Annotated in this window: 48 protein-coding genes, 18 tRNA genes and 3 rRNA genes (2 of these 69 cut by a window edge); 14 read left to right on the top strand and 55 right to left on the bottom strand. The window is 38.6% G+C overall.

The features are described 5' to 3' along the window. The 3 genes in view from NST63_RS04555 to NST63_RS04545 are tightly spaced (at most 14 nt apart) and all read right to left on the bottom strand, a layout consistent with a single transcriptional unit that may run on beyond the window. Positions 1 to 1199 carry the 5' portion of a M20 family metallo-hydrolase gene (locus tag NST63_RS04555; RefSeq protein WP_341041395.1) on the bottom strand. It extends 64 nt beyond the left edge of the window, so only the first 1199 of its 1263 coding nucleotides appear in the window; the start codon lies at positions 1197 to 1199; its stop codon lies off the left edge, out of view. 14 nt (positions 1200 to 1213) lie between these two features. Beyond that, positions 1214 to 2536, bottom strand: coding sequence for an amidohydrolase (locus NST63_RS04550; RefSeq protein ID WP_341041393.1), 1323 nt, complete (start codon positions 2534 to 2536; stop codon positions 1214 to 1216). Next, positions 2511 to 3743, bottom strand: coding sequence for a M20 metallopeptidase family protein (locus tag NST63_RS04545; protein ID WP_078110066.1), 1233 nt, complete (start codon positions 3741 to 3743; stop codon positions 2511 to 2513). The genes NST63_RS04550 and NST63_RS04545 overlap by 26 nt, the downstream gene beginning before the upstream one ends. Before the next feature lie 222 nt (positions 3744 to 3965). Here NST63_RS04545 and NST63_RS04540 point away from each other — a divergent pair, with 222 nt between their 5' ends. Beyond that, positions 3966 to 4601, top strand: coding sequence for a TetR/AcrR family transcriptional regulator (locus NST63_RS04540; RefSeq protein WP_341041391.1), 636 nt, complete (start codon positions 3966 to 3968; stop codon positions 4599 to 4601). 15 nt (positions 4602 to 4616) lie between these two features. Beyond that, a complete protein-coding gene (locus tag NST63_RS04535; RefSeq protein WP_078110065.1) occupies positions 4617 to 5636 on the top strand; it encodes a 2,3-butanediol dehydrogenase in 1020 nt (339 codons plus the stop codon). A gap of 102 nt (positions 5637 to 5738) precedes the next feature. On the opposite strand, the gene NST63_RS04530 is transcribed toward NST63_RS04535, so the two are convergent. The 29 genes from NST63_RS04530 to NST63_RS04390 form a co-directional block, all read right to left on the bottom strand. After that, entirely contained in the window at positions 5739 to 7100 is a 1362-nt protein-coding gene (locus tag NST63_RS04530; RefSeq protein WP_078110064.1) for a M28 family peptidase, read from the bottom strand. 554 nt (positions 7101 to 7654) lie between these two features. After that, a complete protein-coding gene (locus tag NST63_RS04525) occupies positions 7655 to 8413 on the bottom strand; it encodes a GntR family transcriptional regulator (RefSeq protein WP_251344740.1) in 759 nt (252 codons plus the stop codon). A gap of 163 nt (positions 8414 to 8576) precedes the next feature. Beyond that, a complete protein-coding gene (locus NST63_RS04520; protein WP_212944895.1) occupies positions 8577 to 9395 on the bottom strand; it encodes a PfkB family carbohydrate kinase in 819 nt (272 codons plus the stop codon). A gap of 16 nt (positions 9396 to 9411) precedes the next feature. Further along, on the bottom strand, positions 9412 to 10266 hold the full coding sequence (locus NST63_RS04515) for a carbohydrate ABC transporter permease (RefSeq protein WP_071975295.1): 855 nt from the start codon (positions 10264 to 10266) through the stop codon (positions 9412 to 9414). 2 nt (positions 10267 to 10268) lie between these two features. Further along, complete coding sequence (locus tag NST63_RS04510; protein ID WP_071975297.1) at positions 10269 to 11153, bottom strand: carbohydrate ABC transporter permease; 885 nt, start codon at positions 11151 to 11153, stop codon at positions 10269 to 10271. Positions 11154 to 11240: 87 nt separating this feature from the next. Next, a complete protein-coding gene (locus NST63_RS04505; RefSeq protein WP_341041389.1) occupies positions 11241 to 12518 on the bottom strand; it encodes an ABC transporter substrate-binding protein in 1278 nt (425 codons plus the stop codon). 190 nt (positions 12519 to 12708) lie between these two features. After that, positions 12709 to 13683 (bottom strand): SIS domain-containing protein, encoded by a 975-nt coding sequence (locus NST63_RS04500; RefSeq protein WP_078109701.1) that lies wholly within the window; start codon positions 13681 to 13683, stop codon positions 12709 to 12711. Positions 13684 to 14171: 488 nt separating this feature from the next. Then, positions 14172 to 15827: an FAD-binding dehydrogenase gene (locus NST63_RS04495; RefSeq protein WP_341041386.1), complete on the bottom strand. Its 1656-nt coding sequence runs from the start codon at positions 15825 to 15827 to the stop codon at positions 14172 to 14174. Positions 15828 to 16097: 270 nt separating this feature from the next. Further along, a tRNA-Arg gene (locus tag NST63_RS04490) sits at positions 16098 to 16171 on the bottom strand. A gap of 6 nt (positions 16172 to 16177) precedes the next feature. After that, a tRNA-Asn gene (locus NST63_RS04485) sits at positions 16178 to 16252 on the bottom strand. Between the two features lie 21 nt (positions 16253 to 16273). After that, positions 16274 to 16347, bottom strand: a tRNA-Ile gene (locus NST63_RS04480). 13 nt (positions 16348 to 16360) lie between these two features. After that, positions 16361 to 16434: transfer RNA gene (locus NST63_RS04475), tRNA-Gly, on the bottom strand. A gap of 11 nt (positions 16435 to 16445) precedes the next feature. Further along, positions 16446 to 16519: transfer RNA gene (locus NST63_RS04470), tRNA-Cys, on the bottom strand. A 9-nt stretch (positions 16520 to 16528) separates the two neighbouring features. Further along, positions 16529 to 16603 (bottom strand) — tRNA-Gln (locus tag NST63_RS04465). A gap of 17 nt (positions 16604 to 16620) precedes the next feature. Beyond that, positions 16621 to 16696 (bottom strand) — tRNA-His (locus NST63_RS04460). 7 nt (positions 16697 to 16703) lie between these two features. Further along, positions 16704 to 16779, bottom strand: a tRNA-Phe gene (locus NST63_RS04455). A gap of 69 nt (positions 16780 to 16848) precedes the next feature. Continuing rightward, a tRNA-Asp gene (locus NST63_RS04450) sits at positions 16849 to 16925 on the bottom strand. A gap of 22 nt (positions 16926 to 16947) precedes the next feature. Beyond that, a tRNA-Ser gene (locus NST63_RS04445) sits at positions 16948 to 17040 on the bottom strand. 5 nt (positions 17041 to 17045) lie between these two features. Beyond that, a tRNA-Ala gene (locus tag NST63_RS04440) sits at positions 17046 to 17118 on the bottom strand. Positions 17119 to 17138: 20 nt separating this feature from the next. Beyond that, positions 17139 to 17215: transfer RNA gene (locus NST63_RS04435), tRNA-Arg, on the bottom strand. Between the two features lie 84 nt (positions 17216 to 17299). Then, a tRNA-Leu gene (locus NST63_RS04430) sits at positions 17300 to 17385 on the bottom strand. A 9-nt stretch (positions 17386 to 17394) separates the two neighbouring features. Further along, positions 17395 to 17469: transfer RNA gene (locus NST63_RS04425), tRNA-Gly, on the bottom strand. 40 nt (positions 17470 to 17509) lie between these two features. Beyond that, a tRNA-Lys gene (locus NST63_RS04420) sits at positions 17510 to 17582 on the bottom strand. Positions 17583 to 17755: 173 nt separating this feature from the next. Continuing rightward, a tRNA-Thr gene (locus NST63_RS04415) sits at positions 17756 to 17831 on the bottom strand. 155 nt (positions 17832 to 17986) lie between these two features. Beyond that, positions 17987 to 18062 (bottom strand) — tRNA-Val (locus NST63_RS04410). Positions 18063 to 18082: 20 nt separating this feature from the next. Further along, positions 18083 to 18157 (bottom strand) — tRNA-Glu (locus NST63_RS04405). A 59-nt stretch (positions 18158 to 18216) separates the two neighbouring features. Then, a 5S ribosomal RNA gene (gene rrf / locus NST63_RS04400) occupies positions 18217 to 18333 on the bottom strand. Between the two features lie 70 nt (positions 18334 to 18403). Continuing rightward, a 23S ribosomal RNA gene (locus NST63_RS04395) occupies positions 18404 to 21386 on the bottom strand. A 432-nt stretch (positions 21387 to 21818) separates the two neighbouring features. Then, a 16S ribosomal RNA gene (locus NST63_RS04390) occupies positions 21819 to 23371 on the bottom strand. The 16S, 23S and 5S rRNA genes sit together here with 18 tRNA genes alongside, the layout of an rRNA operon. A gap of 574 nt (positions 23372 to 23945) precedes the next feature. Here NST63_RS04390 and NST63_RS04385 point away from each other — a divergent pair. Then, a complete protein-coding gene (locus tag NST63_RS04385) occupies positions 23946 to 24248 on the top strand; it encodes a heme biosynthesis protein HemY (protein ID WP_058004715.1) in 303 nt (100 codons plus the stop codon). Positions 24249 to 24502: 254 nt separating this feature from the next. Next, positions 24503 to 25585 carry a GerAB/ArcD/ProY family transporter gene (locus NST63_RS04380; RefSeq protein ID WP_212945546.1) on the top strand — a complete coding sequence of 361 codons (1083 nt, stop codon included), beginning with the start codon at positions 24503 to 24505 and terminating at the stop codon, positions 25583 to 25585. Between the two features lie 126 nt (positions 25586 to 25711). Here the strand turns inward: NST63_RS04380 and NST63_RS04375 are convergent, their stop codons facing one another. Continuing rightward, positions 25712 to 26173, bottom strand: coding sequence for a sigma-70 family RNA polymerase sigma factor (locus tag NST63_RS04375; RefSeq protein ID WP_306420389.1), 462 nt, complete (start codon positions 26171 to 26173; stop codon positions 25712 to 25714). Positions 26174 to 26480: 307 nt separating this feature from the next. Between NST63_RS04375 and NST63_RS04370 the strand changes: the two genes are divergently transcribed. Further along, positions 26481 to 26963, top strand: coding sequence for a competence protein ComK (locus NST63_RS04370; protein ID WP_341041383.1), 483 nt, complete (start codon positions 26481 to 26483; stop codon positions 26961 to 26963). Positions 26964 to 27056: 93 nt separating this feature from the next. On the opposite strand, the gene NST63_RS04365 is transcribed toward NST63_RS04370, so the two are convergent. Then, complete coding sequence (locus NST63_RS04365) at positions 27057 to 27548, bottom strand: Lrp/AsnC family transcriptional regulator (protein ID WP_259549008.1); 492 nt, start codon at positions 27546 to 27548, stop codon at positions 27057 to 27059. Positions 27549 to 27740: 192 nt separating this feature from the next. Here NST63_RS04365 and NST63_RS04360 point away from each other — a divergent pair, with 192 nt between their 5' ends. Both NST63_RS04360 and NST63_RS04355 read left to right on the top strand, forming a co-directional pair. Further along, the gene (locus NST63_RS04360; RefSeq protein WP_341041381.1) at positions 27741 to 28664 is read left to right on the top strand and encodes a DMT family transporter; all 924 of its coding nucleotides are present in this window, start codon (positions 27741 to 27743) and stop codon (positions 28662 to 28664) included. An 87-nt stretch (positions 28665 to 28751) separates the two neighbouring features. Then, positions 28752 to 29096, top strand: coding sequence for a DUF6176 family protein (locus NST63_RS04355; protein ID WP_212945541.1), 345 nt, complete (start codon positions 28752 to 28754; stop codon positions 29094 to 29096). Positions 29097 to 29345: 249 nt separating this feature from the next. Here the strand turns inward: NST63_RS04355 and NST63_RS04350 are convergent, their stop codons facing one another. The 8 genes from NST63_RS04350 to NST63_RS04315 all read right to left on the bottom strand — a co-directional run bounded on the left by NST63_RS04350 (position 29346) and on the right by NST63_RS04315 (position 38516). Continuing rightward, the gene (locus NST63_RS04350; RefSeq protein ID WP_212945540.1) at positions 29346 to 30155 is read right to left on the bottom strand and encodes a M55 family metallopeptidase; all 810 of its coding nucleotides are present in this window, start codon (positions 30153 to 30155) and stop codon (positions 29346 to 29348) included. A 2-nt stretch (positions 30156 to 30157) separates the two neighbouring features. Continuing rightward, positions 30158 to 31876, bottom strand: a complete 1719-nt coding sequence (locus tag NST63_RS04345) for a sigma 54-interacting transcriptional regulator (RefSeq protein ID WP_212945539.1) — start codon at positions 31874 to 31876, stop codon at positions 30158 to 30160. A gap of 44 nt (positions 31877 to 31920) precedes the next feature. Further along, complete coding sequence (locus NST63_RS04340) at positions 31921 to 32880, bottom strand: ABC transporter ATP-binding protein (RefSeq protein ID WP_071974824.1); 960 nt, start codon at positions 32878 to 32880, stop codon at positions 31921 to 31923. Further along, a complete protein-coding gene (locus NST63_RS04335) occupies positions 32877 to 33860 on the bottom strand; it encodes an ABC transporter ATP-binding protein (RefSeq protein ID WP_058004705.1) in 984 nt (327 codons plus the stop codon). The genes NST63_RS04340 and NST63_RS04335 overlap by 4 nt, the downstream gene beginning before the upstream one ends. A 14-nt stretch (positions 33861 to 33874) precedes the next feature. Then, a complete protein-coding gene (locus tag NST63_RS04330; protein WP_341044148.1) occupies positions 33875 to 34729 on the bottom strand; it encodes an ABC transporter permease subunit in 855 nt (284 codons plus the stop codon). A 75-nt stretch (positions 34730 to 34804) separates the two neighbouring features. Beyond that, positions 34805 to 35722: a glutathione ABC transporter permease GsiC gene (gene gsiC / locus NST63_RS04325; protein WP_071974822.1), complete on the bottom strand. Its 918-nt coding sequence runs from the start codon at positions 35720 to 35722 to the stop codon at positions 34805 to 34807. Between the two features lie 163 nt (positions 35723 to 35885). Continuing rightward, the gene (locus NST63_RS04320; RefSeq protein ID WP_341041380.1) at positions 35886 to 37478 is read right to left on the bottom strand and encodes a glutathione ABC transporter substrate-binding protein; all 1593 of its coding nucleotides are present in this window, start codon (positions 37476 to 37478) and stop codon (positions 35886 to 35888) included. A gap of 18 nt (positions 37479 to 37496) precedes the next feature. Further along, positions 37497 to 38516, bottom strand: a complete 1020-nt coding sequence (locus tag NST63_RS04315) for an asparaginase (RefSeq protein ID WP_341041379.1) — start codon at positions 38514 to 38516, stop codon at positions 37497 to 37499. Between the two features lie 285 nt (positions 38517 to 38801). On the opposite strand from NST63_RS04315, the gene NST63_RS04310 reads away from it, so the two are divergent. Together NST63_RS04310 and NST63_RS04305 are read left to right on the top strand one after the other, a co-directional pair. Next, a complete protein-coding gene (locus tag NST63_RS04310; RefSeq protein ID WP_071974819.1) occupies positions 38802 to 39932 on the top strand; it encodes an ABC transporter ATP-binding protein in 1131 nt (376 codons plus the stop codon). Further along, a complete protein-coding gene (locus tag NST63_RS04305; protein WP_306420388.1) occupies positions 39917 to 41494 on the top strand; it encodes a glycine betaine ABC transporter substrate-binding protein in 1578 nt (525 codons plus the stop codon). Before NST63_RS04310 ends, NST63_RS04305 begins: the two co-directional genes overlap by 16 nt. Before the next feature lie 22 nt (positions 41495 to 41516). Here the strand turns inward: NST63_RS04305 and NST63_RS04300 are convergent, their stop codons facing one another. The 4 genes from NST63_RS04300 to NST63_RS04285 form a co-directional block, all read right to left on the bottom strand. Beyond that, the gene (locus NST63_RS04300) at positions 41517 to 42380 is read right to left on the bottom strand and encodes an alpha/beta fold hydrolase (RefSeq protein ID WP_212945535.1); all 864 of its coding nucleotides are present in this window, start codon (positions 42378 to 42380) and stop codon (positions 41517 to 41519) included. Positions 42381 to 42490: 110 nt separating this feature from the next. Further along, positions 42491 to 43129: a sporulation membrane protein YtaF gene (gene ytaF, locus NST63_RS04295; protein WP_436580489.1), complete on the bottom strand. Its 639-nt coding sequence runs from the start codon at positions 43127 to 43129 to the stop codon at positions 42491 to 42493. A gap of 376 nt (positions 43130 to 43505) precedes the next feature. Continuing rightward, the gene (locus NST63_RS04290) at positions 43506 to 44471 is read right to left on the bottom strand and encodes an LCP family protein (protein WP_341041377.1); all 966 of its coding nucleotides are present in this window, start codon (positions 44469 to 44471) and stop codon (positions 43506 to 43508) included. 95 nt (positions 44472 to 44566) lie between these two features. Further along, entirely contained in the window at positions 44567 to 45211 is a 645-nt protein-coding gene (locus NST63_RS04285; protein ID WP_341041376.1) for a helix-turn-helix domain-containing protein, read from the bottom strand. Positions 45212 to 45438: 227 nt separating this feature from the next. Between NST63_RS04285 and NST63_RS04280 the strand changes: the two genes are divergently transcribed. Next, positions 45439 to 46092, top strand: a complete 654-nt coding sequence (locus NST63_RS04280; RefSeq protein ID WP_212945532.1) for a DUF1232 domain-containing protein — start codon at positions 45439 to 45441, stop codon at positions 46090 to 46092. Between the two features lie 358 nt (positions 46093 to 46450). Here the strand turns inward: NST63_RS04280 and pcp are convergent, their stop codons facing one another. From pcp to NST63_RS04265, 3 genes are read right to left on the bottom strand one after another with little or no spacing between them, the layout of a single operon-like run. Beyond that, entirely contained in the window at positions 46451 to 47098 is a 648-nt protein-coding gene (pcp, locus tag NST63_RS04275; RefSeq protein ID WP_071974812.1) for a pyroglutamyl-peptidase I, read from the bottom strand. Positions 47099 to 47111: 13 nt separating this feature from the next. Continuing rightward, positions 47112 to 48065: a DUF979 domain-containing protein gene (locus NST63_RS04270; RefSeq protein ID WP_058004693.1), complete on the bottom strand. Its 954-nt coding sequence runs from the start codon at positions 48063 to 48065 to the stop codon at positions 47112 to 47114. Next, on the bottom strand, positions 48062 to 48772 hold the full coding sequence (locus NST63_RS04265) for a DUF969 domain-containing protein (protein WP_341041374.1): 711 nt from the start codon (positions 48770 to 48772) through the stop codon (positions 48062 to 48064). Before NST63_RS04265 ends, NST63_RS04270 begins: the two co-directional genes overlap by 4 nt. Positions 48773 to 49051: 279 nt before the next feature. Here NST63_RS04265 and pxpB point away from each other — a divergent pair, with 279 nt between their 5' ends. Genes pxpB through NST63_RS04250 form a run of 3 tightly spaced genes read left to right on the top strand, consistent with a single transcriptional unit; the run spans position 49052 to position 51545 of the window. Continuing rightward, positions 49052 to 49768 (top strand): 5-oxoprolinase subunit PxpB, encoded by a 717-nt coding sequence (pxpB, locus tag NST63_RS04260; RefSeq protein WP_212945531.1) that lies wholly within the window; start codon positions 49052 to 49054, stop codon positions 49766 to 49768. Further along, the gene (locus NST63_RS04255; protein WP_341041372.1) at positions 49765 to 50769 is read left to right on the top strand and encodes a 5-oxoprolinase subunit C family protein; all 1005 of its coding nucleotides are present in this window, start codon (positions 49765 to 49767) and stop codon (positions 50767 to 50769) included. The genes pxpB and NST63_RS04255 overlap by 4 nt, the downstream gene beginning before the upstream one ends. A 2-nt stretch (positions 50770 to 50771) precedes the next feature. Next, entirely contained in the window at positions 50772 to 51545 is a 774-nt protein-coding gene (locus NST63_RS04250; protein ID WP_341041371.1) for a LamB/YcsF family protein, read from the top strand. On the opposite strand, the gene NST63_RS04245 is transcribed toward NST63_RS04250, so the two are convergent. Both NST63_RS04245 and NST63_RS04240 read right to left on the bottom strand, forming a co-directional pair. Next, positions 51523 to 52119, bottom strand: a complete 597-nt coding sequence (locus NST63_RS04245; RefSeq protein WP_341041370.1) for a transposase — start codon at positions 52117 to 52119, stop codon at positions 51523 to 51525. The two genes, NST63_RS04250 and NST63_RS04245, sit on opposite strands and share 23 nt — an antisense overlap. A gap of 173 nt (positions 52120 to 52292) precedes the next feature. After that, positions 52293 to 53672 (bottom strand): VWA domain-containing protein, encoded by a 1380-nt coding sequence (locus NST63_RS04240; protein ID WP_341041369.1) that lies wholly within the window; start codon positions 53670 to 53672, stop codon positions 52293 to 52295. A gap of 192 nt (positions 53673 to 53864) precedes the next feature. On the opposite strand from NST63_RS04240, the gene NST63_RS04235 reads away from it, so the two are divergent. Then, a complete protein-coding gene (locus NST63_RS04235) occupies positions 53865 to 54974 on the top strand; it encodes a DUF4199 domain-containing protein (RefSeq protein WP_341041368.1) in 1110 nt (369 codons plus the stop codon). Positions 54975 to 55068: 94 nt separating this feature from the next. Here NST63_RS04235 and NST63_RS04230 read toward each other — a convergent pair whose 3' ends face one another. The 4 genes from NST63_RS04230 to NST63_RS04215 all read right to left on the bottom strand — a co-directional run. Then, positions 55069 to 55605 carry a chromate transporter gene (locus NST63_RS04230; RefSeq protein ID WP_341041367.1) on the bottom strand — a complete coding sequence of 179 codons (537 nt, stop codon included), beginning with the start codon at positions 55603 to 55605 and terminating at the stop codon, positions 55069 to 55071. Positions 55606 to 55615: 10 nt separating this feature from the next. Continuing rightward, complete coding sequence (locus tag NST63_RS04225) at positions 55616 to 56266, bottom strand: chromate transporter (protein ID WP_341041366.1); 651 nt, start codon at positions 56264 to 56266, stop codon at positions 55616 to 55618. A 70-nt stretch (positions 56267 to 56336) separates the two neighbouring features. Then, positions 56337 to 57479, bottom strand: a complete 1143-nt coding sequence (locus NST63_RS04220; RefSeq protein ID WP_341041365.1) for an ROK family protein — start codon at positions 57477 to 57479, stop codon at positions 56337 to 56339. Between the two features lie 141 nt (positions 57480 to 57620). Beyond that, positions 57621 to 57671, bottom strand: the 3' end of a protein-coding gene (locus tag NST63_RS04215; RefSeq protein ID WP_071974800.1) for a YoaK family protein. The gene runs 669 nt beyond the window's last position; only the last 51 of its 720 coding nucleotides appear in the window; the start codon falls outside the window, past its right edge — the gene reads right to left on this strand; it ends in the stop codon at positions 57621 to 57623.

Raw genomic sequence — 57671 nt, 5'->3', positions numbered from 1 at the left:
TCTTGGATAGATGAGTATTCCTCAGGATGGTGACTGATTCCATCCTTACTTGGAATAAATAGGAGGGAGGCTGGCCATCTCTTAGCCATGTTCATAACATCATGGCCCGCTCCACTATCAAGCTCTAATCCTTTTAGCCCCATCCCTTCACCGATCACTTGTAACTTTTTCAATTGATTGGGATGTAAAAACACCGAGGATTCATTTACAAGGCATTCAATTTTAGCCACGACTCCAAATTCCTTTTCAAGGAAGGTACATTTTCCCTTGATTTTCTGTGTCATCTCACTCTTTAAATGGTCATCAATACTCCGAATGTCCACCCCAAGGTGAACAACATCAGGGATAACATTCATCACATTTGGATAGAGCTGAATTGTACTAGCAGTAGCAACCAACGGAAATGGACTTGTCTTTGAAATTTCTTCTGCGGTTAGTGAAATAAATGTAATAAGTGGAGCAATAGCAACCAATGCATCTTTCCGTTTCCCCATTGGTGTTGTCCCTGTATGGCCAGCACGTCCTTTAATGGTGATTGTTAGTCTTGTTGGACAGGCAATTCCACGTACATAACCAATATCGCAGTTAGCATCCTGCAATAGTTCTCCTTGTTCAATATGCAGTTCTATGAAACTTTTAATCTCTGAATTATTTCTTTTAGCATTCACGATCTGTTCCATAATCAATCCCTTAGATTCTATTGCTTCCTTTACCGTGATTCCTGTAGCATCTTTAATATCCGCGACTCCTTCTACATCAAGTAATCCGGTCATCGCCTTGCTACCAATCGTTGAAATGCCAAAACGTGCTGATTCCTCTGAAGCAAAACAAATCACTTCGATAGGATCAATCAGTCGTTTTTTGGTTTCTTTTACAAGTTTGATAGCCCCTAGCCCACAAAGAACTCCTGCGACCCCGTCATATCCTCCACCATTTACAACGGTATCAAGATGCGAGCCAATGGCTATAGCGGGAAGAGATTCACTTTCAGGAGTAGGATTCCATCTTGCAATTCGATTTCCCGCTTCATCCATTCTTACCTCCAAGCCCATTTCATGAGCAATTTCGGTAAAGGCATCCATTGCTTTCCATTCCTCTTCACTATAGCTAAGTCGTGTAAAACCGTTCAATTGCTCCATACTATCAACAAGATTGAGTCGATTTAAAGTTTTACTCAACCATTGTTCCAACATATTCATACATAGTAACTCCTTCACTTTTCATCCTGTAGGTATATAATCAATCTCCCTAGCACCTCTACTGCAATCGGGAGAACTCTCTCATCAAAATCAAATGCTTGATGATGATGGCCATTCACTAATGGTGTTCCAAAAATGAGATATGTTGCTTTACCACCGTTATTTTGCACTTTTTTCATCATATAGGTCACATCTTCTGAAGCTCCTAACGGCAGTACAGGATGGACGTTCTTTATACACTTACTCTGACTCGCTACTTTCTCCACACGCTTTACCCATTCATTGTCACAAGTTCCGTCAATCGCATGACCGACAACCTCCATTTTGGTTTGTACTCCATACATATCTCCAGTAGCATGAATCATCCGCTTTGCCTCATTGAACATATATTGATCTAATTCATCGTTCTCCCCACGCGTCTCAATTTCCATTCTCCCTTGATCAGCAATAATATTTCTTCCAGAACCCGCTTCTAATTTTCCGATGTTAATTCTTGTTGTTCCACCTGAGTGCCTACTAATTCCTTGAAGCTGAAGACTGGCTGTTGCACATGCTAGTAGTGCATTTTGGCCTTTTTCAGGCTCAACCCCCGCATGTGCTGCCCTTCCTTTAAAGGTCACATTGATTTTGGATGAAGCTAGGAACTGATTCGTTGTTGCTGCTACTTCTCCAATAGAAAGAGAATGTATACCGATATGTCCACTAATAAATTCGTCCACATCGTCTAACCATCCGTTTTTCACCATTGGTAATGCTCCGCGTCCTCCCTCCTCAGCCGGTTGAAAAAGAAGAGTGAATCTACCAGATAATGAATCTTGAAAATGTTTAATCATATGTGCCAGCCCAAGACCAATCGCAATATGACCATCATGACCACAGGCATGCATCCAACCTTGATTCTGAGACTGAAACCCTTCCTTAACAGGCAAATGAGCGTGCTCATAAACTTCCTCTATCGGAAGTGCATCAATATCAAATCTTAGAGCGATATGCTTTCCAGGTCTCCCCGTATCCCATTGGGCTACTAGTCCCGTATGTCCTCCCGCTAATTTAGTCATGTAGTTAGGTGGGACTCCCTTTCTTCTAGCCCGTTCTTCAGATTCTTTTAATAGCTGTTGCTCGGGAATTCCCATTCTTTGCTTCGTCATCAATGCATCGGTTCCAATGGCTAGTTTATAGTCCATGGATTCAAGTTCTTTTGCAATGTAGTAGGTTGTGACATATTCCATCCAGCCTATTTCAGGATATTGGTGAAACTTTCTGCGCCATGATACAAGCTGTGACGTTAAATTTTTGATAAATTCATCGATATCATATCGTAGTTGCCCTGTTTTCATTTTCTTCCTTCTTTCCTCGTTCTAATGTGAATAGTGCATCAACAGCAATTTGTGCCATTAGTTCTACTCCGATCGATAGTGCCCGTTCATTTAACTGAAATCGTGGATCATGTAAAGGCATTTGTTTTTCCTTTTCTTCAATCTGGGTACCTAACCAGAAAAACGCACCCGGGATTTTTTCCAAAAAACGAGAAAAATCCTCTCCACCAAGGCTTGGATTAACTTCTGGAGTTCCTTTTTCACCCAGTACATGCTGAGCTGTATCCTTAATATGTTGTGCCCATTTTGGTGTATTTATTGTTGCAGGATAGCCTTCAAAATAGCCAACTTCTGCCTCAGCCCCCATCGCATGAACAGTATGATGCACAATCGAATATAACCTCTCCTTCGCCTGGCTTCTTGCATCGTTGGTAAATGTTCGAACAGTGCCTTCTAATACCACCTGATCAGCTATCACATTATGTCGATACCCACCCTCAATTTTCCCGATGGTTAAAACAATCGGATCTAAAGGGTCCACATTCCTACTCACAATTGTTTGCAGTGCGGTAATAACTTGGTTTGCAGCAATAATGGCATCAATTGTTTGATGTGGCATACTTGCATGTCCGCCTGAACCTTTAATTTTAATCTTAAATTTATCGGAGTTACCCATTATCGCCCCTTCTCGAATTCCAATTTCCCCAACGGGCAAATCCGGCCATACATGTTGACCAAAGATCACATCAGGAGGATAGTGAGAAAAAACTCCATCCTCCATCATTGGCTTTGCTCCACCAACAGGAGAGTTTTCTTCAGCAGGCTGAAACAAAAGTAAAACAGTGCCAGGAAGCTGCTCCTTTATTTCATTTAGTAGATAACCAGTACCAACAAGCATTGCTGCATGGGCATCATGCCCACATGCATGCATGATCCCGTCGTTCTGTGATCTAAAGGAGACCTGATTCCTTTCCTGTATTGGCAGTGCGTCAATATCTGCCCTTAATGCAACCGTTCCTCCGGGTCGGCTACCTTTAATGATCCCGAGAACTCCTGTTTTGGCATAACCAGTTTTAAAATTTATTCCGAACTCCGTCAATTTCGACTGGATTACTTTAGATGTTTCATATTCCTCTCCACTTAGCTCAGGGTAACGGTGCAATTGGCGACGAAGATGGATGACATCTTCCAATATTTTCTTAAGCATTTCTTTATTTATCACCGTCATAGACAATCCATCACTCCTATTTTCAATAAGCTAATTAAGGAAACTTTCCTTAATTCATCCGTTAATAAATATATTTGCTAATAATCAAAAAATTCCTTCTATTTTTTTTTAAAAAACTAGTTAACTATGTCACAATCTTTTTCTAGAGTAAACAGAAGTTTTTTCTTCAAGCATCGCCATATTGACAGAAAATAATAGAGGAGTATACTGATAATTGAACGTTTGTTCAAAACAATTGTTCAAAAAGAGGTGAGTCCATTCAAACAGAAAAAAGATCGCGAAAAAAATAAAGAAGTGAAGGAACAGATCCTTCAAGCTGCAAGGCTGTTATTTTCTAAAAAAGGATATGATGGAACAACAGTTAGGCAAATTTGTGAAGAAGCTAATGTTTCATTGGCTCTTATCTCCTATCATATCGGTGGAAAAGAAAGCGTTTTTTACGAAATCTTTGAACCGATTCGACACACATTTATGAATATGAACTATGATCTATCTAATTCTTTAGAAGCATTAAGCAGCTTTTGTAGACATTTTGTTTTATTCAGAATAGAGCATCATGAACTTATTAATATATTGCAGCAGGAGCTGGTAATGAATAGCTCGAGGCTAGAAATGCTAAAGGATGTCTTTTGGCCATCCTGGGATCAGTTGCAAGTAATATTAGAAGAATGTAAAAAACAGCATACGATTGATTTTCCTTCAGTAGAAGTTGCAGTGAATTTTATTATGGGAACATTAATGTTTTCCTATAACAATCCATTTCTTAATCGTTCACAGCCTGAACTTTCCGCTGACACGATAGCAGACCTAGCTGTTCAATATATTATAAAAGGACTTCAGACGGCTCAACATCAATGAAAAGAGGAATAAAAAGTGAAAGCAGCAAAAATTTATGGACCAAAGGATATTCGTATCGAAGAAGCAGAACTTCCATCACTTGAAAAAGGAATGGTTAAAGTAAAAGTAGAATATGCAGGGATTTGCGGAAGTGATATGCACGAGTATATAGCTGGTACTTACCCAATGAGAACACAACCTGTTTTAGGTCATGAATTTGCGGGTACGGTTATCGAGGTAGCAGACGGTGTGTCAACGATTAAAGTAGGTGACAGGGTGGCTGTAGAACCACTAATGCCGTGTGGGAAATGCGATAATTGCCAGAGAGGTTTTGTAAACTTATGTACTCAGCGCCAAGGATATGGATATACCGTTTCAGGTGGATTTGCTCAATACGCCGTTGTTAAACAAGAAAATGTGTTTCTATTACCTGATAATATGAGTCTACAACTTGGTGCACTAGTTGAACCAACGGCCGTTGCTGTTCACGCAGTACGTCAAAGCCAATTAAAACTTGGTGATACAGCTGCTATATTTGGGGCTGGCCCAATTGGATTATTATTAATACAAGCAGTTAAAGCCGCAGGAGCTAGTGATATTTTTGTTGTTGAAGTTTCCGATGAACGACGTGAAAAAGCATTAGAATTAGGGGCTACCTATGCCATTAATCCAATTGAACAAGATGCCGTTGCGTTCATTAAAGAAATGACAAACGGAGGGGTTAATGTAGCCTATGATGCTGCCGGTGTTCAAGCTACCTTTACAAGTGGTGTGAACTCAGTTCGTCCTGGCGGTGAATTTAAAGTGGTAAGCGTATGGGAAAAGCCTGTTAGCTTCGATCCTAACACCATTGTTCGAACTGAAGCCAAAATTAGTGGCTCCTATGCTTATATCCGTTTATTCCCTGAAGTTATCCGATTACTTTCTCGTGGAATGATTGATGGCAATGCCGTAATTACAAGTGAAATTGCATTAGATGATATTGTTGAAAAGGGCTTTGAATTACTGACGAATGATCGTAGTCAATGTAAAATACTTGTAAACATGAATTTATAGACCATTAAACTGTGAATAGTTTTTTACAAAAAATGGGGGCTGTCATACTTTATTAGGCAGCCCCCATTTTTTTATTATTCAAAGCCTTGTTGGCTAAATAGCTTAATCAACTGGACGATCCTCAAAAGGATATTTGAGAATGGCTGGAGTGTCCGGACTAGCAATATGGTAAACAGAAGTACCAATAATTTTAGCTACTTGAAGCAATTTCTTCTTATCAATTTTATCCAATGTATCTGTTGGTTTGTGATAGGAAGGTTCAACAGGTGAATGAATAAATAATGCTGATGGGATTCCCAATTCATGGAATGGCTGATGATCACTGCGACCTAGCTGCCCATATGGGAGAACTTCATTAAAAAGATTTTTACTCGCGTTCGCTCCTAAATCGGTAACTAGATTCTTCTTCCCATCGATTGTATACATGATTAATCCACCAAAAGGCTTGTCCTTTCCTGCATCACGAGCACCAATCATATCCATTTGGAAATGGGCAACCATTTTATCTACATCGGATTTCGGCAAGGAAGCTGCATAATAAGATGAACCAACAAGGCCCCGCTCTTCCGAACCGAAAGTAAGGAATCGAATCTCCGTATCCGTTTTTTCCTTTGCAAATACTCTCGCTAATTCAAGGACTGCTGATACACCAGAAGCATCATCATTTGCTCCCGGTCCCCCACGAACAGAATCGTGATGAGCACCGACCGTTAAAATCTGTCCAGTATTTTTCTTTGAGTTCGCTTTCTTCGTTGCGATAACATTATATGAGGTCTTTTCAATTTTTTCGATATCTACATCGATAGTAGCTGAAAGCTCTTTTCCTTTTAATTGCTCGGCTAGTTTCAGCCCCTCCTCTCTCGTAATTGCCACAGCAGGAATCGTTTGCCCCTCACCTACTTGTCCAAAACTATTTCCCTCTGCAGCACTATTGTACATAATGACGCCGACTGCACCTTTATCCAAGACATTTTTAACCTTTTCTACGAAAGATAAATCCCCTCTTTCAATTAACGCAATCTTTCCTTTCACATCCCCGATTTCTTCAGGACTCGCTTTTCCCACATTTACTAGAGTGGCTGTCACCTTTCCGCTCGCACTACCACTAAAAGCATGTGGCTTCTCACTTACTTTTGCATCCCCGACGCTTACAAAAACATGTTTGGTATTGTAATCATAGATTGGAAACGGCTGTATCTCTGTTTGATAGCCAAGTTTTTTGAATTGACCTTCTATGTACTTGACTGCCTTTAGCTCCCCTTCTGTTCCTGCCTCTCTCGGTTCCTTTGATAAAAGGGCAATGGTATTGTACATATTATCTGCACTTATTTTTTTTAATAGCTTATTCTCTAATTTCACTTCATATTGAATAGTTGGGTTAGCAGCAGTTGTTTGTGCATGAACTGCACCACCAGATAAAACTAGCCCCGTTGCCAAAATGAATGCAACTGATTTTCTTTTCAATTCGTTCCTCCCCTTTCAAAAAAGTTAGTTTTATTATCCGTATATCGAAATATTTTGTAAATTAAAATAATTATACAAATCCTTTTAAAATCCAACATAACTAGCTATTTTTTTTTATTGGAACACGTTATTTATCGTTATTCACTTCCATATGAACTAGGAAAAAAATAATAAATTTTTCTTTAATATTTATTAGACTATAAGAATAATAGTCTATTTCCCTACCTTTTCATCTTCTTTTACTAGATTCGATTAAATATTCATCATTCAGCATTTTTCGAGAATAAACAGTAAGAAAGGACTGGCAGTTCTTCTACAATTCCATAATGCAAATTCATATAGGCAGATTAGAAAAGAGCAAGCTGAGTATATGTGCTAGTCAAAATGTAGAAAGCTTTTTGGAGGCAAAGGTATGGGGTAGGAGAAAACAAAAAGAGGAAACGGGGCAACAGAGATTATGTAACAATCCTATGAATGGCAGCAAGACTTGCCCCAACAGTCTCAAAAAACTTTAGGTGTAAGTTCATTTTTTTCGATACAAAAGTGAACACGTTTTAAAAAGGCATTTCATCATTAATATCAACATCTATATAAAAGTTCACCTTATTTGTCAAAAGATAGTACACTGAGTAATGCACAGGTTTTTCCTTCTTATCCTTAATTAATTTCTTGATTTGAATAACGGGTTCTACTCTAGGAATCTCAAGGAACTTGCTAATTTCTTGTGAAGGATTAATAACCTCCATTTCCTTCCTCGCCTTCCCAAACATTATTCCGTAATCATTGTGAATAATTTTAAATGTGGAGACATTATCCTTAATTTTTTCAGAAATACCAGGATAAACATCACAAGGTAAGTAAGCGTAGTCAATACTAAAAGCACGGTTTCCATCTTTAATCAATCTAACTAACCTTACAACTTCAAAAGGTTCCTCACGTTCAAATAATTCCATTAACTGCTCGTCAGCTATTTCAATCTGATTGACTAATACCTCTTTTGTAAAACTACTTTCGCTCGTTGATAACCCATCGGTAAAACCTTGTAAATTTAAAATATGAATTTTTTGTTTGAAGCTTTTAACAAACGTACCTTTACCATGAATAATTTCAATGATCCCTTCATTTTCCAGTTCCTTTAGCGCTCTTCTAATTGTAATTCTACTTGTATTAAAGGTTTCAATTAATTCCTTTTCACTAGGAAGTTTCTGACCGGCAACCAGCTCTTCCTTTTGAATCATTTCCATAATACCCATTTTTACTTGATCATATAAAAAAACAGGACTATCTACTTTAACGGATTTTTCCTTAGTCATAAGTTACCTCTTCACAAATTTTCTTACTATTACTATACCTTAAAATAGGAAATATTTTAACATTTCAAGTAAAGGAATATAGTTCAAAAGATACAATTATACTCTCTATATCAAAAAAAAATAGCCTCTACACCATATAGAGCATAGGCTATAAATGACCAATCTATTCTAAATCCATCGGGTATCCAAACCCACCATAAAATCCACATGTTTTGCTGGCACTTTTAGCGGCAAAATCCAGTGCATCAGAAATATTATGATGATTGTAATAGGCTGTCATAAAACCACCAATAAAACTATCTCCAGCACCCATCGTATCAACGATTTCTGTTTGATATACTTGTTGATAGTATCTATTACCTTGATAAATAAAAAGGGCAGGCTTAGAGCCACGAGTAATTCCAATAGTCTCCAGATTATACTTTCCTAACTCATCCACTAACTTTTCTAATTGATCATCAGTTAAATGTGCCCCTGAGAAAAATCCGTGTGTTATATAAGGACATACTCTTTCAAGATAAGCTCGATCATGAATATCTGAAAAATCAAAGGACACCTTAATATAGTTTGATAGGCTTGGGAGTTCTTCTTCTATAGATGAGTAACAACTAGTGTGACAAACATCAAACCCTTTAATATATTCATAGTCCTCAGGGATTAGTTTTAACTTCACGATATGTTGGACTGTATCCTTAGGACCACCTACAAATACTCGATCACCATCTTCAGTTAGATTAACACGTGGCTGACCGCTTATTCCCTCAACGACCCTTGACCGATGATAAGGGATACCTTCTAGCTCCAGAACGCTCTTTAAATGTGCTGCTTTATCGTCAGTAGCAAAAACCCCAATATAGCTTACTTCCTCTGCACCGGATCGCTTACAGTTTACTGCAACATTAACACAATTTCCTCCCGGGTAGTATTTTCCTTGATCTAAATAACAATCTACAACATTATCTCCAATTGTGATTATTTTCATCGTATCTTCCTTTCTTTTAACCTTTTACAGATCCTTCAGATAACCCTCTTACCAAATATTTTTGTAGAAAAATGAGAAGTATAACCATAGGGATCGAAGCAATGACCATACCAGCTAGGAGAACACCCCAATCTGTCCGTAAAGCATCTCTAAAGTTCATTAATCCAGAAGGAATCGTTTTCAACGCTTCAGAATCAATAAAGATTGTTGCAAATAAAAATTCATTCCATGCATAGAAAGCCGTTAATACTACTGTTGTAAGTAAGATTGGTAGAGACATTGGTAGATAGATTCTCCTATATATACCAAATTCGGAGCATCCATCAATAATAGCCGATTCTTCAAGCTCCTTGGGAATGCTTAAAAAGTAACCGCGAATCAACAGGATAGTAAGTGGCAATCTATACGCGATGTAGGGGAGTATTAATGCCCATCTTGTATTAATTAATTCAAGTGAACTTAGGATGTTAAATAAAGGGATTAATGCAACCTGTGGATTCATCATCATACCGCCAATGATGAAAATAAGTGCAAGGTCAATGAGTCTAGTACGATATCTTGCCAATGCAAATGCAGCCATGGAGCCAATAATCAAGACAACAATAATCGTTGTTCCAGTGACAATGAGACTATTCATAAAATAACTTGAGATTCCCTTTGACCAAGCAATTGAGTAGTTTTCAACAATCCAAGTACTTGGAAATCCCCATACATCATTATATATCTCATCATAGCTTTTCATTGAAGAAATAACCATCCAAATCAGTGGATAAAGAATGGTGATTGCAAAAGCGATCAACATCAGCATGGCGAAAAATTCCCCAGGGCCAAATTTTCGAATTTTACTAGATGATTTTTCGAGCTTCACCAATTTTAATCACCCTTTCCAGTGCGGGATATTCTTATTTGAACCAGTGCGAGCACCGCTGTCAGAATAAAAATAATAATCGCCAATGTAGATGCATAGCCCATATTATCTTTCACAAATCCTGTCTGATACATATGAACAGACATCGTCATAGAACTGAATCCTGGACCACCATTTGTTAGAATATAAGGTTCATTGAAAACGAGCATTGATCCTGTTATTGTAATCAATGTATTAACAAAAATAGCTTCTCTTACTTGAGGTACTGTAATACTAAAAAATTTCCTAATCTTCCCTGCCCCATCAATTTCAGCAGCCTCATACATATCCTTAGGAATCTTCTGGATCGAGACGATAAATAACATCGTTATAAATCCAATACTTTGCCATTGTGACATGGCAATGACTGCATAAATGGCTGTAGTCGAATTACCTAACCATACTTCAGCTAAGCTATCCAAACCAATTAATTCTAGAAAACTATTTAAAATTCCCATCTGTGGATTATAAACAAAACCAAATAATAGAGCGATGACTGAGATTGAAATCATCACTGGGATGAAATAAACAACTCTAAAGAATGGTGCAAATCTACTAAACACCTTATCTTCTAGAATATAAGCCAATACTAAAGCGAAGCCTACCTGTAAAATAACTGAAATAATTATATACTTGATGTTATTTAACAATGAAACACTTACTACCTTGTCCGTTAATAGCTCCTTAAAATGATCCAAGCCAACAAAAGATTTCGTTTTTGAGAAAACAGAAAAGTCAAAGAAGCTATTATAAAAATTCTGTATTAATGGAAAGTATACAAATATAAGCAAAAAAATAACACTTGGTAGCAAAAACAGCACAGGAATCATATTAAACTTCCTTTTATACATTTACTCCCCTCCTAAATTAATCTGATTTTATAAATTCCCTAAGACTCAGGAAAAAAAATTTCTGAATCTTAGGGAGGGGATTAACAACTATTTTTTCAACCGCTTTGCTTCAGCTTGAACTTCTTTCATAATTTCTTTAGGAGTCATCTGACCATTTGCTAATGACTGGCCGCCTCTCATAAAAATATCTGCAATCTTGATATTAACGGCATTATCAAACCATGGAGTGGTAGTAGTAGCATTTGAAACAATCTCAAAAGCTTCCATTCTAATTGGCGATGTATTTTCCTCGTCTATAGCACCGTTTATTGCATTCAATTGTCCATCTGTTTTGGTAAATTCACGTGCTGTTTCTTCAGAAGTTAAGAACTTCAAGAAATCGATTGCTTCTTTTGGAGCGTTCTTACTTAGCATCCATCCTTCTGGCGCCCCCGTAAGTGCTCCTGGATCCCCTTTTCCACCCTCAACCGCAGGAAAGTCGAAGAATCCAAAATCCAATTTACTTTGATCCTCTACCATTTTAATTTCAGCGAATTGCATATAAACGATCGGAGCTTCGCCACTGGCAAACATATTTCTTGCTGCCTCATGGTCAATGGCTGTTGATACATCTCCCATATATTTTGTTAACTCTTTAAAGATTTCCAATCCTTTTATATAGCCTGGGTCGGTAAACTCACCAGTTTTTTCATTATAATCTTTTGCCATTACTTCAGGATCCAGAACCCTTTGAAAGATTGTCCCCATGTAATGAGAAATGGCCCATCCATTTGTTAATCCTTCTACTAATGGTGTTTCATAGCCCTCAGCCTTTAATTTATCAAGCACATCGATAAATTCGTTATAGGTTTTTGGAACTTGAATATTATGCTTTTTGAAAATTTCTTTATTATAGAAGAAAGCCTTTCCATCAACAGTAAATGGCACACCATACTTTACATCATCAAATGTAAAACCAGCAAATTGAGACTCAATGAATTTCCCAGACCATTCTTGGTCCTCACTTAAAATATCATTTAGTGGCATAATTCGATCGGATGATACGAGATTTAAAGCAAATGAATCTGACCAAGATGTGAATATATCCGGAAGATCATCATTAGAAACAAGTACTCTTATTTTCTCTTTATAGGAATCATTTAATACTGAATCTACTTTAATTTTTACATTTGGGTGCGCTTTCATATATTCTTTGACTTTTTGATCATAGAAAGATTTTCGTGGCTCATTTGGCCATCTATGAAAAAAATTGATTTCCACTACATCACCTTTTGATGAACTATTTTCCTTTTTGCTAGTAGAGGAGGAACATGCTGTTAAAGTCAATAAAAGAATAATTGTGACTATAGCAAATAATTTTTTCACCTATCTCACTCCTTATTATTCTAACTATTCTGATATTAATCAAGAAATTAATGGAGCGTTCAATTTAGATAGTGATACATCGTAGATTAGATAAACTTACAACTGAACTATATCCACATGAAAAACCTTTGCTTCCTAAAAAATTTTTTAGAATCAGTCATGCCAACCTATTGTTGATAGTAAACAAACATCAATATTCCATTTTCCACATGTAACGTCTTACAGACAATGGATGTCCTGTATGTTCAGCTAAACCATCTGCATACTGTCTTAAAACTGCCCCGGCAATTGCTGGACCAAAATACTCTTTAAGATCTTCATCTATACCCGCATAGTCTAATTCGGTAATATCAACAACTTCCACCTTATCACTAAATTTTTGCGCGAATGTTATAGCTCTTTCATCTAAAGGTCGAGTTGGTCCTTCTCCTTTAATAATCAAAAACGGAACATCAAAGTCAGTTGCCTCAAATGGTCCATGGAAATATTCACCTGAGTGGATCGCATTCGAATGAATCCAAAGCATTTCCATTAAGAGACAGCTAGTAAAAGAATAGGCCTGGTGATAATAAGCGCCGCTCCCAATCGTATAGATGAGCTTCTCCCGTTTATATTCACTACCGAATTTGAATGCTCTATCATATGTTAGTTTTTTATTCGTTTCAAAAAGATTTTCAAGATTCTTCAATTGACTTAATAATCTTTCATATTTTTCATTTGGTGTTAGCGCGTTAAGAATTCCAAATATCAGACTGTAATAGACACCTGTTTCACCATCAATTACATCAGAGCCATCTTTATAATTGTAATGGACAATATACTCTGCTTCCTTACACAGAGGAGATTCTACATCCATTGAAATAGCTATGGTTACGGCTCCCTTTTCCCTTGCAAATTTTGCTGCAGCAACAGTTTCCGGTGTTGTTCCTGAATGAGAACGAAGAATAACCACACTTCCTTTTCCAAGACCACGCGGATTCATATGAACAAATTCATTTGACGTGTAAACCTTACTAGGAACGGAAATCTCCCTACTTAAGAAATAATCTCCTGTTGCAAGTGCTGCCATAGATCCTCCACAAGCTACAAAATAAAAGTTCTTTACATCTGTTGCTTTAACTGCATTGACTGCAGACGCAATTTGGTTTACATGTTCAGTTTTCATGATGATACCTCCCCGTTATTTTTAAGACGTCATATGATGTCTTATAAAAAATAATAAACACATCCTTATTAATTGTCAAATGTTTTTGAAAATTAAATCATATTATTAAAAATCTATTTTTTGTGTTATCTATTGTTAAATAACAAATCTTTCTACCAATAAAAAATAATTTTCAGTCTATTTCTGGATCCCCTGCTAATGAACTTTCTATCTCTTATAAATACTCTATCTAGCAAATAGTAGATTCTTTACAGCAAAAGGGCTGCCTCTTTTATGAGACAACCCTTTTAAAAATCATATTTTAATATCCAGCTACTTACTCATTATTTCCTATTTTACTATATTTCTCAGTGCAGTCTTAAATAGCTTTTTCTGAGCTCTTATCTCCTTTAAACTATCCAAATCTATAAAAAATTAAGGAATGAATCAAATTCATTTATGTGTCACCGCGAAACTTTCTCATAATCAATAATCCATTAATAAAGAATCTAGTCAATATCCATCGCTATAGCTCTCCCAGCTATTCTTCCTGAAAAAAGACAGCCTCCCAGGAACGTCCCTTCCAATGAACGATACCCATGAACACCACCTCCGCCAAAACCGGAGGCTTCTCCTGCTGCATATAGCCCTTGGATGGCATCCCCTTCTAAATTAAGCACGCGACCTGATAAGTCTGTCTGTAAACCTCCCAAGGTTTTACGGCTGACAATTCGTAAGCGGACAGCTATAAGTGGTCCATTTTTTGGATCAAGCAGTTTATGTGGTGGAGCTACACGAATTAATTTATCACCAATATAATTCCTAGCACCACGGATCGCCGTAATCTGAAGATCTTTCGTGAAAGTATTCTCTATTTCACGGTCACGTGCAATGATTTGTCTCTCAATGTCTTCTAGTATCAGCAAGTTTTCACCGGTCAACTTATTCATTCCGTTGACTAAATCGTCAAGTCGATTAGCAATAATGAAATCTTCACCTTTATCCATAAAAGCTTGTACGGGTTCAGGAGCACCCGGTAATGCCCTTTTCAGTACTTTTCGAATACTTTTTCCAGTTAGATCGGGGTTTTGCTCAGAGCCTGAAAGTGCAAATTCCTTTTCGATAATTTTTTGCGTTAAAATAAACCAAGAATAATCATGACCGGTCTTTTGAATCGTCTCAAGGGTGCCTAATGTATCAAAGCCCGGAAAATTTGGAGTAGGGAAACGCTGTCCACGTGCATCCAACCAAATGGACGATGGACCCGGAAGGATTCGAATCCCATGATTGTTCCACACAGAATTCCAATTCTTTATTCCTTCAGTATAGTGCCACATACGATCTCGATTTACCAATCTTCCTCCTGCCTTTTCAGTAATACCAAGCATCCTTCCATCCACATGTGCAGGTACGCCACTAAGCATTTTCTTAGGTGGAGTACCTAAACGACTCGGCCAATTCCTGCGAACCAGATCATGATTCCCTCCTATCCCACCACTTGAAATTAAAACCGCTTGACTACGATATTCAAAAGTACCAATAACCTCCTTACTACTAGCCTCACCACGGGCTGCAGAGCTAGGAGCCAAAATAGACCCGCTTGCACCATTAATCACACCACTTTCTTGAATTAAATGATCCACTTGATGACGTGGTTTATACACAACCATTCCATTTCTAATATGCTCCAAAACTCTTTTCTCAAATGGAGCAACAATCCCTGGTCCTGTTCCCCATACAATGTGGAAACGAGGGACTGAATTTCCATGACCTTCTGCTAAATAACCACCACGTTCTGCCCAGCCTACAACAGGAAAGAAACGGACACCCATATCATATAACCATTGACGCTTCTCTCCAGAGGCAAACTCCACATAAGCTTCAGCCCATCTTCTAGCCCAATAATCCTCATCATTTTCGCGATCAAAGCCTGCCGTACCTAACCAGTCCTGCCATGCTAATTCTTTTGAATCCTTTATACCTAGCCTTCGCTGTTCAGGAGAATCAACTAGAAATAGACCTCCAAATGACCACCAAGCTTGCCCGCCAAATGATGCTTCTGGTTCCTGATCAAGTAACAGGACCTTTTTTCCCGTATCTGCAATCTCTGCAGTTGCCACCAATCCTGAAAGTCCAGCCCCAACGACAATAACATCGAATTCCATAGATACTCCTCCACTCCATTTCCACTTTATTTGAATCTATCATATAATTGAATATTCCGAAATTTATTTTGTTAATTTTTTTACTATAAAGTATTTGAACTAGTAAAGAATTGTAAGTAGACAACCAAAATAGAACAGAAATACAGAAGTACCTCATCATTAAAGAAAAACAGTACATTAAATAACTGATTGTTTACTCATACTGAGAATAGGAATAACATATTGAAGAAAATAAAAAAAGCTCATTCTTTAAAGAATGAGCTTTCTATACGCGCCTTAGAGGATTCGAACCTCTGACCCACAGCTTAGAAGGCTGTTGCTCTATCCTGCTGAGCTAAAGGCGCATAAATTGGCTCCGCAGGTAGGATTCGAACCTACGACCGATCGGTTAACAGCCGATAGCTCTACCACTGAGCTACTGCGGAATACGTAAATATAAAAAATAGTGGGCCTAAATGGACTCGAACCATCGACCTCACGCTTATCAGGCGTGCGCTCTAACCAGCTGAGCTATAGGCCCTTTATGTATTTTTTGGAGCGGGTGATGAGAATCGAACTCACGACAACAGCTTGGAAGGCTGTAGTTTTACCACTAAACTACACCCGCATCTTTATTATTGGAGGCAGCAACCGGATTTGAACCGGTGATAAAGGTTTTGCAGACCTCTGCCTTACCACTTGGCTATGCTGCCTTAAAAAGATGGCTGGGCTAGCTGGATTCGAACCAACGAGTGACGGAGTCAAAGTCCGTTGCCTTACCACTTGGCTATAGCCCAAAAAATAGTAATTAAAATGGGGCGGATGATGGGAATCGAACCCACGAATGTCGGAACCACAATCCGATGCGTTAACCACTTCGCCACATCCGCCATAAAATGGTGGCTCGGGACGGAATCGAACCGCCGACACATGGATTTTCAGTCCATTGCTCTACCGACTGAGCTACCGAGCCATATATTATATCTTTATCTATATATTATTTTATATTCGCCATCTTTATCAACTTTTATTTTAATATAAATGGCGGTCCGGACGGGACTCGAACCCGCGACCTCCTGCGTGACAGGCAGGCATTCTAACCAACTGAACTACCGGACCATTTATTATTAATATATATTAATGGCGGAGGAAGAGGGATTCGAACCCCCGCGCGGTGTAACCCGCCTGTCGGTTTTCAAGACCGATCCCTTCAGCCAGACTTGGGTATTCCTCCGAAAGTGGAGCCTAGCGGGATCGAACCGCTGACCTCCTGCGTGCAAAGCAGGCGCTCTCCCAGCTGAGCTAAGGCCCCATATAATGTTTGGTTTTAAATGGCGCGCCCGAGAGGAGTCGAACCCCTAACCTTTTGATCCGTAGTCAAACGCTCTATCCAATTGAGCTACGGGCGCATACATTATATCGTAAGATATTTTATGGAAGGATATTTTGCTTTGCAAAAATCCTTAAATCTTTTACTTCGTAAAAATTTCTAGTGCCGAGGACCGGAATCGAACCGGTACGGTAGTCACCTACCGCAGGATTTTAAGTCCTGTGCGTCTGCCAGTTCCGCCACCCCGGCAAGGGTATTTGGAGCGGAAGACGGGATTCGAACCCGCGACCCCCACCTTGGCAAGGTGGTGTTCTACCACTGAACTACTTCCGCAAAAAGTACCTTTGTTAATTCAAAACCTTGCGAATATAAATGAGCCATGAAGGACTCGAACCTTCGACCCTCTGATTAAAAGTCAGATGCTCTACCAACTGAGCTAATGGCTCGTAATGAATATAATTAATAGTGTAAGCATGTACTTCAAATATAAATGCATCTACGACGTCCCAATCTCAGCAAGATTATTCAAGCTGTATCTCGATTGGTACGCTGATGTTACTCTTCGTAGCGTACTCGATCGTGCTCTACCAACTGAGCTAATGGCTCGTAATGACCTGAGTGGTGCCGGCCAGAGGACTTGAACCCCCAACCTACTGATTACAAGTCAGTTGCTCTACCAATTGAGCTAGGCCGGCATTTATAAATATTATCCCCTAACAGAGGTTTAGGTGCTATGGTCGTCCAGCTTTCAGTTTGCTTATTCAAGCAGCAGCTCAAGCCGTACGCTGATGTATTTCAAAGTCGTTTATTCGGTCGTGCTCTACCAATTGAGCTAGGCCGTTATTATATATGGTGGAGAATGACGGGATCGAACCGCCGACCCCCTGCTTGTAAGGCAGGTGCTCTCCCAGCTGAGCTAATCCTCCAATATGTATAATATATAAAATGGTGACCCGTACGGGATTCGAACCCGTGTTACCGCCGTGAAAGGGCGGTGTCTTAACCGCTTGACCAACGGGCCACATAGGAATATTTTGTTAATATAGTGAAGCAAAATAATAGCCCCACCTTAGGGGCGTAGCCTGGCAACGTCCTACTCTTGCAGGGGGAGAGCCCCCAACTACCATCGGCGCTAAGAAGCTTAACTTCCGTGTTCGGGATGGGAACGGGTGTGACCTTCTTGCCATAGTTACCAGACTATATTTTGTTAAGGGTTTATTCCCTCAAAACTAGATATATTAAGAAGTGTAATAACCTTAAATCAAATTAGGATAAGTCTTCGATCTATTAGTATTCGTCAGCTCCATGTGTCGCCACACTTCCACCTCGAACCTATCAACCTGATCATCTTTCAGGGATCTTATTTAGATAAACTAAGGGAAATCTCATCTTGAGGGGGGCTTCATGCTTAGATGCTTTCAGCACTTATCCCTTCCGCACATAGCTACCCAGCGATGCCTTTGGCAAGACAACTGGTACACCAGCGGTGCGTCCATCCCGGTCCTCTCGTACTAAGGACAGCTCCTCTCAAATTTCCTACGCCCACGACGGATAGGGACCGAACTGTCTCACGACGTTCTGAACCCAGCTCGCGTACCGCTTTAATGGGCGAACAGCCCAACCCTTGGGACCGACTACAGCCCCAGGATGCGATGAGCCGACATCGAGGTGCCAAACCTCCCCGTCGATGTGGACTCTTGGGGGAGATAAGCCTGTTATCCCCGGGGTAGCTTTTATCCGTTGAGCGATGGCCCTTCCATGCGGAACCACCGGATCACTAAGCCCGACTTTCGTCCCTGCTCGACTTGTAGGTCTCGCAGTCAAGCTCCCTTGTGCCTTTACACTCTGCGAATGATTTCCAACCATTCTGAGGGAACCTTTGGGCGCCTCCGTTACCTTTTAGGAGGCGACCGCCCCAGTCAAACTGCCTGCCTGACACTGTCTCCCACCCCGATTCAGGGGTGCGGGTTAGAATTTCAATACAGCCAGGGTAGTATCCCACCGATGCCTCCACCGAAGCTGGCGCTCCGGTTTCAAAGGCTCCTACCTATCCTGTACAAGCTGTACCAAAATTCAATATCAAGCTGCAGTAAAGCTCCACGGGGTCTTTCCGTCCTGTCGCGGGTAACCTGCATCTTCACAGGTACTATAATTTCACCGAGTCTCTCGTTGAGACAGTGCCCAGATCGTTGCGCCTTTCGTGCGGGTCAGAACTTACCTGACAAGGAATTTCGCTACCTTAGGACCGTTATAGTTACGGCCGCCGTTTACTGGGGCTTCAATTCAAAGCTTCGTCTTGCGACTAACCTCTCCTCTTAACCTTCCAGCACCGGGCAGGCGTCAGCCCCTATACTTCGCCTTACGGCTTCGCAGAGACCTGTGTTTTTGCTAAACAGTCGCCTGGGCCTATTCACTGCGGCTCTCTCGGGCTTGCACCCTAACAGAGCACCCCTTCTCCCGAAGTTACGGGGTCATTTTGCCGAGTTCCTTAACGAGAGTTCTCTCGCTCACCTTAGGATTCTCTCCTCGCCTACCTGTGTCGGTTTGCGGTACGGGCACCTTTCACCTCACTAGAGGATTTTCTAGGCAGTGTGGAATCAGGAACTTCGGTACTAAATTTCCCTCGCCATCACAGCTCAAGGTATCTGGTGACGGGATTTGCCTCGTCACCCCTCTAACTGCTTGGACGCACTATTCCAGCAGTGCGCTTACCCTATCCTCCTGCGTCCCCCCATCGTTCAAACGGTGAAGAGGTGGTACAGGAATATCAACCTGTTGTCCATCGCCTACGCCTTTCGGCCTCGGCTTAGGTCCCGACTAACCCTGAGCGGACGAGCCTTCCTCAGGAAACCTTAGGCATTCGGTGGAAGGGATTCTCACCCTTCTTTCGCTACTCATACCGGCATTCTCACTTCTAAGCGCTCCACCAGTCCTTACGGTCTAGCTTCGCAGCCCTTAGAACGCTCTCCTACCACGGACATCCAGCATTTTTCCGAAGGAAAAGATGCATTGGTGTCCATCCACAGCTTCGGTGATACGTTTAGCCCCGGTACATTTTCGGCGCAGAGTCACTCGACCAGTGAGCTATTACGCACTCTTTAAATGGTGGCTGCTTCTAAGCCAACATCCTGGTTGTCTAAGCAACTCCACATCCTTTTCCACTTAACGTATACTTTGGGACCTTAGCTGGTGGTCTGGGCTGTTTCCCTCTTGACTACGGATCTTATCACTCGCAGTCTGACTCCTAAGGATAAGTCATTGGCATTCGGAGTTTGTCTGAATTCGGTAACCCGATGAGGGCCCCTAGTCCAAACAGTGCTCTACCTCCAAGACTCTTACCTTAAGGCTAGCCCTAAAGCTATTTCGGAGAGAACCAGCTATCTCCAAGTTCGATTGGAATTTCTCCGCTACCCACACCTCATCCCCGCACTTTTCAACGTGCGTGGGTTCGGGCCTCCAGTAAGTGTTACCTTACCTTCACCCTGGACATGGGTAGATCACCTGGTTTCGGGTCTACGACCTCATACTTAATCGCCCTATTCAGACTCGCTTTCGCTGCGGCTCCGCCTCTTCAGCTTAACCTTGCATGAAATCGTAACTCGCCGGTTCATTCTACAAAAGGCACGCTATCACCCGGCGTTTTTCCAAAGGAAAATACGCACAGGGCTCTAACTACTTGTAGGCACACGGTTTCAGGTTCTCTTTCACTCCCCTTCCGGGGTGCTTTTCACCTTTCCCTCACGGTACTGGTTCACTATCGGTCACTAGGGAGTATTTAGCCTTGGGAGATGGTCCTCCCTGCTTCCGACGGGATTTCACGTGTCCCGCCGTACTCAGGATCCACTCTGGAGGGAACGAAGTTTCAACTACAGGGTTGTTACCTTCTTTGACGGGCCTTTCCAGACCTCTTCATTTACTCCGTTCCTTTGTAACTCCGTATAGAGTGTCCTACAACCCCAAGAGGCAAGCCTCTTGGTTTGGGCTTCTTCCGTTTCGCTCGCCGCTACTCAGGAAATCGCAATTGCTTTCTCTTCCTCCGGGTACTTAGATGTTTCAGTTCCCCGGGTCTGCCTTCCTTACTCTATGTATTCAAGTAAGGATACTACCCCATTACGGGCAGTGGGTTCCCCCATTCGGAAATCTCCGGATCAAAGCTCGCTTACAGCTCCCCGAAGCATATCGGTGTTAGTCCCGTCCTTCATCGGCTCCTAGTGCCAAGGCATTCACCGTGCGCCCTTACTAACTTAACCTAAAAGGTTATTTAAAACTACTTAATGGATTCATCCATAAAGTGGCGATTCTCGGTTATTACTTGGTTACTTCTTATATATCTAGTTTTCAAAGAACAAGGCTACTGATTTCAATCACATCATGATTAATCATCAGAGCGTTCGCTTCGTGCTGCCTTGCTCCGAGGTGAACCTAATCATCCTCGAATATGCATTGCTGCAGGAGCAATTAATATTTAATGATATGAAAATAATATCAAGTGAGAGATAATTCTCTCAAAACTAAACAAACAGAAAACGTCTTAACCACGTAAGTGGTTTTCCATATCTAGCTCCGGCTCCTAGTCCCTCGCAGAAAAATAACCTTCCTCCTTCAAAGTCTATCGACTTTTCGTCGGAAGAACATTTTTTGCAGGGACTGAACAGTCGCCTCCGCTTTTCCATATTCCTTAGAAAGGAGGTGATCCAGCCGCACCTTCCGATACGGCTACCTTGTTACGACTTCACCCCAATCATCTGTCCCACCTTCGGCGGCTGGCTCCAAAAGGTTACCTCACCGACTTCGGGTGTTACAAACTCTCGTGGTGTGACGGGCGGTGTGTACAAGGCCCGGGAACGTATTCACCGCGGCATGCTGATCCGCGATTACTAGCGATTCCGGCTTCATGTAGGCGAGTTGCAGCCTACAATCCGAACTGAGAATGGTTTTATGGGATTGGCTAAACCTCGCGGTCTTGCAGCCCTTTGTACCATCCATTGTAGCACGTGTGTAGCCCAGGTCATAAGGGGCATGATGATTTGACGTCATCCCCACCTTCCTCCGGTTTGTCACCGGCAGTCACCTTAGAGTGCCCAACTGAATGCTGGCAACTAAGGTCAAGGGTTGCGCTCGTTGCGGGACTTAACCCAACATCTCACGACACGAGCTGACGACAACCATGCACCACCTGTCACTCCTGTCCCCGAAGGGAAATCCCTATCTCTAGGGAGGTCAAGAGGATGTCAAGACCTGGTAAGGTTCTTCGCGTTGCTTCGAATTAAACCACATGCTCCACCGCTTGTGCGGGCCCCCGTCAATTCCTTTGAGTTTCAGCCTTGCGGCCGTACTCCCCAGGCGGAGTGCTTAATGCGTTAGCTGCAGCACTAAAGGGCGGAAACCCTCTAACACTTAGCACTCATCGTTTACGGCGTGGACTACCAGGGTATCTAATCCTGTTCGCTCCCCACGCTTTCGCGCCTCAGCGTCAGTTACAGACCAGAGAGTCGCCTTCGCCACTGGTGTTCCTCCACATCTCTACGCATTTCACCGCTACACGTGGAATTCCACTCTCCTCTTCTGCACTCAAGTCTCCCAGTTTCCAATGGCCGCTTGCGGTTGAGCCGCAAGATTTCACATCAGACTTAAGAAACCGCCTGCGCGCGCTTTACGCCCAATAATTCCGGACAACGCTTGCCACCTACGTATTACCGCGGCTGCTGGCACGTAGTTAGCCGTGGCTTTCTGGTTAGGTACCGTCAAGGTACCGCCCTATTCGAACGATACTTGTTCTTCCCTAACAACAGAGTTTTACGATCCGAAAACCTTCATCACTCACGCGGCGTTGCTCCGTCAGACTTTCGTCCATTGCGGAAGATTCCCTACTGCTGCCTCCCGTAGGAGTCTGGGCCGTGTCTCAGTCCCAGTGTGGCCGATCACCCTCTCAAGTCGGCTACGCATCGTCGCCTTGGTGAGCCGTTACCTCACCAACTAGCTAATGCGCCGCGGGTCCATCTGTAAGTGATAGCCGAGGCCATCTTTCAATTCTCCCTCATGCGAAGAAAAAAGTTATCCGGTATTAGCCCCGGTTTCCCGGAGTTATCCCAGTCTTACAGGCAGGTTACCCACGTGTTACTCACCCGTCCGCCGCTAATCATCAGGGAGCAAGCTCCCATCAGATTCGCTCGACTTGCATGTATTAGGCACGCCGCCAGCGTTCGTCCTGAGCCAGGATCAAACTCTCCAAAAAGATGTTTGATATAGCTCTTATAAAAGTAATTCATTGACGTTTTTGTTTGTTTAGTTTTCAAAGAACTATTTTTGCGACGTTTTATATTATAACATCACATATTTAAAGTGTCAATAACTTTTTTTAATTATTTTTTCAATATCGCAACAGCGACATTTATAAATTTTACTAGAAATCAGAATGTTTGTCAACACTTTTTTATCGTTTTATTTGACTTGCTAACCGTCTTTAAAGAAGACTTTATTATATTAAGATATTATTATTTAAAAGTCAACATATTTATTCATAATAACTGATATCAATTTTAAAAAGATATATAATCCCCTAGTTTACATAGAACTTTGTCAAAATAAATATATTAGAGAATTATAAAGAAGAAAAGCAAAGTTGCCCAACAATTCTACATATGCTTATTATATGTACTAAACCTTTCCCATCAATTAATACAGTGCTCAAAATCAATGATAAGCTCCTTTCGTTTATCTTTCCTATATTTGTGGTAGACTGTTATCAAATAAAAGGGAGCTACACTTTTAATCCCTACATTAAGAAAAGTGAATTGAGGTACTCATTTATGAAAGTAAAAATTAATCGCAACGCAGCAAAGATTCTTAATAAGATGCTAAATGATGAAGAATCTGAAGGAAAAATGATTCGCGTGATAATTACAGAGAATCATGGAAATCACGCGCACTATGCACTACAATTTGATCATCCAACTGAACATGACGAAATTGTTGAAACAGATAAAGGAATTAAAATTCTGTTAGATAAAAGAGACGAAGAATTTCTCGACGGAGTTTGGATTCAATTTTTCTATGTACCAGAGGAAGGGTTCGAAATAACTAATCCTACCAAAGGACATGTTGGTCACTAAAATAAGAAAAGCAAGGCGGATTAGAGTAGGGTCTATTTAAACATAAACAAAAGGACGGTTCTCTTGTTTCCTATTAATTGAAGGAAGCAAAAGAACCGTCCCTTTGTTTTTTTTTATTATTTTTGGAGATATTATCACTATGTGGAAAAAATGAATGGCTATTTGAGTGGAATAATGTCTTTTATATTTGATGTTTATTCGGAAAAGGACATATACCTAACTCGTTATTTCCAATTATTATTGGGGGACTTAAAATGCAGACTGTTCCAGAAAATCGTAAAGTATCGCCTTCACTTGTGTTTTTTACGATACATGGCATGCAATTCGGAATTGGGATATTAGGATTTCAAAGAGCCATTGCAAAAATCGCTGGTTATGATTCATGGATGTCCGTTATTTTTGCAGGGATTATGACCATGATAGTTATGTGGATCATTTATAAAATTTTAGCTTTTGGAGAAACAGATCTGGCGGGAACCCATCAATTTGTATTTGGGAAATGGTTAGGTGGTGCTTGTAATCTTCTTTTTGTTTTCTATTTTATACTATATACGACAACCATCTTACGGTCGTATACCGAAATCATTCAAGTATGGATTTTCGATGATTTAAATGTGTTTATTTTTACCTTAATCTATTTGTCACTGTGTGTGTATATCGTGTATGGCGGTTTTAGAACAGTAGTAGGCATGATGTTTTTTAGTGTCGTACTTCCATCCTATTTAATTATACTGTTTGGTTTTACACTTCCGTACGCGAATTTCCGCAATTTTTTGCCATTATTCGATCATTCAGTAAAGGAAATTATTCTTGCAGGTCATCAAATGTCACTCACCTATATTGGCTTTGAATCCTTTCTAATCTACAGTCCTTTTATTAAAGATCATAATAAATCGAAAAAATGGGCGTTTCTCGCACTAACGACATCGCTTCTATTATTTTTATATACAGCGATTCTTTCTTTCGCCTATTATAACGAAGCGCAACTACTAAAATATATTTGGGCTTCATTATCAACTTGGAAAATTGTCCATTTACCCGTTGTTGAACGCTTTGAATACATTGGGATCGCTAATTGGTGCCTGATTATACTCCCTAACACAGCTCTTGCCCTTTGGTGTGGAAGCCGATTACTAAAACAAACGTTTAAACTTTCACAAAGAAAGGGAGTGATTATTCTTTCTCTCATCCCTTTAATTGTTGTCCCATTCTTTAAAACACGTTATCAGATTGAACATCTCAATTATGTCTTCGGAAAAGCAGGATTTCTGATTAATTATTTGTATATTCCATTTCTGCTCATACTTGTTTGGCTAGCAAAAAAGTATAAAAGGTAATAGCACCTTCTATACTTTTTTTATTTGTTATTTTCAAATAAGCTTTAACCATAGGGCTCGTACCATCAACGTTCCAATACTTCATTACTTAAAGGATACTTATCACAAGAGTTTTCCATTACTCATTTAACATCCAATATTTATTTTTATTTTATCCATCGCTCCTTTTTTCCACTTTTTTACCGCTGATTCGGAAACCTTTTCTTCTTTAGCAATTTCGCTCATGCTTTTTCCATAATAAAAAGTTCCTATCACCCACTTTTGTTGTTTAGGTGTAAGCCCCTCACAATAGAAAAGAAGGTCAGCAAGCTCCAATGGCTTCCTTGATAATGGAGAAGTTTGAATTTCCCAGAATTCTTCCTTGGGATATATATTTCTCTCCTCTCGTCTTGTTTGTTTTGCTATTTCTGTTAAAATACGCCCTTTAACAGTCGCATAGGCATAACTTAAAAATGCTCCTTTTGTTTCATCATACTGATTACTTGCTTCCCATAATGCAATCAAGCCAATTTGATAGAATTCATCATGATTTTTATAAATATGCAATGAATGTATAATTTGATAGATCATTGGTGAATACTCCTCCATCAGTTCCTGAAACCTTTCCACTTGGAAACCTTTCTGGATTAGCGCGCCTTTCCGTGTATTCCCGGGTTGGCTCCATCATAGTTAGAACCAATCTTTATATCTAGGAACACAAAAATACGTTTTAGACATATTTTTATTTAAAACACAGTGTTTCAACCAAACAAACATACATTATTCACTATTTAAACCTTTAAAATGACAAAAATTTATATTTATTATAAAATTATGAAAATTTTAATAAAAATATGGATTATTTTGGAATATTATAGTATGATAGACTTAGATTAAAAAAAGGAGGATTTTTGGGATGAAATATGTAAAAGACTATCAAATCTCATTAACAACCATGGGGCTTGAAGCCGTATATCATCCAGAGTATAACTCGAGAATTTACGATATTAACGGAATGTACTACACTGGTCGAACGAATCAGGAATTACTTGACCAAGCTTGTGAATTAAGATGTACCGATTATAACGGAAGAATTAATGCGGTACGTAAAGCATTTTCCTACGATAAAAAAACACCGTTAGTTATTTGCCCTATAGAAATGATTTATGCTATTCCTACAAAGTCTCCTAAAGATTATGACTGTAAATGGATCTTTCCAGACCACATTGAAAAATTACTGCGCAAAGCCAAACACCCTCAAATTTTATTTAAAAACGGCCTAACAATGGAAATCAATTGCTCCTATAACACTTTCAAAAAGCAGCAGGAACGGGCTCGAAATAGCCTTATTCACTTTTTTATTTTAGTAAGGGAACGTTCCACATATAGAATTAAATGATTTTATTCATCTATATTAACTAAAGCTTACATATGGTTAAAGATGCTGTCTGTTAATAAAGTTTCTTCTTATAGACAGCATCTCTATTTTCACCTAGTTACCATCAGTATCTGTAATGATCGGTAAGACTGTTGAATATTTTATTTCTCTTAAGGCTAAGCTCGTTTGTATTTTCGTAATTCCTAATAGATTAAGTTTGCGTATAAAGCTTTCTAAATCCCTTCGATCCTTATTTGCTACTTTCAATAAATAATCATACTCTCCTGTTAGACAATAGCACTCGAGTACCTCAGGCATTTCTTTCAATTCCTTCTCTAGGCATTCCAACTTTTCAGCCTGATGAATATTCGTACTGATAAAAATAAAACATAATAGATCAAAACCAAGCTTTTCCTGATTCAAAATTGCTACATGACGATCAATAAATCCTTCACTTTCTAACCTTTTTACCCTCGCATGTGTTGCAGGCGGTGATAGATTCACACACCTCGCTAGTTCAGCATTGCTTATTTGCTCCTCTTTTTGCAGTAAATCCAATATCTGAAGATCAACCCTATCTAATATTTTGCTTACAATTGATTCCACACCCACACACTCCCTTACGATTATTCTAAAACCAGCATACTTTAGACATTTATTTTGAAGATTATTTCATAATAATCTTTATTAATTTAATTATATTTCATATTTAAACAATTTAACAAAATTTTATACTGATAACAAAAGATTGATGCTAAGATTATTAATAATCATTTATCTAAAAAGGAATGTGGGAAAATGCCGATTTTTTATTTTTTTCTCCTATTATTGACTAGTTGCTTATGGGGAGGAAACTTTGTTGTAGGAAAATTCTTAGTTGGCCACGCTTCACCAATGACGTTAACCAGCTTAAGATGGCTGATCGCTGTCATTTGCTTATTACCAATTGTATGGTGGAAAGAAAAAAGACTATTACCACCTAAAAATGCCATCCTTCCGCTTTTTCTAATGGGATTAACAGGAGTGGTTCTATTTAATCTTTTTCAATTTTGGGCACTAGAACAGACATCCGCTACCAATGTCGGCATCATTTCGACCTTAAATGCTATATCTATAGCTATTTTTTCATTTATTTTTTTAAGAGAAAGAATGAACATGATCCAGTTATTATCCATGATTCTTTCCTTCTTTGGTGTACTCCTTGTACTTTCAAAAGGAAAGCTTCACTTCCTGCTTTCACTTCATTTTAATAAAGGGGATGGATGGATGTTATTAGCAGTTTGTATTTGGGGAATTTACTCAGTTTGCAGTAAATGGGCTTCATCGAAGACATCTCCGCTAATGTCTACCTTTTACTCTGGAGTATTTGGACTTCTTGTTCTTCTCCCATTTAATTTAGTTGATTTTACAGTAACTTCTATTAACGGTACATTTATTTCTTCTATATTATATACCGGTGTAGTTTCTACTGTACTTTGCATGTTATTTTGGAATATCGGTATAAAAAAATTGGGAGCTATCACGTCCGGAAATTTCTTAAATTTCAATCCCATATTCACTGCAATCCTTGCCTATCTATTTTTAGATGAGAAACTAACATGGATGCAAGGAGTAGGCAGCGCGATTGTCATCCTCGGATGCTATTTATTCACCTACTTTAAATCCAAACGGGACAGAGGGTCGGTTCTATTGTCCCAAATCCATTTACAAGAAAATAGTTAAGTAACCGTTCTACCGGTATTTGAATTTTCTGTTAAAATAAAATAGTATATTGCAGTAATGAACAGAAAAATGCTAGGGTGGGATAATATGAACGTTGAATTAACAAGATTTAGGGTGAAGAAAGGGAAATCAGAACAGGTGAATGAATGGTTAAGATTTCTAAATGAACATATGAAAGATGTTCTGATTACATTAGAAGATGAAAAAATGTATGTAGAAACAATTTTCAGGGAAAATCTAAACGGCGATGAATATTTATATTGGTACTCCATTCAAGGTGAAGGCGGGCAAGCAGTAGAGGAATCAGAGAATTGGATAGATAAAAAGCATTTACAATATTGGCAGGAATGCATTGATGAATCGTTTAAACCTATTGATTTAAAAACCGAAGTCGTGATGATTCCCGAAAAAGTAAGAACAAGCATGCAATAAACAAAAAGGTGTAGCGATCTTTAGCCGATAGTTATTCGTTAAAACTTTACTTAAAGAAAGAGCCTTAAAATAAAAAAATCTAAATGAATTGTGTCGTTTAACAAAAAACTGCAATCCACATAAGAACCTCTGGAATCCTTTATTAGGTGTAAAAGCAGGAAGTTGTACTTTTACAAAAGTAGCAAACTGTACGAAAACAGCCTTTATTAAATAAGGGGGATAAATTCCCCCTTGTACATCTACCTAACACTAACTCGCTATCATAATCAAGCTTCGAATAAAGCGATAACCGTCGATCACATTTTTCGCTTCAAACGTGACAGTGGATGGATCAATTTGTTCAACGATCGGTAGAATTGCAGCATTTTCGGCAAAACCTGTTGTATTAAAGGACATCTCAATGACTACAGGACCATCGATTTTAAATGGTGGGATATTCTTTCGATTCTCCCATGCAGCTTTTGTTTGAGCTTGGATCATTTCCTGGGCCTTTTTAGGGTGGACGCTTTTGGCGGTAAACTGATTTATCGTTTGTTTAACAGTTGCTGTGTAAATGGAAGGAATTAACTCACGTGCTTCCCCTTCTAAACGATCACAACCTGAGACGCAAACAACTGGGACATTGAAAAAACCAGCTACTAATGCATTTAAGCCAAATTCTCCATATTCTTTTCCATTGACTTTGATAGAGCGAACCACTTTTCCATTGAACGTATGATTAAGTAAACCAAAGTCCCCTTTTTTTGTGTGATAACCTAAAAAAACAGCGCCATCATATGTTCCATCTAAACCTTCTACCATGGCTAATTTTTTGGGAGAACCTGAAATTAACTCTGCTTCTGGATGTAATTGCTCCGGTATGAGATTTCGCATGGTACCATGTGAATCATTAACAACTATTTCTGTCACACCTGCTTCCAGTGCTCCACGGACACAAGCATTGACTTCCTCCGTCATTAACGATCTAGCCCTATCATGTTCTTTACCATCGCGAGTAGTATGTTCACTATGTACGACTCCTGCGACCCCTTCAATGTCCGCTGAAATATATAGTTTCATATTTATATCACCTGTTTTTCATAATTTGCTAAGAACCGTTCACCTAATCTCGAAATCGTTGTACCCGCACGACCTTGTCGTACATTTAATAGTTTGAGTTCCTGCAATACTTCCAATCTCATGCGTAGCTGTTGCTCTGTTAAATCAATGCCTTTTTCTATTAATCTAGCTTTAAGCTTTGTACGCCCAAATGATTCTCGTTCCTGCTTCCCTTCTTGAAAAACCTTTAATATCGAAATACTTTCTTCTAAAAAACCATGTTCTTCAATTTTCTCAATGATTTTTCCCATATTTATTTCTTGTACATCCTGTTCCGAATGGTAGCTTTCCTTTTCTTCTTTTAAATATAAAGGCAGCATATGAGTTTCTATAAGCGATTGATCTAGGAAAGATAAATAAGAAACTGTATTATATAACTCCTTAATATTTCCTTTCCATTTATATGTTTTCAGACGCTGCATCACCTCTTCGGTAAATGACAAATCCTTACGATGCAATCTTGTTTTTATATCTACAATTAAATCATCAATATCTTCAATTCTTTCCAGCAAACTTGGCATATAGATGGAATACGGAGTTAGAATAACATGTTTTTCTTGCTCAAAATACCCTTCCCCTTGCATCTCTTCCAATGAATATAGACTACTTGTTATGATTCTCACATTTACATCAATTAAATTCTTTCCATTCTTCCGCTCTAATTTATTTGAATGGATAACTTGTAAAAGACGTTTTTGTAAAAAAACAGGAAGCTCATTGACTGATTCAATATATAGGGTTCCGCCTTGCGCCATTTCAATAACCCCGATCGTTATATCTGTACCATTCTCAACTCCAAACAAATCCTTCTCTAATAAATCATGCGTCCGAAAAGCACAGTTGATGACAACAAAGGGACCAGAATGTTGTTTAGAGGCATTATGAATAGCTTGTGCAAGCATTTTTTTCCCTGTCCCAGCTTCACCGTATAAATGAATTGGTTGATCGAGTTGAGCATATTTCTTTGCTTGTTCTAATGCGACCTGCATCTTACTGCTTCGAGCAATCATATCAGAAAAATGATATCCAGCCGTATCTCGTACATCCTTTACAATTTTCTTTTGATCATTTGACTGAGTAGATGAATAGCTCTTTGACAACGAAATTAATGATTTCATATAACGCTTATTTAATGTGATTGAATCAATGGATAAATCAAGAAGCTTAGCTACTTCAAGAAATACTTCAATATCCAATAAACGCATACCAATATCAATAACTTTGCCTAACCCACCTGGTAAAAGATGTGTTTCATCAGGTGTAATAATGTAATCTATGAAGTCTGGTATCGGTTGAGATGGATCATAGGCAAAATATTGATGTTCAGAAAACGTCTCTCTTAATGAGTCAACCGTTTGATTTGTATTAATCAACGTATCATTAACGACAAGGATCTTTCTCCCCGGAGGTAATTCAATCACTTCTTTCATATTTGCATAATTGATTTCGCGCTTAGCAATAATATATTGACAACCCTCCGGAATAAACTGTAATGCAAAACCAATCAAAATATCACTTGATAAGATCACTACATCTCCTGGTTCAATCGTGTTGTTTTGTAAATCTTTAATCGTTGTGGGCGATAACTGGATCAAATCTCGGAATACTTCTTTCAACTGCTTTGTAATTGTAGCTAAATATCTCTCCTGAATGGAGATAATATGCAGTTTCGATTCAGACATGATTACACCGTCCTACCATTTAATAGTTTATTTTTCTCTATTATCTAATATAAATGGCACGAAACATAGTGCTTTTCTCTCACTTCCTTCCACTCTGGCACTTTTACTTTACATTCCTCTGTTGCAAATGGGCATCGCGTATGAAATGTGCAACCAGAAGGAGGATTTGATGGACTTGGTAGATCTCCCTTGAGTACAATTCTTTCCCTTTTTACCTTTGGATCTGGGACAGGAACTGCCGATAATAACGCCTTTGTATATGGATGTAATGGTTCCTTATATAAAGAATCTTTATCTGCCAATTCGACCATTCTACCTAGATACATTACTCCTACTCGATCACTAATATGTTCAACGACACTTAAATCATGAGAGATAAATAAATAAGTCAAGCCAAATTCGTTCTGCAAATCCTTTAATAGATTTAAGATTTGTGATTGAATCGACACATCGAGTGCAGATACGGGTTCATCTGCAACAATTAATTGCGGATTCACCGCTAATGCTCTAGCAATACCAATTCTCTGTCTTTGCCCACCACTAAATTCATGAGGAAAACGATCTGCATGAAAAGGCGTTAATCCGACAACGTCTAATAAACGTTCAACCCTCTGCTTCCGCTCTTCCTTTTCCACCCCATGAACAATCAGTGGTTCCTCAATAATATCTCCAATTTTCATTCGTGGGTTCAATGATGCAAATGGATCTTGGAATATCATTTGAAATTCCTTACGAAACTTGCGTAACTTATCTTCCGAAAAGGAGGTGATGTCTTGCCCATTAAAGAACACTTGTCCTTCCGTTGGTTCAATCAAGCGCATAATCATTCGTCCAGTCGTTGATTTCCCACAACCACTTTCACCTACAAGTCCCAATGTTTCCCCTTTTTCAATCGTAAAGGTTAACCCATCAACCGCTTTAACGACAGAAGTTTTCTTAGAAAAAATCCGTTTACTAATAGGGAAATGTTTTTTTAAATTTTTTACTTCGACGAGTGTACTCATTGTGCCCCCTCCTTTTGATGAAGCCAGCATCTTGTTGTATGATTTGCATTCACCGATTGCAGCTGTGGTTCTCTCTCCCAGCATTGATCCATGACAAATGGACAGCGCGGGGCAAATTTGCATCCTTTTGGCATTTGTTCAGGAGCAGGTACATTTCCTTTAATAGATTGCAAGCGATCAATTTTCACACCGAGCTTAGGAATGGATTCTAATAATCCTTTTGTATAAGGATGCTTCGGATTTTCAAAGATGGTATTCACATCAGACTCCTCAACCACTTTACCTGCGTACATAATCACGACTCGATCACACATTTCTGCTACTACACCAAGATCATGGGTAATTAATAAGATGGATGAATCACTTTCCTCTCTTAATTTTCGCATTAAGTCCAGAATTTGTGCTTGAATCGTTACGTCTAATGCTGTCGTCGGTTCATCTGCAATTAATAATTTCGGATTACAGGACATTGCCATCGCAATCATGACCCGTTGCCGCATTCCTCCAGATAATTGATGAGGATATTCCTTCATAATTTCCCGAGCTCTTGGAATTCCAACAAGTTCAAGCATTTTGATCGCATGCTCTTTTGCTTCATTTGCATCCTTTTTCATATGTAATCGAATAGACTCTACTAGTTGTCTCCCAATCTTGTATACAGGATTAAGAGAGGTCATTGGTTCCTGAAAGATCATCGCAATCTCATTCCCCCGAATCGATCGCATACTTTTTTCCGGCAATTGGATTAAATCCTTTCCTTCAAATTGGATGCTACCACCAACAATTTTTCCAGGAGTATCTTTCAATAGGCGCATAATCGATAAGGATGTTACACTTTTTCCACATCCCGACTCCCCAACGATTCCAACAGTTTCTCCCTTATTCACGGTGATCGTTACACCATCAACCGCTTTAACAACACCTTTATCACTAAAAAAATGGGTTTGTAAATCATTTATTTTCAATAGTTCTTTTTCCATATTTACACCTCCTCTTAATCTTTTATTTTTGGATCAAGCGCATCACGCAATCCGTCTCCCAATAGATTGAAAGCTAATACCGTCAAAAAGATCGCAATACCTGGAAATAATGTAATATGTGGAGCCATATTTAAATAATCTCGCCCTCCACTAAGCATTGCGCCCCATTCCGGTGATGGAGGTTGTGCACCTAAGCCTAAAAAGCTTAAGCTCGCCGCTGTTAAAATTGCACTACCGATTTTCATAGAAAAGTTGACAATGATACTTGTGATAGTTCCTGGAAAAATATGCTTCCATATAATACGACGAGGTTTAGCGCCGATGGAACGAGTCGCCTCAACATAAAGAGATGATTTAATCGATAATGTACTTGAACGAACAATTCTCGCAAATGTAGGGACGCCAAAAATTGCTACGGCAATAATGACATTTTCAAGACCCGGTCCTAGTATTGCAATAATTCCAATCGCTAGTAAGATACCAGGAAAAGCAAATAATAGATCACAAAATCTCATAATAATACCATCAATCCATTTACCATAAAATCCACTAATCAGCCCTAAAAAAGTTCCGACAACTGCACCAATCATGACAGAAAACAAGCCAACAAAAAGAGAAATCCTTGTTCCTGCAATAATTCTACTAAAGATGTCTCGACCATAAGGATCAGTTCCTGCCCAGTGTTGAGCAGATGGTCCTTCAAGTACATGGTTATAATCCGGTTCTGCTATGTCATAAGGAGTGATATATGGACCAATAACGGTTAAGACTAGCAAAATTGCGATAAAGATGGCAGAAATAAATGCTAATCGCTGCTTTTTAAACTTTCTCCAAAACTCTGAAAACGGAGATGACTTTGATCGTTTCATCGCATGGTCTACCGCTTGGAAACTAACATTTGTTTTTCCTTCTAGTTCAGGCATTCTTCTTCACCAACCTCTCTACTAATATCTTATTTGTGGATTTAAAAAGCCGTATAGAACATCGACAATTAAGTTAATTAATATAAATTCAAGAGAAAACAAGAGCATTTCAGCTTGAATGACTGGATAATCACGAAAACTTACTGAATCAATTAATAGTCGCCCAAGACCCGGCCAACTAAACACTGTTTCAATAACAACAGAACCCCCTAGTAGGAATCCGAATTGTAAACCTGTCATCGTAACAACTGGAATCAATGCATTTTTCAATGCATGCCGTTGAATAACCTTCCCTTCAGTTAAACCCTTTGCACGACCGGTTCGAATATAATCTTCCTTCAATACGTCCATTACCGATGAGCGTGAGAATCTAGCAATGACAGCTGCTACGCTCGTCCCTAGTGTGAGTGAAGGAAGAATATAACTTTTCCAAGACTCCAGTCCGCCCGTCGGAAACCAACCAAGCTTAACAGAGAAAAATTGAATAAGAATTAATCCTAACCAAAATGATGGAAGAGATATGCCTGATACAGCACCAAACATCCCTGCATAATCTTGCCATTTATTTCGTTTCTTCGCTGAAATAATCCCAATAATCAAACCAATAATAACTGCCCATACCATACTCCAAAGAGTTAGCCAAAAGGTTGGCATAAATCTTATCCCGATTTCCTTTAGGACTGGTTGTTTAGTTTTTAAGGAAGTACCCAAATCTCCTTGAAACAGATTACCGATAAAATTCACATATTGTTCATATAAAGGTTTATCAAGACCAAGATCCTTCCTTATAAGTTTAATATCTTCATAGCTAGCATCGGGACCGGCTACTAATCTCGCTGGATCCCCTGGTATTAAATGAACAAATAAAAAGATAAAGATCGAAACAAAAAACAAGATGGGAATAATCGTAATCAATCGTTTAGTTAAATAACGCCCCATTAGAACACCTACCTTCAAGAAAAATAGAAAAACTCTAAGTAACTACAAGAGAAGGACTTGACCCTTTTGTTTTTTCACCCACAAGCTTTCATACAATGAAAAAGCCTTCTTAAATTAAATTTAGGGTGTCCCATCTATGATTCTTTTGAGACACCCTTTCATGTTATTGCTTAATTTCTAATTCATTAATACTTAATGAACCATCAGGTAATAGGTAAATCCCGTCTAAATAATTTTTCTTTCCAGCTAAATTTTTCGGTACAGCTAATGTAACCCAAGGTGCATCTTCCCATATTAATTTTTGTGCGTCTTTGTAAGCTGCTTCACGTTTGCTTTCATCCGCTGTTTGTAGAGCATCTTTCAATGCTTGATTTACTTTTTCATTATTGTAGTAAGAAACATTATAGTTTAAAGGTGGGTATGCAGCTTGTCCTCCAAGGAGCGGGCGAATTCCCCAATCTGCATCACCTGTCGATGGTGACCAACCACCATAATAAAGCTCCACTTCAGCATCTTCTGGTTTTTGTGGTCCCCATAGCTTGTCAGATAAAGTTCCTGCTTCCATCGGAACGACTTCAACCTTAATATTAATTTGAGCTAATTGTTGTTGAAGAAACTCTGCTGACTTTACAGAAGTTGAACTATTACTTACCCACAGTGTTGTTTTAAAGCCGTCTTCAACGCCTGCTTCTTTCATTAACTTCTTAGCTTTTTCTAAGTCAAAATTATATGGCTCTTGCTCTGAGGAGAAAGCAACCTTTGGTGCAAGAACAGAAGTAGGTTTATCCCCGAGACCGTTCCATACAACCTTAATAAATGCATCTTTGTTAATTGCATAGTTCATTGCTTGACGAATTCGTACATCATCATATGGTTTTTTCAATGTATTCATAGATAGATAGTAAACGATAATTGATGGATCATTTTCGATGACGATGCCATTTTTTCCATCAATTGATTTTACTTGCTCTGTTGGAATCGGATAAGCAAAATCCGCTTCACCCGTTTGGAGCATCGCGACTCTGGATCCATTTTCAGGTACTGGCTTAAATGTGATAGAATCTACCTTTGGATAGCCTTCTTTCCAATAGTCTTCATTTTTCACTAGTTTTAAATGATCACTTTGATCCCATTCTTCAAATTTAAATGGACCAGTTCCTACAGGATTTCTCGCAATATCCTTCCCATACTTTTTTAATGCCGCAGGGGAAATCATTGCTGCTGATGGATGAGCAAAATTATTTATCATCGCACCAAAAGGTTCTTTTAGTAGTACTTTAACAGTGTATTCATCTACAACTTGTGTCTCTTTTACTAATTCAAATAAGCTATAGCGCTTTAAGTGATTATCTGGATTCGCTAAACGATCAATATTGTACTTCACGGCTTCTGCATTAAATGGGGTTCCATCTTGGAACTTAACCCCTTTTTTCAAATGAAAAGTAAACTCAGTTGCTTGATCATTTACTTGATAATCTTCTGCTAATACAGGGACTACCTTCATATCTTTATCAAATCCGAGCAACCCTTCCATCATCATTCTTTCTGCCGAAAGTCCTAACGTATCATTGGAATCATGAGGGTCCAAACTAACAAAATTGGCAGCAACAGCTATTGTGATATCTTTCCCATCTTTTTTCACAATTTTTTCAGGCTCTTTTTTCCCAGATGATGAACTCGAAGAATTCGAACATCCGAAGAGCATAAGAGTCAAACAAATCATTGAAACTATAAGTGCAAAACCTTTTTTCTTCATATTAATCCCTCCATGTATTTAAAGTTCCTTGGCATCCTTTAATGTAAAGGTTGGAACAAGTTCCCCGACTTTCTCTTTTCTTGCATTCGTTACGACTGGGTGATGATGTTGCTGTAATTTTTCTAACTCATTATCTGTTAACAGACCTAGCTGTTTCAATACCTCAACAGCTGCAGGCTCTGTTGCACGACCAAAACCATCTTCAATCTTAATGGCAATCCCAATTCCCGTTTGCAAATCGCCAATACAATACACACCTTCAGCCCCTGCCTTACCAAACATTTTCCCATCAACTGCTTTCATGAAATTGGTACAGAAGCGGTCTGTTCCACCCACCATCTCTGGAGCTGCCATCATAGCGGAGGTAACTTTTTCTACTGCACGGGCACGTGATTCCTCTAATTCATTGGGTCTTGTCATTTTGGCATAAGCGTATGCAATTCGCTCAAGTGGTAACCCATGAACAGGTACGCCACAGCCATCGACTCCTAACTCTATTTTCTCGACCGGATAATCAGCCATTTCACTAACTACATGTAAAATTCGTTGTTGTACGGGATGTGATAATTCTAAATAGGATTCAATTGGCTCATTCATATATTTAGCAGTCACAATCATCCCACTATGCTTGCCTGAACAATTATTATAAAGAGGGGTTACCTCTTTTCCTTCAAGGATCAATTCCTTAAACACGTCTTCTCTTCTTAACGGATGAGTTCCGCATTTCAACGCTTGGTCGTCCAATCCTGCTCTTTTTAAAATGGAAATCACACGCTCTGTATGCTGTTTTTCCGCATTATGCGACGCACAGCAAAGGGACAAATCTGCTTCATCAAATTGGTAATGATCAGCCACACCGGTTTCTACTAGAGGGATAGCCTGTAACGGCTTCATCGAAGAGCGAGCATACACAACCCGGTATGGATCCCCTACATATTTAAGTAGCTTCCCTTTATAATCCACAACCGCAATATGCCCCTTATGTATACTTTCAACCATATTTCCACGAGTAACTTGTACCAATTCTTTTGACTTCATTTTCTCCACCTTCTAATTATTCTCTATTTTTTAAAAATTCTACAACATATTACAACCTATTACAACACAAAAATACAAAATAATCTAAAATATTATTGGTTTTTTGGGGATAAATGGGATTTTAATAGTATTTTTAGGTTATAACAGGTTTAAAATCAGAAGGAAAGTTAGATTATTCCAACCATTTTCAACCTAATAGAAAGCTTTTTATGTGGAAAATAGAAAAAAATGTATGTTTCATCACTAAAAAACGGGGTAAAAGGTTATTGGAGGTGAGAATGAGCATTGATCGAATTTAAAAATGTATCGAAACAATACGAGGGTGGTTTTACCGCCATTCATAATTTAAATTTTACAATTAAAGAAAATGAACTCCTCGTGTTAATTGGGCCAAGTGGTTGTGGAAAAACAACGACCATGAAAATGATTAATCGGATCATTGAACCAACGAACGGTGAAATCACTATTAATGGTGAAAGCATTAAAAATAAGGACCCAGTTGAACTCAGGCGCACAATCGGCTATGTGATTCAACAGATCGGTTTAATGCCACATATGACGATTAGAGAAAATGTTGCCTTAGTACCGAAATTAAAAAAATGGGATGAATCCATGTACAAGGACAAAATAGATGAATTGATGAAAATGGTGGGACTTGACCCTAATGAGATAGGTGACCGATTTCCTGATGAATTATCAGGAGGTCAACAACAGCGTATCGGTGTTATCCGTGCACTAGCTGCCGATCCTGACATTATATTAATGGATGAACCATTTAGCGCATTAGACCCTATTAGTCGTGAACAATTACAAGAGGAATTAGTCAAACTACAACAAGAAATCAAAAAAACAATCGTATTTGTCACCCATGACATGGATGAGGCATTAAAAATTGCCGATCGAATTTGTATTATGAAAGATGGAGAAATCATTCAAATTGATCAACCCGATAAAATTTTAAGGCATCCAGCCAATGAATTTGTTCGACAATTTATTGGTGAGGATCGTTTACAAGACTCCACCATCCTTCCTGAAATTGAACAACTTATGGTTCCTCCAGTCACCGCATATCCTTCACGTGGACTTGCCGAAGCATTAAAAATCATGCGCGATAAACGAGTGGATAATTTACTAATTGTTGATAAGGATAAAAAGTTTTATGGAGTAGTAAATATTTGGAATATGCGTAAAGCATTTGGAGATGAGCAACTTACGCTTAATGATCTTATCCAAAAGGATATTCCAACGATCACACCAGATGAAAATCCAGAAAAAGCATTACTTTTAGTCAACAATTCTCCATATGGATTTGTACCTGTGCTTGATCATGATGATAAAGTAAAAGGAATCATTAACCGATCAAGTATTGTCAAGTTTGTTGCTAATCATTTAAATGACTCATTAGGGGGGATATAGACATTAATCGTTTATGGACTGAAACAAAGGATATTTTTGCAAACCGTTTACCAGAGGTTGGTAGTTTACTAATAGAGCATGTTTACCTATCCTTCCTTTCTATCATTATAGCTATCTTAGTTGCTGTTCCTTTAGGAATTTTCCTAACCCGCCATAAGAAAGCTGCGGATATTATTATCGGAATAACCGCTGCCCTACAAACAATACCAAGTTTGGCATTACTCGTTTTTCTCGTGCCTTTTATCGGAACAGGAAAACCTCCTGCGATTATCGCATTAACCATCTATGGATTACTGCCAATTCTACGCAATACGTATTTAGGAATTATCAATGTCAATAGCAGTACGGTTGAAGCTGGGATCGGAATGGGAATGACTAGTAGACAAGTGCTTTGGAAAATCGAACTTCCCCTTGCTTTAAATGTGATTATGGGTGGTATTCGTACTGCTGCCGTTATGGTTGTAGGAGTAGCAACCATTGCCGGACTGATTGGTGCCGGAGGATTAGGTGATTTGATTTTCCGAGGATTACAGACATATAATTCTGGACTGATTCTTGCTGGTGCCTTACCTTCTGCCTTAATCGCTATTTTATTTGATCTTATTCTCAAGCGATTTGAACAGGCAGCCAAACCAGGTGTAAAGAGAAAAAAACGATCGAAAGCAAGGAAATGGACCGCTATCGCCATTGCTACCGTTTTGATGGTTACCGGAATCACGGTGGGTATTATGAAGGTAGTCAACAGTAAACATACGATTGTGATTACAGGTAAGAGTTTTACAGAACAAGAGATTCTTGTCTATATGTATAAAGAATTAATTGAGGATCGAACCGATCTAAAGGTCGATAAGCAGTCATTTATCAGTGGCTCTGCTGCTGTTTTTCAAGGTTTAAAAAAGGGCGATTATGATATTAGCGTTGAATATACAGGGACAGGATTAATCAATTACTTAAAAGAAGATATTCCGTCCACTGATCCTGACGATGTGTATGAACTTGTAAAAAAGCGATTTAAAGAAAAATATAATATTATCTGGTTGGACCCTATCGGCTTTAATAATACGTACTCTCTTACAATCCGTGAAGAGGATGCTAAAAAATGGAAGATAAAGACCATTTCCGATTTAACTGAAAAAGCTCCTGAACTAACTCTTGCTTCAGAACCAGAGTTTTTAGAACGAGAGGATGGATATCTAGGATTGAAAAAAGCGTACGGCATTGATTTTGGAAAAGTCCAGACGATGGACTCAGGGATCATATACAGCGCAGCCAAAAATCATAAAGCTGATGTCATTGATGCCTATACCACAGACGGAAGAATTCCAGCATTCGGACTCCAAGTTCTTGAGGATGACAAACAAGTCTTTCCTCCCTATAACGCAGTACCCATCGTAAGAGGTGAAATTCTTAACAAACATCCAGAATTAAAAGAAATCCTAAACCTACTCGCAGGAAAAATCAACGACAAAACCATGCAAAAACTAAACGCAGAAGTCGACATCAACCGCAAAACCTACAAAGAAGTAGCCCACCAATTTTTAGTGGACGAGGGATTAATTTAATGGGGGTCAGACCCCCATCCCTTTAAAGCTTTAAAGCAGTGGGGGTCTGACCCCTAAGTGTTTTCCTTACAAACTCATCAAATCTCTCTTCTTCTTCAGAGAATGGATTATGATTACTTTCCGCAAAAATGGTTAGTGATGAGTTGGGAATTAATTCTGCTATTTCTTCACTGAATTTTAATGGGCATTGAGCATCAAATTTCCCACAGTAAATATAGGCTGGTACTTTAACATCTTTCAGCTGGCCGCGTACATCATATGTAGGCGATTCGATGGTACGAAAATACGTCAGCCTGTCACCAACAGTTTTTCCACTGTTGGGTTTTTTCATGGATGCCTGTAGCTTTTCCTCTGAACAATAAGACATTAGCGCCCATTCATAGCTAAGTTTCCTTCGGATCTCAATCGGTGTTGTTGAATCATCCAATTGATCCATGATCTCTATAATTCGACTAAAGTTCGGATTTTGAGAACAATAGATACTATCGGGGTCTGTACCATATTCATAACTGGCAGCTGCTCCACCTACGATAATTTTTGCTAGCGAATGAGGATGTTGAATCGCATATTTTAAAGCGAGCATTCCACCCGTTGAATGACCAGCAAAGCTCCACTGCTGATACTCTAACGATTCCCGAACAGCTTCTAAATCAAGAAGTGTTTCCTCCATACTGTATTCAGACTCATTAGAAGCAATGGCTGAATTTCCAGCCCCTCGCAGATTAATTAAATAAACATGGTAACATGACGTAAAAGGATTGGCAAAAGAATTCCCGCGCTCATCATACGCACTATAAAGATGAGTCACCGCAAGCGGCTTTCCTTCCCCTCTCTCAAAAAGTTCAAAACTCCCCCTCTTTGTATCAACCATTCGTCGAACCCACATCAACAATTCCCCCTTTCCTTTATTAAATTATACTTACTAAGGAAAAACCCTCTTTTTTGGGGTCTGACCCCCAGCACTTTAAAGCTTTAACGCAATGGGGGTCTGACCCCCTAAAAGAAAGCGTTGATCGCAATGACGAGTATAATTACCCCGCTTAAAAAAGTTCCGAATTGTCCTATTGTGAATTTGCCGATGCGAATGTCAGCTAATTTTGTTCCTAGTTTGGTACCTATCCAAATGCTGATGAAGCTGCCTATGGCTGCGGTGAGGGAGATGGCGAATGGCGATAATCCAAGTAAGCCTGCTCCTAATCCATTTGTAAGTGCATTTGCTGATAAGGCGACTCCTAATATTCCAGCCTCCCACCAACTAATGTCACCTGATAGATTTCTTTCTCTATCCACAGCTTCAGGATTTTTCATTATCCCATCAAGGCCATTCCCTTTTTCCCCCGGCTCCTGACTCATTTTAGATTCAGCACTTTTACGTGGAACTGCTAACAATATAATTCGAATCCCAATGACAATCAATAGGAATGAACCTACAATTACAGGAAACATCCCAGGTAAAATATACGATAACCACATTCCAAACGAAATACCTGCAACACTCATCAGAAAACAAATCACTGCGATAAATAAATTAGCACCCACTCCTATTCTTATTTTTCGGATTCCATAAGAAATTCCCACCCCTAAATTGTCTATACTCGATGAGACAGCGAATGCAAATATTACTAACCAAGACATATTAGAAACACTCCTCTTTTTTGACAGGCTCTTTTCCCAAACATTGTTGCTAATGAAGTAATGTATTAATTATTAACTCTCGGTTGTAGATTGCTACATCTTTCATCACTGAGGAAAGAGCGGCAAACTCTATAAGACCGCTGAATTCTTCATTGGAAGTAAAAGCCGGCACTTGGGCTTTTACAAAAGCAACAAACTATACGAAAACAGCCTTACATTAAAAATAGTCTTTAATCATTGACCATTTTTAACATTGTATTTCTCTCATACAATGAAAGTGCCTGTCTCGCTCAACAAGTGTTGAGAAAAGTTCAACAAAAATCAATAAAAAAGTCTGATCCCCACTATTACTCAAATGGGAATCAGACTACACCTTTTATTCTTTTGTTTCTTTGCTTGCAACACTATCATTATCCTGCGATAAAAAATCTTTTAATGCTTGTTTATTTTGATCAACATCAATGCTTAAGACTGCACCCACATCAACATTTTTGTCAACATACGAATCTTGGATTGGGATTCGTAAAGTCTCCATTTTATTATTTTTTCCAGTTAGTAGGCCTTTACCAATAGAAAGGATCGTAGAAGTGTCTACATTCGTGTCAATATACGGATCAGCCACACCAAGTATTTTCGGGAGTTTGACAAGACTTTGTATATTAAACGCCTGTTCCTTAATTTTTGAGATTACTTCTTGCTGTCGTTCCACCCGTCCAAAATCACTTAGACGATCATGCCGAAAACGGACGTATCCTAGAATTTCTTTTCCATGTAATACTTGTTTCCCTGGATGCAATGTCATTCCAATTCCATAAGACATTTCATACGGGATATCAGCCTCAATACCCTTTGGTGCAATTATATCAACAATTTTTGAAAATCCTTCAAAATCGGTAACTGCATAATAATTGACATCTACATCAAAATTCTGTTTGATTGTTTTTCTAACTAACTCAGGTCCTCCATAGGCAAAGGCTGCATTAATTTTTCTCATCCCATGCTCAGGAATTTCTACATATGTATCTCGCATTATTGACGCAAGTTTAAGCTGATTGGTATCTTGATTATACTGGGCAATCATTAATGTATCGGAATTCCCGCGATCCCCACCTCTCGTGTCAGTACCAATCAATAGAATATTAATGACTCCAAATTTCTGCTCAGCACCTTTAAATAAATCGTAGGTAGTGCCATCCTTCTTGAATTTTCCATTCTTTGCCTCAGATAACCCTTGATTATATTGATAGATACAATAACCGATGATCCCTACAATTAATATAACTATCAGCAAAAAGAGATTTCTCAGCCATTTCCTTTTAGTCCTTCTTTCTCTTTTTTTCATGTGTTCCCTCACCTATATCCGAAATTGCAAGAAAGTATAAATCATTTTCCTTGCTTGCATTTTTTAAAATCTATTTTTCTACTATACTATTAGACTTATTTATTCATTGATAATGACTGTATAACGATTTGCACAGCCATCGCATCATCTAGAAACCCAATCGGAAAGATATAATCCGGTATAACATCAACTGGTAAAATAAAAAAAACAAGTGCCGCTCCCATTAATCCAAGTTCATAAGGAGTCCCCATCTTTAAGCGAAATTTCTCATACATAACCTTTAGCTGACTAATAAAAGGACCAATACTACCTACTTTTTGAAGCTTCTCCTCAAATTTATTTAGAATCGTCTCTTTTCCTTCTTCTGTTTGAGAATATTGTTCGTATTTTTTTATATGCTGTTTAACCTTTTCCAAGGAAAATTGTTGGTCATACACATGAGAGGATTGTAGAGCTTGCTCAATACTATCGATGGACTGATGTATATCAGAATTTTGACTCTCCTGTTTTGCAAGCGGAAAACCTGCTGCAACAAATAAATCTGTCATCGGAACCTGAAGACATTCAGCAAATTTTTGTAAATGCTCAGGAGTGGCCTTTCGCTTCCCATTTATAATACGGGAAATGGTAGCTGTATCAATTCTACTCAGCTCACTCAATTTCCTCATAGAAAGGGATTGCTCTTTTAACAATTCTTTTAGTAGTAAACCAAGATGATCGCCCTGTTTTCCTTCAGTCATAAGTTCCTTTCCTTTCTTTCATAAGCTCTAAGCCATACAAAAGCACGTAATCGCATTTTGACTTTATATCAAAAATACAATGGTGTTGACAAATTGTCAACACCATATCATTGAAATATAAGTAACATCCATCATATTGCACGGCTCTTTTTCGTAAAATAAGATATAGACATATTTTTGTAGAGAGATGAAAGAGATTCAAATAAGGACAAAGGGAGTGAAAGGAGATGTCAAATACACAGAATAGCGATCAAAAGCTTGGTCAGTTGATAAAAACAGGATTAAAAGAACAGGCACTCTCCATGAGAAAGCTAAGCTCACTAACGGGAATTGACACCTCGACCATTTCCCGAATTGCAAATAACAAACAGAAAGCAAAACCATCCCACCTACAACAGATTGCCAATCATTTAAAGATTCCACTAAAAACATTAATGCATGCAGCAGGATATGAAGTAGAACATAAGGAAAAAACCTCCTCTTCTGATATGTATACTTCAATCGACACGATACAAGAAGTACTTATTTCTTCCAAATTTTTAGACCAACCCGTTACAATCGAGCAAATCCAACAGGAATTATCTAAGTACGAACAATTCGCCCTTACAAAAGAAGGACAACAAAAAATAGTACAGGAATTTGAAGCAAAAGTTGAACAAGTAATGGGAACAGGGCCTTTTATTATGGAATTAAAAAAAATGTACAAAACCTACTGCGAAGAAACCAATTCAATTGAAAAACGCACCATCCTTGGCAGTGTCCTTTTATACTTTATACTATCCACAGACATCATCCCTGACTACGTATTCCCATTCGGCTACTTAGACGATTGCCTCGCCGTCCAAATCGGCTTAGAACGACTTTCAAAATTGGGGGTCTGACCCCCAGCCCTTTAAAGCGTAAAAGCAATCAAAGAAAAAAGGCCTTGTAGATTACCGATTCATTTACAAGAATTTTTGCTGTTTTATTCACGTGTTGGTTCATGAAAGAATTATTGGGAGGAGACTGTTACACTAAGATTTAAGGTTCTTCCCGTTTCGAGGGGCTTTTTAAGTTGCTTAGTATCGCGGACCATCCATTAATAAAGCCTTCAAAAGTAGTGCCTCTTTTCTCAGAGAAATAAAATGTGTTGCGGACTACAACGGACATTTTTAGATAAAACTAACCTTAAATTGCAACAATATCTGAGAAACGAGTTTAATTAAAGTGAACTAAAAAATATAGTGGGGTCTGACCCCACTAATGAATTGCTCCACCAATTTCTACTATATCCTCTTTCTCGTTTGCTGCTGTGATAGCAGCAATTTCTAAACCACGTACTATGAGATCGAGACTGAGGCTTGGTGCTGTATTGTGAATCGTTTGCTCCGGAAGAAAAGGAATATGAATAAATCCTCCTCGAATATGAGGCGCGTTTTTCGCTAAGTAGTCCATGACTCCATAAAATAGATGATTACAGACAAATGTTCCTGCTGTATTAGAAACAGCGGATGGAACTCCTGCTTTTTTCATATTATGAACGATTCGCTTATTGGGTAAAGTTGACCAATAAGCAACAGGACCATCTTCAATAATTGTTTCATCGATAGGCTGGTTAGCTTTATTATCAGGAATTCGTGCATCATCGATATTAATAGCTACTCGCTCAGGGGTCACTTGTGTACGACCACCTGCTTGACCAACACAAATCACAACATCCGGTTGGTGTACTCCAATTGCTTGAGTCACTACTTTAATGGATTCATGAAAAACAGTGGGTACTTCTTGTGTCACAATGGTGACATCATCAATAATTTTTCCTTCTAATTGTTTAACTGCCTCAAGCGCCGGATTAATTTGATCCTCCCCAAAAGGATCAAAGCCAGTTACTAGTACTTTCTTTGCCATCCTATATCCCCTCCTATTTAATTAGAAAATACATTAAAACAATATTAAATGCTAGAACAAACAATGCTGTTGGTACTTGAACACGAATAACATGATTTTTATTTTTTAAATCTAATAAAGCAGCAGGTACAATATTAAAATTAGCTGCCATTGGTGTCATCAACGTACCACAATACCCCGCAAACATTGAGATAGCAGCAATCTGATTCGGATTCGCATCAAACTTTGTAATCAGAAATGGGATGGCAATTCCAGCTGCCATGACTGGGAAGGCAGCAAAGGCATTCCCCATAATCATTGTAAATAGCGCCATTCCGATACAAAATACGACGACGACCCAGATTAAAGAATTTTCAGGAATGACCTTCGTCACCACATCAGACACAACAGTGCCGACTCCCGCTTTTGTAAAAATAGTTCCTAATGTTGCCAATAGCTGTGGTAAGACAACAGCCCATCCAACTGCCTCCAGCAGACGGCGAGATTCTTTCACTGCTGTTTTAGGAGTACTTTTTGTCAATAGCAGCGCAGCAATGATCGCAATAATACAAGCGAGACCGAGCGCAACTAATGTTGGATTTGATGGATCAAGCAATTGTTTAGAGCCAATCTTCACCTTATCGAATACTTTTGAACCAATTACCGTACCAACAGGAATAAGTAAAGCCGGGAGAAAAAGCCAGCTTCCTAAACGTTTGCGGCGTATTTCTCTTTCTTGTTCTGTCGCTTCGCCGTACTCTCCCTTCCGAAGACCACCAATACCAACAATCACAACCATTACGATAACAATAAGACCAATATAAAAGGGTGGAATGACTTTTCCAAATAATAGAGTAATTGAATAAAGAAAATAGAATAAGCCTGACTGTATTCGTTTTGGATTAGCTTTGTCAGAAAAAGTATACAAAGAACAACAGATTCCTATAATACCCATTACAATATAAATAAACTCAACTGAAAAAATCATACGTTCACATCCTTCTTGCTGCCTGAATCAACTTTCTTCATTTTTGAACCTAACTTGCGATCTAGCTTTTTATCAAATAGATAGAGTCTTATAGAGTGGACAATGAATGCAAAAATGGCGGTAGGTATTCCCCATAGCGCCATTGATATCGGGTCCGCATCAATGCCATTTTGATCAAAAAATCCTTTCATTAATAAAATTGCACCGACGGCGACAAATATATCTTCACCGAAGAAGAGTCCAATATTATCTGCAGCGGCAGCTTGTGCACGAATTTCCTCGCGATCTTCTTCAGGCACCTCACCATATTTCGCCTCTGCAGCTCCTTCTGCCATTGGTGCTATAAGTGGGCGGACAGTTTGAGGATGGCCACCAATACTATTTAATCCAAGAGCAGCTCCTACTTCACGAATAAGTAAATAGATATTTAAAATTCGCCCTACAGTTACTGCTTTAATTTTTGAAACAAGATGCCCTGCTTGATTCTGTAATCCACTTCTTTCAAGAAGACCGATGACAGGAAGTGTGACGATTAAAATCGACATATAGCGATTCGTAGTAAATGCCTCACCAAATTGTGTAATGATTTCATTTATCGGAAGCCCAGCAATTAATCCTGTTACTAAACCCGAAACGGTCACAACAACAAGTGAATTCAACCTAAAGGCAAATCCAATAATGATTAAGGCAACTCCTATTAATACCATATAATCCCTTCTCTCTAGATGTTTAAGTATTTCAAAATATTATTCTAGTATATATATTTACTAATGTTAGAATTGTATCACAAATCAAATCAATCTGAAAAGAGTATTTTTTAATTTTTTCATTTCCAAAAAAGTGATGTTATTCAATGTAAATAGGCATATTCTTCTTATCATTTTATCTTAGTTGACAAATTAGATTAAAAAACTTGAATTGTTAAAAGGTTATAAATATTATATTATAAAAGAAAAGTATAAAAGATTATGGAGGGGACAGTTCCAATGGAATATCACTTACATCCTATGGGAGAGAACGCAGTCATCATTGAATTGGGACAAGAGATGAATACGCTAACCCATGAAAAAGTTCAGGTCCTTTCTGCGTATTTTGAGGATCATCTATTAGATTGGGTAGAAGAGTATGTCCCAGCCTTTACAACGGTGACTGTTTACTATGACCCTTTTAAACTCACATCTGCATTAAGACAATCAACAGAACTTCCATCCACATATGTTTGCCGTCAGCTGGAGTCTCTTCTTTCAAAACTATCGTTAGGAGTGGAAAAAGAGCCAAGGATAGTAGATATTCCTGTATGCTATGGAGGAGAATTAGGTCCTGACCTTGAGACCGTTGCGCGATTGAATGACTTAACAACTGAAGAAGTGATTCACATCCACTCAACTGGGGACTATATTGTTTACATGATCGGTTTCGCACCGGGTTTCCCTTATATTGGGGGAATGTCCGAAAAAATAGCTGCCCCACGGCTCGCTTCCCCCCGATTAAGAATACCTGAAAGATCAGTAGGAATTGCCGGTAAACAAACAGGTATCTATCCAATTGAAACCCCGGGAGGCTGGCAGTTAATTGGGAGGACCCCTATTCATTTATTTCGCCCAAACGATGAATCTCCGAGTCTATTAAAGGCGGGAGATAAAATTCGCTTTACTCCTATTAGTTATAAGGAATACTTGGAATGGGAGGATGCTGCTAAATGATCACTATTAAAAAGCCCGGACTCTTAACAACCATACAGGATTTAGGTAGACATGGTTTCCAACGGTATGGTGTAATCGCTGGCGGTGCGATGGATACCTTTGCTCATCGAATCGCTAATTTTTTAGTTGGAAATGAGGAAAATGCCCCTACCATCGAAATAACCATGCTGGGGCCAGTAATTGAATTTGATGAGAATGCTCTAATTTCTATTTGCGGTGGTGATCTTTCCCCTATGATTAATGGAAAGCCTGTTCGATCTTGGCGAACGATCTTCGTAAAAAAAGGGAGCGAACTTCGCTTCGGCTCACTAAAGTCTGGTTGTCGGGCAAATCTTGCTATCGCCGGGGGACTTTCAATTCCAAGCATCATGGGAAGTAAATCAACCTACTTAAGGGCAGGAATCGGGGGTTTTCATGGGCGTTCATTACAAATGGGTGATCAAATTCCTTTTGGTCTACCAAATGAAATTTCTGCAAAAATCATGTGTGAATTGGATGCACATTGTCAACATTTTTTTGAAATGGAATGGTCTGTCACATCTGAACTAATCCCAAACAATAAAAAGTCTGCTTCTATTCGAGTCATAAAAGGACGGCAATACCATTTATTTACGGAAGATAGCAGGAAGAATTTTTTCTCAAATACATTTGAAGTGACGACCCAATCAGATCGCATGGGGTATCGTTTAAAAGGAGAACCATTATCTTTGGAGCATGCCCAAGAAATCTTATCGGAAGCTGTCAATTTCGGTACGATCCAAGTTCCTTCAGATGGCAACCCCATTATTTTATTAGCTGATAGACAAACAACTGGTGGTTATCCAAAAATCGGACAGGTCGCTTCTGTCGATTTACCACGATTAGCACAGATGAAACCAGGGGATCAGCTTCGATTTTCTGAAATAACAAATGAACAAGCTTTTCATCTTCTAATAGAAAAGGAAAAAGAAATACAACAACTTAAAAAAGGAATTTTACTTAAATTTAGAGAGGTGGTATAAACATGTCTATGATTGATTTAAATTGTGATATGGGAGAGAGCTTTGGAGCTTACAAAATGGGAACAGATGAGGAAATTCTTAATTATATTACTTCTGCCAATATTGCTTGTGGGTTCCATGCAGGAGACCCCACTACAATGAGAAAAACAGTGACGATGGCTTTGGAACGCAATGTAGGGATTGGCGTTCATCCTGGTTTGCCAGATTTAGTAGGCTTCGGTAGAAGAACGATGGATATTTCTCCTCAAGAAGCCTATGATCTGATTGTCTATCAAATTGGCGCCGTTTATGCTTTTACCAAAGCTGAAGGCGGAAAACTTCAACATGTAAAACCTCATGGTGCCCTATATAATATGGCTGCAAAAAGTCCATCTTTATCCGAGGCCATCGCTGAAGCAATCTATAAAGTTGATCCTGAATTGATTCTTTTTGGATTAGCGGGGGGAGAGCTCGTTAAAGCTGGAAAGAAAATTGGTCTTCGATCCGCAAGTGAAGTATTTTCGGACAGAACCTACCAAGAAGACGGTTCCTTAACATCTAGACGAGAAAAAAATGCGCTAATCCACGATCAAGAAGTAGCAGTAAACCAAGTCATTCGCATGGTGAAAGAAGGAAAAGTAAAATCACTACAAGGAGTCGACGTATCTATCCAAGCCCACACCGTATGCATTCACGGCGACGGCCAAAACGCATTACAATTTGCCAAATACATCTCCACCTCCCTCCAAAACGCAGGAATCACCATAGCTAAAATCAGTAACTTCTTGGGGGTCTGACCCCCACTTCTTTAAAGTGATAAAGTGATTTTAATAGATCTTTTTTTATCTCAACGTACTTACGGTAATTTTCTTTTTGTGGGTGAGAAAAGTAGGATAATATTTTACTAGTGGTGACATGCGGATTTGTATTATTTGAAGTGTAAGCTGCATAGCTGCTCCAACGATAATCTTCAGGGGAGTGAACTATTTTCGCATCAACAGGATTTAAATGGATATATCTGCTCACCTCTAATTGGTAAACGATCGAATCAATGATTTCTGAACCATAGCGCCCTTGAAAAACATGTCCTACAAGTTCATGACGCTTATTAAAATAAATGGCATATCTGGAATTGAGCATTTGCATTATATGCTGGGGATGATGCTTGATGGTTTCTAATTGGAGATGAATATGATTGGTCATGAGGCAATATGAGTGAAGAATAAATGGATAATAACCTCGAACTTCTTCTAATAGTTTTAAATAAACCACTCGATCTTTATTATCATAAAATAATGCAGATTGTCGGTTCCCCCTACTCGTAATATGGTACATCGCCCCTTCAAACCAAATACGAGGCTTTCTAGCCACTCTTTTCCACTTCCTTTCTTATTTTCATACTTAGAAATATTCGATAGAATTAGCTAATATCCTTCTTAAAATTCGAGTAATTAAACGAATGCCGTTATTAATATAAAAAAACCTGTAGATCGCAACTTCCTACAGGTTTCTTTAGCACTTTAAATCAGTGGGGGTCTGACCCCCTAATTTCCATTTTTCTTATCAATTGTTTCACTGATTTTTTTGTTTCCTTCATCGACGAATTTTCTCCATTCATCGTTTCCGTTATCTACGCTTTCTCTCCACATGAGGTTGCCTGTGTCAACGGCATATCGCCATTTTTCATTTCCATAATCGACTATCTCAGAAAATAGTTGGCGAGTAGGATGATCATAATCATCAAATCTTTCTTTTAAATATTCCCTTGCTAGTTTCATCCGTTCTTTTTCACGTGTACTTTTTTCCTTCATACTTTCTTTTGTACGTTGAGCTAATGCTTTTTTCTCTTCTTTTATTTCTAATGCCTTTGCTTTTCCTTCTTCCTTCCAATCCAGCCATGCCTGCTGGATTTCTTCATATTGGGCTCTTAAATACCTTTTCAAATCACGTTCAGATTGCACATACGTAAATTCACCATTTCCAGCACTTGCAACATTTTTCAATAATTTTTGTCCTTCATTATCTACGTCAAACCCAATAATATTCACAACAGTTTGAATATCAGATGTAACTAAATCCTTTGCCGCCTTTACTGGATCACCATTACAAGTCTCAATCCCATCGCTTACTACGTATACAATCATATCATCTGTATTTTCTGGAATGTCCTCTTTTACCTTTTCTAATGCGAGAGCAATAGGCGTCCAGCCTGCAGGTTTTACTTTATTTAATGACCGGCTAAATTTTGCCTTTTCAAAACGCCCACTATACAAATTTTCCGAACTGCTACATGACATTTTTTTATCTGAATCACTTCCAGAACCTTTATGACCATACACACGCATGGAAATAGTTGCGTTCTCCGGAATTTGTTCAGCAAATTCAAGAACAGCCTCCTTTGCTACTTGCATTCTTGTTTTACCTCCAACAGAGGCATTCATACTACCACTAGCATCTATTAAAATTGCATAATGTGCCGTCCTCATACCAGGTATGTTCACTGTCTCATCTGGTCTCTCAACAGAAACATCAACATTTGAATTAAAGTTAAGTAATGTTTCCATTTCTTTATGATAATCCTCTGTTAATAAAAACTTTAACTCCTCCATATACTCTTCCTTCGTTAAATCCTCAGGCAATTGATCTAGTGCTTCTTTAACTTTTTCCTCATCATATTGATCGCCGCTATACTTCCCAGGATATCGCAATAACTCTTTTTCCATCTCTGATAACTCACGATCAGGCATCTTAATGTCAAAATATTTTACTTCCTTTGGTTTATATTCCTTTGCTAATTTTTCTTCTTGCTTCGGTTCGGCGGATTGTTTTTTCCCTTTCTCTGCCTCCTGCTGTTGCGAAGCATCCTTCGAACATGCAGCTAACAATAAAGTTAATAACATCATCCCATAAAAAAATTTCTTCATAGTAAATGTCCCCTTTATTTTCCCATATAGAAAAATGGATATATACCACCATCATACCTATTTAATGTAAATTATAGTAATGGTCTAAATGCCTATGAAGAAAGAACTAAGGGGTCAGACCCCCACCGCTTTAAAGTAGTGGGGGTCTGACCCCTTTTGGTATAATTATCCTCGTACAAGGAGGGATGCTTTATGTTTTTCATTAACCTGTTTAAAGGTTGGTTTTTGAGGGGTTGGTTTTTCTTTGATCTTGTAGTGGGGATTCTTTATTTTATATTGTTTATATTAATCTCCTTTTGGCTATACCGAATGGTAAAAAATAAACTGGCTGGTAAAGGAAGTTTTAGGCGTGGATTTTCTGTATTAGGGATCATGCTTATTATCTATATTATGATTGGATGTTTTGTCCTATTAATTTTTAATGGGGCTGGTCGTCATGTTGATGTCAAAGCCGAATCTCCGACATTAACTATACAAAAAAATGGGAAATCCTTAGTTGTAAACAAGGTTTCCGTAAAAGTCCCCAATGGACAATCGAATGGCATTTCGACTAGTGTATCATCCTTTGAATTTATTGCCGTCAATAGCGATACAGGAAAAAAAGAATGGACAAAAAAATCAAACTGGCAAGACTATGTACTTGGTCAAACCAATAATGAAATGATTGTCATAAATCCAAAGAAAAAGAAGCTTTCCTTTATAGACCTATTGACCGGAAAAGAAACGATGACAGAACAAGAACTCTATCAAAAAGTTCCTGAATTAAAAGGTAATTTAAGTTATGATTTTACTGATTATTTTATCGATAAAAAGGAAGATATGTACATCTACGGGTTAGATAATCACTATTACAAACTGGATCTACAAAACTATACTTTAAAGGAAGACGACAGTTATAAAAAAATTGTTAATGATCATACATTCGATCATTCATTTTTTCTAAAAGGAAGTTTGCCTGTGTTTTCCGCCAATGAGAATGATCAAAAAGAACTTATGAATACTTTAAATGAAATCAATACACATTTTATTAATCCATCAATCTTAGCTTATGATTCAAAAGAATCCATTGCCTATATTTCGTATCAAACAAAACGGAATGAACAGTCACTTACCCTTTCAAAAGTGAACCTTCAAAGTAAAACAATAAATTGGTCGACAACTGTCGAAACCAATGATGAAGTCATGGGATATATCGAGAATAATGATCTATTTATACAAAGCGCTGGAAATCTCTATCGCATTTCACTAAAAGACGGTAAGCTACACTTCAAATATGAATATCTTTGGAATAAGTCCGTGTGAAACGAGTGATACTTTTACACATTAAAGCAGTGGGGGTCTGACCCCCACTGCTTTAATGTGTACTACAACCATTTTTCATGATCTTAGCAATCTATCAAAAAATGATTATTCCAATAATCCCCGCGAATAATATAACAAGAGTTGGATGTATTTTGAAATAGGACAGGCCCACTAATGATGCAAGAAAGAGGAGAAATAAACTGACCATATGCCAAGATATATGGAGTGATATCACGCCGTTTTCTATAGCAAAATGAATGGCTGCATAAATAATCAGGCTTGTTACAATCGGGCGCAATCCATAAAATGCAGATTGCACAAGTTTATTTTGATTAATTTTATAAAAAAACAGAGCAATGATTAATACAAAAATAATCGATGGAAGAGTGATGGCGATTGAGGATACGATTGCCCCAGGAATTCCTGCAATCTTATAACCAACCGCTGTGGCACTGTTTGATGCAATGGATCCTGGTGTCATTCCCGCAAGAGCAACGATGTCGGTATATTCTGTTGTGGTTAACCATGCTTTTTTTGTTACCTCTGCCCCTATTACTGGGATCATTGCGTAACCCCCACCAAATGAAACGGCTCCAATTAATAGGAATAGGGTAAATAATGAAAATAACATAGTATTCCTCCTACGTCCTCATTTCCTCATTCGTTACGTCATATATAGATTCTTTTTCTTGATTGTGGTCTAATCGAACCGGTATATTCATTAATTCCTTGACTTTTACAATCATAATTCCCAATAATGCACCTGTAACAATAACAAAAATAGGATGCCAATGGAATACAAGCATCATAATGACCATCACAATCATTAAAATGAAGGTAGATTTATCAAGAATAGAAGTTCGTGCAATTTTGATTGCCGCATAAGCTATCAAAGCTACAACTGCTGCTCTGATCCCTAAAAACGCTGCTTTTACATGAGGATTTCCTTCAAAAGAAACAAAAATAATGTTAAGAAGCATCACTATGAGAAAGGTTGGAAGTAGAACTCCAATCATTGCAGCAATTGCTCCACGTACCCCTGCAATCTTATGGCCAATAAATGTGGCTGCATTCACTGCGATTGCACCGGGAGCCGTACCAGAAAGGGCAAACATATCAGACACTTCTTCAATTTCTACCCATTTCCTCTTTTTCACCACTTCCCTTTCAATTAAAGGAATCATGGCATAGCCGCCTCCAAATGTAACTGGTCCAATTTTAAAAAACACCCAGAACAATTGAAAAAGTAAGGACCAATTTTTTTTCATCCAATCCCAGCTTTCTATTTTCATTTTACTATCCACATGTTATCACACTTTTGACCAAAATGGACAAAAGTGTCCAAATAATATCCTACATACTTTATTCATTAAAAAATTGATCAAATACGAATATAGCAGCTCCTAAACATGTTGCCTTCTCCCCAAATGCTCCCTTTTTAATGCTAATTTCCTTCATACATGTATGGTTTCTCGCCACTCGCACTACCTCTTCATAATACTTACGATCATGATAAATTAATTTACCATGCAGTAATACAGTATCAGGGTGCAAAGCATTGATCATATTTGCAATTCCGATTCCATAATAACGTGCTGACTCTAAAATGATCTCCTTCACAGCAGGATCCTTACTATTTAATAATTGATCCAAAGAAGCAGAAATTCCTTTCTCTTTCATCCTGTCAAACAACGCACCGAAAGTTACATACGAGCTTAAACATCCCATATTCCCACATAAGCACGGTCTACCATCTGCTTGAATCGTTATATGTTCGAATGTGCTTGCCGCTCCTTGTGTATTATAGAATAATTGGCCCTCCTTAATAAATCCGCAGCGTATACCGTAGCCACTTATACAATATAATAGACTTTCTCCCTGTAATGATTGATTTGCGTGATACTCAGCTAGAGCGGCTGTATTAGCCCCATTATTCAGAACAACTGGAACATCAAAATGACCCTTAAGCATGCTCACAATAGGGATATTGAGCCAACCCTTTGCTGGAAATGCACTAGGATTGATTATTACTCCATTTTTTCGATCAATTGGACCCACTGCCCCAATTCCAATCCCTAACAATGGATCGACACGATACTGTGTTAAAAGATGTTCAATTCCTTCTATAATTAATTTAGTGGTCACTTCAGGTGTATGTTTATTTGTAATCATAAACTGATCTGCTCCGACCGGTTTAAAGCTCAAATCAAATAACATGATTCCCACATGCGTTCTCGCAATTTCAACTCCCACTAAGTACCCAGCATCAGGGACTACCTCATAAAGAACAGATGGTCTTCCACCATTTGATTCAGAAACGCCACATTCCCGAATTAGCTTCCTTTTTACCAGCTCTGCAACCATCCGGGTCATCGTCGTATTAGGTACATGAAATCGATGAAGCAACTCTACTTTTGAGATGGAATCCTTTTTATGTATCAGCTTGTACAAAGCTTTTTTTACTTGATTCTTTTCACTAACATCATTAAAAAAATCCCTAGTCAACATTTTCAACTCCTCAAAACTAAAAAGGATGATTTTATGGTTCTTAATAAATATACCATCTTCATATATAAATGAAATGACTGGGATCTATATTATTCTTTTTAATGGTAGCTATGTATACTTGCCGAATCCAATTTAAGATCATCTTTCATCCAGTTTCATTGCTTTTTTACTCCTTCTAAAATATCCTTT

The organism is Heyndrickxia sp. FSL W8-0496 (assembly GCF_038007825.1).
GTDB lineage: Bacteria > Bacillota > Bacilli > Bacillales > Bacillaceae_C > Heyndrickxia > Heyndrickxia oleronia.
This window is presented reverse-complemented; position numbering and strand designations above follow the sequence as displayed.

What these genes read in the sequence shown, in the direction of transcription:
- NST63_RS04550 (WP_341041393.1), bottom strand. Translation starts at nt 2,536, where the DNA reads ATGAAAACAGGGCAACTACGATATGATATCGATGAATTTATCAAAAAT.
- NST63_RS04545 (WP_078110066.1), bottom strand. Translation starts at nt 3,743, where the DNA reads ATGACGGTGATAAATAAAGAAATGCTTAAGAAAATATTGGAAGATGTC.
- NST63_RS04525 (WP_251344740.1), bottom strand. Translation starts at nt 8,413, where the DNA reads ATGACTAAGGAAAAATCCGTTAAAGTAGATAGTCCTGTTTTTTTATAT.
- NST63_RS04520 (WP_212944895.1), bottom strand. Translation starts at nt 9,395, where the DNA reads ATGAAAATAATCACAATTGGAGATAATGTTGTAGATTGTTATTTAGAT.
- NST63_RS04510 (WP_071975297.1), bottom strand. Translation starts at nt 11,153, where the DNA reads ATGTATAAAAGGAAGTTTAATATGATTCCTGTGCTGTTTTTGCTACCA.
- NST63_RS04500 (WP_078109701.1), bottom strand. Translation starts at nt 13,683, where the DNA reads ATGAAAACTGAACATGTAAACCAAATTGCGTCTGCAGTCAATGCAGTT.
- NST63_RS04495 (WP_341041386.1), bottom strand. Translation starts at nt 15,827, where the DNA reads ATGGAATTCGATGTTATTGTCGTTGGGGCTGGACTTTCAGGATTGGTG.
- NST63_RS04385 (WP_058004715.1), top strand. Translation starts at nt 23,946, where the DNA reads ATGAAAGTAAAAATTAATCGCAACGCAGCAAAGATTCTTAATAAGATG.
- NST63_RS04380 (WP_212945546.1), top strand. Translation starts at nt 24,503, where the DNA reads ATGCAGACTGTTCCAGAAAATCGTAAAGTATCGCCTTCACTTGTGTTT.
- NST63_RS04375 (WP_306420389.1), bottom strand. Translation starts at nt 26,173, where the DNA reads ATGGAGGAGTATTCACCAATGATCTATCAAATTATACATTCATTGCAT.
- NST63_RS04370 (WP_341041383.1), top strand. Translation starts at nt 26,481, where the DNA reads ATGAAATATGTAAAAGACTATCAAATCTCATTAACAACCATGGGGCTT.
- NST63_RS04360 (WP_341041381.1), top strand. Translation starts at nt 27,741, where the DNA reads ATGCCGATTTTTTATTTTTTTCTCCTATTATTGACTAGTTGCTTATGG.
- NST63_RS04355 (WP_212945541.1), top strand. Translation starts at nt 28,752, where the DNA reads ATGAACGTTGAATTAACAAGATTTAGGGTGAAGAAAGGGAAATCAGAA.
- NST63_RS04350 (WP_212945540.1), bottom strand. Translation starts at nt 30,155, where the DNA reads ATGAAACTATATATTTCAGCGGACATTGAAGGGGTCGCAGGAGTCGTA.
- NST63_RS04345 (WP_212945539.1), bottom strand. Translation starts at nt 31,876, where the DNA reads ATGTCTGAATCGAAACTGCATATTATCTCCATTCAGGAGAGATATTTA.
- NST63_RS04340 (WP_071974824.1), bottom strand. Translation starts at nt 32,880, where the DNA reads ATGAGTACACTCGTCGAAGTAAAAAATTTAAAAAAACATTTCCCTATT.
- NST63_RS04335 (WP_058004705.1), bottom strand. Translation starts at nt 33,860, where the DNA reads ATGGAAAAAGAACTATTGAAAATAAATGATTTACAAACCCATTTTTTT.
- NST63_RS04330 (WP_341044148.1), bottom strand. Translation starts at nt 34,729, where the DNA reads ATGAAACGATCAAAGTCATCTCCGTTTTCAGAGTTTTGGAGAAAGTTT.
- gsiC (WP_071974822.1), bottom strand. Translation starts at nt 35,722, where the DNA reads ATGGGGCGTTATTTAACTAAACGATTGATTACGATTATTCCCATCTTG.
- NST63_RS04320 (WP_341041380.1), bottom strand. Translation starts at nt 37,478, where the DNA reads ATGAAGAAAAAAGGTTTTGCACTTATAGTTTCAATGATTTGTTTGACT.
- NST63_RS04315 (WP_341041379.1), bottom strand. Translation starts at nt 38,516, where the DNA reads ATGAAGTCAAAAGAATTGGTACAAGTTACTCGTGGAAATATGGTTGAA.
- NST63_RS04300 (WP_212945535.1), bottom strand. Translation starts at nt 42,380, where the DNA reads ATGTGGGTTCGACGAATGGTTGATACAAAGAGGGGGAGTTTTGAACTT.
- ytaF (WP_436580489.1), bottom strand. Translation starts at nt 43,129, where the DNA reads ATGTCTTGGTTAGTAATATTTGCATTCGCTGTCTCATCGAGTATAGAC.
- NST63_RS04290 (WP_341041377.1), bottom strand. Translation starts at nt 44,471, where the DNA reads ATGAAAAAAAGAGAAAGAAGGACTAAAAGGAAATGGCTGAGAAATCTC.
- NST63_RS04285 (WP_341041376.1), bottom strand. Translation starts at nt 45,211, where the DNA reads ATGACTGAAGGAAAACAGGGCGATCATCTTGGTTTACTACTAAAAGAA.
- NST63_RS04280 (WP_212945532.1), top strand. Translation starts at nt 45,439, where the DNA reads ATGTCAAATACACAGAATAGCGATCAAAAGCTTGGTCAGTTGATAAAA.
- pcp (WP_071974812.1), bottom strand. Translation starts at nt 47,098, where the DNA reads ATGGCAAAGAAAGTACTAGTAACTGGCTTTGATCCTTTTGGGGAGGAT.
- NST63_RS04270 (WP_058004693.1), bottom strand. Translation starts at nt 48,065, where the DNA reads ATGATTTTTTCAGTTGAGTTTATTTATATTGTAATGGGTATTATAGGA.
- NST63_RS04265 (WP_341041374.1), bottom strand. Translation starts at nt 48,772, where the DNA reads ATGGTATTAATAGGAGTTGCCTTAATCATTATTGGATTTGCCTTTAGG.
- pxpB (WP_212945531.1), top strand. Translation starts at nt 49,052, where the DNA reads ATGGAATATCACTTACATCCTATGGGAGAGAACGCAGTCATCATTGAA.
- NST63_RS04255 (WP_341041372.1), top strand. Translation starts at nt 49,765, where the DNA reads ATGATCACTATTAAAAAGCCCGGACTCTTAACAACCATACAGGATTTA.
- NST63_RS04250 (WP_341041371.1), top strand. Translation starts at nt 50,772, where the DNA reads ATGTCTATGATTGATTTAAATTGTGATATGGGAGAGAGCTTTGGAGCT.
- NST63_RS04240 (WP_341041369.1), bottom strand. Translation starts at nt 53,672, where the DNA reads ATGAAGAAATTTTTTTATGGGATGATGTTATTAACTTTATTGTTAGCT.
- NST63_RS04235 (WP_341041368.1), top strand. Translation starts at nt 53,865, where the DNA reads ATGTTTTTCATTAACCTGTTTAAAGGTTGGTTTTTGAGGGGTTGGTTT.
- NST63_RS04230 (WP_341041367.1), bottom strand. Translation starts at nt 55,605, where the DNA reads ATGTTATTTTCATTATTTACCCTATTCCTATTAATTGGAGCCGTTTCA.
- NST63_RS04225 (WP_341041366.1), bottom strand. Translation starts at nt 56,266, where the DNA reads ATGAAAATAGAAAGCTGGGATTGGATGAAAAAAAATTGGTCCTTACTT.